We start from the raw sequence: 50,838 nt of genomic DNA, 5'->3' as shown, positions 1-50,838 counted from the left end.
GGGTGGCCAGGCTGCCCGCGTGGGCCTCGGTGTAGACCACCACTTCGCACCGGCCCAAAGCCTCCCCCGCGGGCACGGGGAGGCCCTCTGGGGGCGGGGGGGCCTCCTCCACGAAGGAGGGGAAGCGGTTCTCAAAGACGGCCACCTGGAAAGAGGGGAAGGGGATCTCCGTGGGAAAGCCCCCTTCCCGGCTCGGGCACAAGGGGCAGTGCTCCTTGGGGGGAAGGAAGGTGCGCTCCTGGCGGTGGGCAGCATAGACCACCCACTCCCCCCTCAAGGGGTGGTAGCGGAGGTGGGGGGCGGGGCGGAAGGGCTCGGCGGGCTCCGGGAGAGGGGGGTCCTCGAGGGGGTTCAGGCTGTAGAGGAGGAGTTCCCTCCCGTCGGCCTTCCTGTGGAGGCGCTTATAAAAGGGCAGCATAATCCACCTCATCCTCCCCTACCCTAAACCGGTAAGGGCCAAGGCGCCGCGCCGGGACCTCCTGGGCAAGGAAGGCCTCCAGGCGCTCCCCCTCCTCCGGCGAAAGCCAGGCAGGGGGGTCCGAGGTGGCCTTGAAGCCGGTGAGGTGGGCCAGGGCCTCCTGGAGGCGCATCTCCTCGGGCTTGAGCAGGTTGAAGCGCGTGCGGAAGTAGGCCACGTCGGGGTCCACGTGGACGTTTCCCATGAGCCAGAGGCGGTGCAGCGCGGTGCGGAGGGCGTTCCTGAGGCCAGGCCGCAAGGTAGAGGTACTGCCCCTCCCGGTAGAGGGCTCCCTTCCCGTCCTGGAAGGTGATGAGGGGCCAGTCGGAGATGTACTGCCCCCTCAGTTGGCAAGCCCCGTGGTACGGCATCCCAGAAGGCGTAGACCGTGCGGGCGAGGGCGTAAAAGGCCGCGGAAAGCCCCGGCTTCTCCAGGTAAAAGAAGGCCAGGTAGGTGCCGAAGCTTTCCGAAACCAGGGTGAGGCCGAGCTGCCCCGAGGCGTAGCGCCAGGCCTTCATAGCGCCTCCTTGACCTGCCGCCAAGTGAGGGGGTGGAACTCGGAGAGCACCCGCCGCACCTCCGGATGGCTTAGGGCGAAGAAGTCGGCCTCCCGGGTAGGCCAATCGGGGAGGGCCCGGCCCTCGGGGGTGGGAAGGGCGCTGTGGTGGACCAGGTAGTAGAGGCCGGGCCCCAGGCGGCTCAGGTCCAGGTAAAAGCCCAGCCGCTCCTCAGGGGGAAGGCCGTAAGGGTCCAGAAAGCGCACCCTGGGGAAGGGGGCCCGCTCCATGAGGCGCACCAGGTCGGGGAGAAAGGCCTCGGGAACGCCCAGGCCCTCGAGGCGCTCCGGGAGGTACACGGGGAGGCCATACCCTTGGGCCAAACCCAGGTAGACCTCCGCCAGGTCGGGCCGGAGGATCGCCCCCTGGTGGGTGTCCAGGTGGGTAGGGGCAAAGAGGGCGAAGGCGGCCTGGATCTGGGCGCGAAGCTCCCTTTCCACCTCCTCGGCCCGGGCCTGCTTCCACAGGGCCTCCGGGGAGGGAGGAAAAGCCCCCGTCTCGTCCCGCAGGCTTTCCCCCTCCGTGAGGGGGCGCATCCTTGGGGCGGGCCACTCGCTGGTGAGGGTGAGGTGCACCCCCAGGTCCCGCCCCCGCACGCCCCAGGCCCAGGCCCCCGGCACCATGACGCTTCCCGTGGGAAAGCCCAAGGCCTGGTAGGCCCCGTTCTGGGCGTGGGTCAGGCCCAGGTCGTCGTGGTGGAGGAGGAGAACCCGCTTACCCGAAAGGCCAAGCCGCCCTAAGAGGTCCATAAGCCTCCTTTCCCTTCCCCTTCATTCTACGGGAAAGGAGGCTATTCCAAGGCCAGTTCTACCAAACGCTTGAGGAGTTCGGGATAGCCCAGGCCCTTGGCGGCGAAAAGCCTGGGGAACATGCTGGTGGGGGTAAAGCCCGGGATGGTGTTCACCTCGTTCAGGTAAAGCTCCCCCTCCGCCAGGAAGAAGTCCACCCGGGCCATGCCCCGGAGGCCCAGGAGCCGGTAGGCCTTCAGGGCGGTTTCCTGGACGGTTTCCTCGGTCCCCGGGTCCAGGGGGGCCGGGATGAGGAGCTCCGCCCGGCCTGGGGTGTACTTGGTCTCGTAGTCGTAAAAGGGGGCCTGGTAGCGCACCTCCCCCACCGGGCTCGCCTCCCCGAAGAGGTTCCCCAGGACCCCCACTTCCAGCTCCCGCACCTTGGGGAGGGCCTTTTCCACCACCGCCTTTTCGTCATGCCGAAAGGCCTCCTCCAAGGCCCCCTCCAGGTCGGCGTAGCGCTCCACGCGGGAGATGCCGATGCTGGATCCGGTGTTGGCCGGCTTCACGAAGAAGGGGGGCTCAAAGGGGACAAAGGGGGTCTCCCCCCGGTAGAGGGCCACCCAGGGCACCACCGGGATGCCCGCCTGGGCCAGGACCCGCTTGGAAAGGTCCTTGTCCATAGAGAGGGCGCTCGCCGCCACCCCCGCCCCCACGTAGGGCTTGCCCAGCATCTCCAAGAAGCCCTGAAGGGTGCCGTCCTCGCCATAGCGGCCGTGCAGGAGGGGGAAGACCACATCGTAGCGCTCCCAGTCCAGGGGGGGTGGGAAGGGGTGCACCCCCTTCGGCGCCACCTTGGCCTCGAGGGCCTGGAGCGCCTCCTCCCCCAGAAGCCAGGCCCCGTCCTTGGCGATGACGGCGAGCTCCCTAGGGTAGGGCAGATGCCTAAGCACGCCCTCGGCGGAAGAAAGGGAAACCTCGTGCTCCGGGCTCCTTCCCCCGGCGATGAGGAGAACCCTGGGTCCGGACATGCCTAGAGCTTACCCGTCCGGCGCAGGTCCAGCCCGTTGTAGCGGCCCGCACAGGGCAAAAGGCCCTCCCTCACCCAGCAGAGGACCGCCTCCTTGGCGGCCTCGAGGACCCGCTCCAGCAAGGGCTCCTCCTCAGGGGCAAAGGGCGAGAGGACGTACGCCGCGCCGAGTTCCTTGGAGGGGGGCTTGCCGATGCCGATCCTGAGGCGGGGAAAGGCCAGGGTGCCCAAGGCCTCGGCGATGGAGGCCACCCCCCGGTTCCCCGCGGGGCTTCCTCCGGCCTTGAGGCGCAGGCGGCCCAAGGGCAGGTCCATCTCGTCGTGGACCACCAGGATCCTTTCCGGGGGAATCCCGTAGGCGCGGGCCAGGGGGGCCACGGCCCGCCCCGCGAGGTTGTAGTAGGTCAGGGGCTTCAGGAAAACCCCCCGCTCGCCCCCCACCTCGGCCTCGGCCAGGAGGGCCTCCCCCCTTCTTTGGAAGCGAAGGCCCAACCGGTCCAGGACCATGAAGCCCACGTTGTGCCGGGTCCGGGCGTAGGCCTCCCCCGGATTGCCCTGCCCCACCACCAAAAACATGCGCTCCCCCAGGCCAAGGCAGGGGGGCCGCCCCTAGGGAAGCCCCAGGGGGGTAGGGATCAGGCCTCCTCCTCCTTTTTGCCCTTCCGGATAACCTCGGGCTCGGCGGGGGCCTCGGCCGCCGCAGCCGCCAGCTTCTCCACGTCCTCCGGGGGCACCACCGCGGCCAGGGTCTCCTCCGGGGGCATGGCGAGCCTCACCCCTTCGGGGAGCGTGAGGTCGGCGGCGTGGAGGCTGTCCCCGATGCCGAGGCCGGAAACGTCCACCTCAATGTACTCGGGGATGTTCCTGGGGGAGACCCGGACCAGGATGTCCCGGTGGACCTCCTGGAGCACCCCCCCCTCCCTTACGCCCACGGGGGTCCCCACGAAGCGCAAGGGGACGTACATCTCCACGGGCTCGTCGGAGAGCACGTAGAAGTCCACGTGCTCCGGGCGGCGGCGCCTCTTGTCCAGGTTCACCTGGCGCACCAGGGTAGGCAGTTCCTGGCCGTCAGGAAGCTCCAGGACGATCACGTGGTGGATGGAGGCCTGGCGGAAGACCTTGTCAAACTCCGAGAGGTCCACGTAGACCTTGCGGTTCAGGCTCCGGTTGTAGATGACCCCGGGGAGCTTCCCCACCCGCCTCAGGGCGGCAGGCCGCTCCCCCTCGCGGTAGTAGGCCTTCAGGCGGTACTCCATGGCTCCTCCCTCGCCCCCTAGGGGCGCACGAAGAGGAGTGTACCACACCCCTAGATGAGGGCGCTCACGGACTGGTTGGTGTGGACCCGGCGGATGGCCTGCGCGAGAAGCTCGGCGGTGGAGAGGACGGTGTAGCCCCCGTCCTTCAAGGGGATGGTGTCGGTAAAGACCACCTCCTGGATGGCGGGATGGGCCAGGTTCTCCCGCGCCCCCCCCACCAAAACGGCGTGGGTGGCCATGACCACCACCCCGGGGAGGGCCCCCGCCTCGAGGAGGGCCTCCACCCCCCGCCTGATCGTCCCCCCGGTGGAGACGATGTCGTCTATGAGAAGGGGCCTTTTCCCCTCCACGTCCCCGATCACGTAGGTGACGGAGGTCTCGCGGGGCCCGTGGCGGCGCTTGGCCAGCATGGCGAAGGGAAGGCCAAGCCGTTCCGCAAGCCGCCTCGCCTCCTCGGCCCGGCCCGCGTCCGGGGAGACCACCACGGCGTTTTCCGTAAGGCCTCGCTCCTGCAGGTAGCGGGCAAAGAGGCGCACCGCCGAGAGGTGGTCCACGGGGATGTCAAAAAAGCCCTGGATCTGCGGGGCGTGGAGGTCTATGGCGATGACCCGCTCCACCCCCACCCTCTCTAGGAGGCTCGCCACCAGCTTGGCGCTGATGGGTTCCCGGCCCTCCGTCTGCTTGTCCTGGCGGGCGTAGCCGAAGTAAGGGAGGACGGCGTTGATGCGGGCGGCGGAGCTGCGCCGGGCGGCGTCGGCCAGGAGGAGGAGCTCCATGAGGTGGTCGTTCACGGGAGGCGAGGTGGGCTGGACCAGGTAGACGTCCTCCCCGCGGACGCTCTCCAGAAGCCGCACCCGCACCTCCCCGTCGGGAAAGCGGTCCACCAGGGCCTGGCCCAGGGGCACGCCCAGGGCCCCCGCGATCCGCCGGGCGAGATCGGGGTGGGCGCTCCCCGCGAAGAGCCGGATTTCCATGGAGACCCCCCCTTCAGTATACGAGGGCCCGGGCGAGGAGGCCGAGCCGCCTCGAGGCCTCCCGCAAAAAGGCCTGAAAGTCCAAGGCCGCCCCCTCCCCCGCCCCGTCGGTGACGGCGCGGACCAGGGCCATGGGGTGGCGGAAACGGAAGGCCACCATGAGGGCAGCCGCCCCCTCCATCTCCACGGCCTGGGCCCCGAAGCGCTCCCGGAGGCCCTGGGCCTCCTTGGGGTCCGCCAAAAACCTATCCCCCGTGGCCACCACCCCGAGGCGGTGGGGCAGGCCGAGGCGCCCTGCCGCCTCCTCCACCCGGGCGAGGAGGGCGGGGTCCGAGGGGAAGAAGCGCACCCCCAAGGCGGTCTCCCCGGGGAGGCGGCCGAAGGGGGTGAGGTCCACGTCCCACTGCACCGCCTGCTCCGCGAGGAGGAGGTCCAGGGCCTTGAGGGAAGGGTCCAAGGCCCCCGCCACCCCAAGGAAGAAGCTCGCTTCGGGGGCAAAGCGGGTGAGGACGTGGGCCACGGCCATGGCCGCCGCCACCTTGCCCACGCCCGTTTCCGCCACCAAGACTCCCCGCCCGCGGTGGAGGGGAACGGGGGCCTGGAGGGCCTCCTCCGCCCCCAGGGCCTCCCGGAGGGCGGCGGCCTCCTCGGGCTCGGCGGCGAAGAAGGCGGTCATAGGGGAAGGGTGGGCTGGACCCTAAGGCCCGCCTTCAGCACCCTTTCCGCCCAGGCCTTGGCGCCCTTCAGGTCGTGGTCCCGGTAGTTGCCGCACTCCTTGTGGCTTGCCCCCGGGACGGGGCCCTCGTGGGCGAGGACGTCCCCCAAGGCCTTGGCGAAGGCCTCCAGGACCCTTTCCTCCCCCAGGGGGCCTTCCACCACCAGGTAGAACCCCGTGCGGCAGCCCATAGGGGAGAGGTCAATGACCCCCGGGAGGTGGTCCCGGAGGTAGCCGGCGAGGAGGTGCTCCAGGGTGTGCAGGCTCGCCGTGGGCAGGGCCTCTCGGTTGGGCTGGGCGAGCCTCAGGTCGTACTTCTCCACCACGCCCCCGGCGAGGGCCTTCCTCCCCGCCAGGCGCACGTAGGGGGCCCGTACCTTGGTGTGGTCCAGGGCGAAGCTCTCCACCTCGGCCATACCCTCATTACACCACCTCGAGGACCATAGGAAAACGTATACTTGGCCCCGTGGTCCTGGTCCTGGACTTCGGCTCCCAGTACACGAGGCTCATCGCAAGGAGGCTTAGGGAACTCCGCACCTTCTCCCTCATCCTCCCCGGGGATGCCCCCCTGGAGGAGGTCCTCAAGCACCGCCCCCAGGCCCTCATCCTCTCCGGAGGGCCCAAAAGCGTCTTCCAACCCGACGCTCCCCGCCCCGACCCCCGCCTTCTCTCTTCCGGCCTCCCTGTCCTCGGGATCTGCTACGGCATGCAGCTTCTGGCCAAGGAGCTCGGGGGAAAGGTGGAGAGGGCCGGCAGGGCGGAGTACGGCAAGGCCCTCCTCACCCGTCACCAGGGCCCCCTCTTCCGGGGCCTACAGGGGGAGGTCCAGGTCTGGATGAGCCACGCCGACGCCGTCACCGAGCTTCCCCCAGGGTGGCGGGTGGCGGCCGAGACCGAGGAAAACCCCGTGGCCGCCATGGAGTCCCCGGACGGCCGGGCCTTCGGGGTCCAGTTCCACCCCGAGGTGGCCCACACCCCCAAGGGGATCCAGATCCTAGAGAATTTCCTGGAAATCGCCGGAGTCAAGCGGGACTGGACCCCAGAGCACGTCCTGGAAGGCCTCCTTCGGGAGGTAGGGGAAAGGGTGGGAAAGGATCGGGTCCTCCTTGCCGTCTCCGGCGGGGTGGACTCCTCCACCTTAGCCCTCCTCCTCGCCCGGGCGGGGGTGGACCACCTGGCGGTCTTCGTGGACCACGGGCTTTTGCGCCTGGGGGAAAGGGAGGAGGTGGAGGGGGCCTTGAGGGCCCTTGGGGTGAACCTCCTGGTGGTGGACGCCAAAGGGCGCTTCCTAGAGGCCCTAAAGGGCGTGGAGGACCCTGAGGAGAAGCGCAAGGCCATCGGACGGGCCTTCGTGGAGGTCTTCTCCGAGGTGGCCCAACGGGAGGGACCCTTCCGGTTCCTCGCCCAGGGCACCCTCTACCCGGACGTGATTGAGTCCGCCGGGGGGCCCGGGGCAGCCAAGATCAAGAGCCACCACAACGTGGGGGGCCTGCCGGAGAACCTGGGGTTTGAGCTCCTGGAACCCTTCCGCCTCCTCTTCAAGGATGAGGTGCGGGAGCTCGCCCTCCTCCTGGGGCTTCCCGACACCATCCGCCTCCGCCACCCCTTCCCCGGTCCTGGCCTGGCCGTGCGCATCCTGGGGGAGGTGACGGAGGAGCGCCTGGAAATCCTAAGGCGGGCGGACGACCTCTTCGTAAGCCTCCTTAAGGAGTGGGGCCTCTACGAGAAGGTGGCCCAGGCCCTGGCCGTCCTCACGCCTCTAAGGAGCGTGGGGGTCGCCGGGGACGAACGGCGTTATGGCCACGTCCTGGCCCTAAGGGCCGTCACCACCGAGGACTTCATGACCGCCGACTGGGCGAGGCTTCCCCTGGAGTTCTTGGATGAGGCGGCCCGGCGCATCACAAGGCGGGTGCCCGAGATCGGCCGGGTGGTCTACGACATCACCTCCAAGCCCCCGGCCACGATAGAGTGGGAGTAATGGGCGAGCCTGCGAGGCTTAAGCGGCTTTCCCCGGAGGAGTACCTGAAGGAGGAGGCCGCCTACCCTCAAAAGCGCGAGCTCGTGGAGGGGGTGGCCTACGCCATGGCCGGGGCGGGCCGGGCCCACAACCTCCTCGTGGGCAACCTCCACCATCTCCTCTCCCCCCTGAGGGGTGCCGCCTCTACGTGGCGGACATGAAGCTAAGGGTCGGGGAAGCCACCTTTTACTACCCGGGCCTGAGGGCGGTCTGCCCCCCGCCCCCGGAAAACCCCTTTCACGAGGAGGCGCCTTGCCTGGTGGTGGAGGTCCTCTCCCGGACCACGGAGGGGGTGGACCGCAGGGAGAAGCTCTGGCGCTACCTCGCCCTCCCCTCCCTCCGGGTGAGCGCCCGGGAAAGACAGGTGGAGCTCTACTGGAAGGGAGAAGGTGACCTTCTTTACCAAGTAGCGGCCGAAGGGGAGGTACCCCTTCCCTGCCTGGAAGGGAGCCTGCCCGTGGAGGAGCGGGGTGGTCCTCGAGGGCGAGGAGGGATAGACTAAAGGAAAGGAGGAGGGATGCCTACCTTTATTGTACTAAGCACCCTTACGGACGACGGCGCCGAGACCCTGGTGAAAAACCCCGAGCGCATCAAGGAGGTGAACGGGGAGCTGGAGCGGGACTTCGGGGTCAAGGTGGTGGCCCAGTACGCCGTGCTGGGCCCCTATGACTTCGTGAACATCGTGGAAGCCGAGGACGCCGCCAGCGTGGCCCGGGCCATGCTCCACCTGGCCTCCCGGGGAAGCGTGAAGACCACCACCCTCGAGGCCATCCCCGTGGCCGACCTCATCGCCCGGCTCAAGTAAGTGGAGGTCCTGGAGACTTCCGTCTACGCGGAGGACTTGGAACAGGCCCGGGCCTTCTATGAGGGGGTTTTGGGCCTTCCCTGCTTCCAGTTCCACCCTCCCCGGCATGCCTTCTTCCGCGCCGGGAGGGGGGTCTTCCTGGTCTTCAACCCAAGCCTCACGGAAAGGGACGAGCACCTCCCCCCCCACGGGGCCAGGGGAAGCGTCCACGTGGCCTTCCGGGTGAAGGCGGAGGATCTTCCCCTCTGGGCGGAAAGGCTCCGGGCGGCAGGGTATCCCGTCCGGTGGGCAAGCTGGCCTCGGGGCAAGAGCCTCTACACCCAAGACCCTGCGGGCAACCTGGTGGAGCTCGCCCCGGGGGAGATCTGGGGCCTCTAGGTCTGCCCCGGAGGACCCCTAAAATGGAAAGGATGCTCCAGCGCCTCGAGGTGCACAACCTCGCCGCCATCCGCGAGGCCACCCTGGAGCTCGCCCCCGGCCTCAACGTCCTCACCGGGGAAACGGGGGCGGGGAAAAGCCTTCTCGTGGATGCCCTGGCCCTCCTCCTGGGGGAAAAGGCCGAAGGGATGGTAGGCCCCTTTGGGGACAGCCTCCTCGTCACCGCCTTCTTCCTCGGGGAGGAGCCCCGGGTCCTCTCCCGCAGGGTGGGCAGCCGCTCCACCCCGCGCATTGACGGGGAGGTGGTGAGCCTAAAGGAACTCCAGGAAGAGGCGGAAAGGCGGCTTTCCCTCCACGCTCAGCACGGCGCCCTGGCCCTCCTCTCCCCCAGGAGGCAACGGGAGCTCCTGGACGCCCTCCTAGACCCTGCCCTTCTTTCCCGCTACCAGGGGCTTTACGCCCGCCGCCAGGCCCTCCTGGAGGAAAGGCGGACCCTGGAGGGGGCCCTTAGGGAGAAGCGGGCACGGGAGGACCTCCTCCGCTTCCAGATCCAGGAGATCGCCGAGGCTCGGCTGAGGGTAGGGGAAGACCTTGCGCTGGAAGAGGAGGCCAAGCGGCTCCGCCACCTAGAGGCCCTTCGGGAGCGGGCGGGGCGCGCCTATACCCTTTTGGAGGAGGAGGCCCTGGACCGGCTGGACCTGGCCTTCCGGGAGCTCAGGGCGGGGGGGCGGTTTGACCGGGCCCTGGAGGCCCTGGCCCAGGACCTCGAGGCCGCCCTCCAGGGGGTCCGGGCCGTGGCCCGGGAGCTTGCCGACTACCTCGAGGGCCTGGAGGGCGACCCGAGACGCCTCGCCGAGCTGGAGGAAAGGCTCTCCCTACTGGAGCGCCTGAAGCGCAAGTACGGCCCCACCCTCGAGGAGGTGCAGGCCTTCGGGGAAAGGGCCCGGGAGGAGCTGGCCAGGCTGGAAGGGGGGGAGGCGCGCCTCGAGGCGCTGGAGAAGGAGCTCCAGGAAGTCCAGGAGGCCCTCCTGCGGGCGGGCGAGGCCCTGGGAGAGGCCCGGGAGAGGGCCGCCCGGGAGCTTGCGGCGGGGATGGTGCGGGAGCTCGGAGAGCTGGGCTTCCCCAAGGCCCGCTTCCTCGTGGACCTCAGGCCCCTACCCGAACCCGGCCCCTTTGGCCTCCAGGAGGTGGCCTTCCGCTTCTCCGCCAACCCCCACCTTCCCCCCGCCCCCCTGGGAGCGGCCAGCGGCGGGGAGCTTTCCCGCCTCGCCCTGGCCCTGGCCCTCTTGACCGGGGCCGAGGCCCCCACGGTGGTCTTTGACGAGGTGGACACGGGGCTCGGGGGGGAAACCGCCTGGAAGGTGGCGGAACGCCTGGCCCGCCTCGGGGAAACCCGGCAGGTCCTCGTGGTCACCCACCTGCCCCAGATCGCCGCCAAGGCCCACCGCCACCTGCGGGTGGCCAGGGTAGGCGAGGAGGTTCGGGTGGAGGTCTTAGAGGGAGAGGAACGGGTGAAGGAGCTTGCCCGCCTCCTCTCCGGCCAGTACACGGAGGCCGCCCTCGCCCACGCCCGGCTCCTCCTCAGCCAAGGAGGCCCTTGACCCCGCTGGCCACGTACTGTACGGCCAGGGCGGCGAGGAGGACCCCTAGGACCCGGGTCACCACGTTAACCCCGGTGCGCCCCAAGGCCCGGCGCACGGCCACCGCCGCCTTCAAAAAGAGGTAGGCCAGGGCCAGGACCAAGAAGGCGGTGAGGAGGACGATGCCCACCCCAAGGGGCACCCGTCCCGCCTCCGCCCCCAGGACCAAGACGCTGGCCAGGGCCCCGGGCCCGGCGATCAGGGGGATGGCCAGGGGGAAGACGGAGATGTCCGCCCGCTCCAGGGCCTCCTTGGCCTCCTCCTCCGTTTCCCGTTCGTGGTGGGCGAAAACCATCTCCGTGGCGATGCGGAAGAGGAGGATGCCCCCGGCCACCCGCAGGGCATCCAGGCTGATGCCCAGGTAGGCGAGGAGCTCCCGCCCGAAGAAGAAGAAAAAGGTGAGGAGCCCCCCGGCCACCAGGACCGCCTTCCTGGCGATGCGGGCCTGCTCCTTGGGGGAGCGCCCTCCGGCCAGGGCCAAGAAGACGGGCACCAGCCCCACGGGGTCCATGACCACGAAGAGGGTCAGGAAGGACTTCAGGAAGAACTCCACCACGGCCCTAGGAGGAAGCCTGGGCGCCCCGCCTCCAGCGCCCCCCGGCCACCAAAAGCCCCCCGAACTCCTCCTCCAGGGCCCGGGCCCCCTCCTCGGTGCGGGCCACCACGAGGATGGTGTCCTCCCCCGCCAGGGTGCCCACGATCTCGTCCCGCTTGAGGCGGTCCAGGAGGAGGGCAATGCCCGAGGCGTGCCCCTCGGCGGTCTTCACCACGAGAACATTCCCTCCCCGGTCCACGTCCTTGACGAAGAGGCCAAACTGGCGCTTGAGCTCCTCGTAAACGTCCTCGGGAAGCTCCAAAGAGGGCAGGACGTACTTGTGCCGTCCCTTGCCCAAGGCGACCCGGGCGAGGCGGAGCTCGGCGATGTCCCGGCTCACCGTGGCCTGGGTGACGTCAAACCCAAGCTGGCGCAGCCTTTCCACCAGCTCCTTCTGGGTGCCGATTTCCTCACGGCTCACGATCTCCTGGATGGCGCGGTGCCGCTCCTCCTTGCTCCGCATATCCGCAATCCCTACGCTTTCCAAAACTCCTTGACCGCATCCAGGATACGGTCGGCCACCTGGCGCTTCCGCATGCGGGGCAGCTCCCACACCCGGCCGTCTCTGGCGAGAAGCACCACCTCGTTCTCCAGGCTAGCGAAGCCTACCCCTTCCCGGTTGACCCAGTTGAGGGCGATGAGGTCCAGGTTTTTCCGCCTCAGCTTCTCCTTGGCCCGCTCCAGGCCCTCCCCCGTCTCCATGGCGAAGCCCACCAGGACCCTGCCCTCCTTCCGCTCCCCCAGCTCCTGGAGGATGTCGGGGTTGGGCACGAGGCGGACCACCTTCTCCGCCTCCCCCTTGGGCTCCTTTTCCCGGGAAACCTCCGCCGGACGGTAGTCGGCTACCGCCGCGGCCATCACCACGGCCTCCGCCCAAGGGTAGCGGTCCAGGATGGCCCGGCGCATCTCCAGGGCGCTTTCCACGCGGACCACCTCCACCCCCCAGGGGTCGGGCAAGGCGGTGGGGCCCGAAACCAAGAAGACCTGGGCCCCTCGGTCCCGAGCCGCCTCGGCCACGGCGTAGCCCATGCGCCCCGAGGAAGGGTTGGAGAGGAAGCGCACCGGGTCCAGGTACTCCCGGGTGGGGCCGGCGGAGACCAGCAGGCGGAGGCCCTCGAGGTCCTTGGGGGTGAGGAAGGCGTTCAGGCGCTCCACGAGCTCCTCGGGCTCCAGCATCCGCCCCCAGCCTTCCCCTTCCCCTAGGGCGGCCAAGGGGCCGTAAGCGGGGCCAAAGAGGGCGTGGCCCAGGGCCTTAAGCCGCTCGGCATGGGCCTGGGTCTGGGGGGCAAGCCACATGGCCTCGTTCATGGCGGGCGCCCAGGCCACCCGCGGAGCCCCGGCAAGGAGGGTGGCGCCGAGGAGGTCGTCCGCCAGCCCCAAGGCGGCCCTGGCCAGGGCGTCCACCGTGGCCGGGGCCACCAGGACCACTTCGGCCCACCGGGCGAGCTCTATGTGCAGGGCCCGGCCATCGGGGCGGAACCAGGCCTCCTCCGTGGCCACCTCCCCCCCTGCGGCCACGGCCAGGGAAAGGGGGGTGACGAACTCCAGGGCCCGCCTCGAGGCCAGCACCCGAACCTCGTGTCCCTGGGCCCTGAGGAGGCGGAGGAGGTGGGGCACCTTGATGGCGGCTACCCCACCCGTGACCGCCACCAGGACCCGGGCCATCTAGGCCTCCTCTTCCGCCACGGGGTAGAGCCTTTCCATCTCCTTCTGGAGCCGATCCTCGGGAACGAGGTTTTCCCCGAAAACAAGCCTGCCCAGAAGGAGCTCCTTCATCGCCCAGGTGACGGCGTTGGGGTCGTCGTAAAGGCCCTCGAGGGTCCGCATCTTGGGCCTTTCCTCCGGCTCCAAGACGGTGTTCTTGAAGCGGTGGCGCAAAAGCTGCTGGGCGCGCTTGGCCACCACCACCGTGAGCCGGTACTTGGAGTCCACCATGCCGAAGAGCTTGTCAATCCCCGGTTCCGCCATACTGCCTCCTTAGGATCTCCTCCAGCTCGCTTTCCAGATCCGGATCCCGGGCCAGGGCCCTTTCCAGGACCTGGGCCATCCGGGAGGTGCGCCGCCCTTCGGCGGTGAGGATGGCGAGGAAGTCCGCCACCGCCTCCTCCAGCACGTCGTTCACCACCACGTAGTCAAAGAGGTGGGCGTTCCTTATCTCCCACTCGGCCTGGGCCAGGCGCCTGGCGATCTTCTCCGGGCCGTCCGTCCCCCGATAGACGAGCCGCCGCTTCAGCTCGGAAAGGGAGGGGGGAAGGAGGAAGATGAGGACCGCCTCGGGCACCTTTTCCTTCACCTGCAAGGCCCCCTGGACCTCAATCTCCAAAAGGACATCCTCCCCCCGCCTCAGGGCCCGCTCCACCGGGGCCTTGGGCGTGCCGTAGAGATGGCCCACGTACTCCGCATGCTCCAGGAAGCCGCCCTGGGCGAGGAGGGCCTCAAAGGTGGGGCGGTCCACGAAGTAGTAATCCACCCCGTGCCGCTCCCCCGGGCGGGGAGGGCGGGTGGTCATGGAGATGGAGTAGAAGAGGCGGGTGCGCTCCAGCACCTTGGCCCGCACCGTACCCTTCCCCACCCCGCTGGCCCCGGTCATGACGAAGAGGCGGCCCATACCCTTCACCCCGGGAGGATACCAAAGGGGCCTTCCTGGGGCAAGGAGTTTTGTGATCCGGGAACATTTTTTCTGTGGTACACTAGTCCCCATGGCCTGGTACGAGGGCGCCTTCTTCTACCAGATCTTTCCTGACCGGTTCTTCCGCGCGGGCCCCCCGGGCAGACCCGCCCCTGCCGGGCCCCTCGAGCCCTGGGAGGCCCCCCCGACCCTCCGGGGCTTCAAGGGGGGAACGCTTTGGGGGGTAGCGGAGAAGCTTTCCTACCTCCTGGACCTCGGGGTGGAGGCCCTTTACCTGAACCCCATCTTCCTCTCCACCGCCAACCACCGCTACCACACCGCGGACTACCTCCAGGTGGACCCCCTCCTGGGGGGCAACGAGGCCTTGAAGCACCTTCTGGAAAAGGCCCACGCTCACGGGATCCGGGTGGTCCTGGACGGGGTCTTCAACCACACCGGGCGGGCCTTCTTTGCCTTCCAGCACCTCCTGGAAAACGGCGAGCAGAGCCCCTACCGGGACTGGTACTACGTGAAGGGGTTCCCCCTGAACCCCTATGGGAAAAACCCCAACTACGAGGCCTGGTGGGGCAACCCCGAGCTCCCCAAGCTCCGGGTGGAAACGCAGGAGGTGCGGGAATACCTCCTTTTCGTGGCCGAGCACTGGGTGCGCTTCGGGGCGGACGGATGGCGCCTGGACGTCCCCAACGAGATCCCGGACCCCGAGTTCTGGCGGGCCTTCCGCAGGCGGGTGAAGGGGGCAAACCCGGAGGCCTACCTCGTGGGGGAGATCTGGGAGGAGGCCGAGGCCTGGCTCCAGGGGGACATCTTTGACGGGGTGATGAACTACCCCCTCGCCCGGGCGGTTCTAGGCTTCGTGGGAGGGGAGGCCCTGGACCGGGAGCTTGCCGCCCGCTCGGGCCTGGGGCGGGTGGAACCCCTCCAGGCCCTGGCCTTCAGCCACCGCCTCGAGGACCTCTTCGGCCGGTATCCCTGGGCGGCGGTCCTGGCCCAGATGAACCTCCTCACCTCCCACGACACCCCGAGGCTCCTCTCCCTCCTCCGGGGGGACGTGGCCCGGGCGCGCCTGGCCCTGAGCCTCCTCTTCCTCCTCCCGGGAAACCCCACGGTCTACTACGGGGAGGAAGTGGGGATGGAGGGCGGCCCTGACCCCGAGAACCGCGGGGGGATGGTGTGGGAGGAAGGGCGCTGGCGGGGGGAGCTCCGCGAGGCGGTGAGGAGGATGGCGAGGCTGCGCCAGGCCCATCCCGAGCTCCGCACCGCCCCCTACCGGCGGGTCTACGCCCAGGACCGGCACCTGGCCTTCACCCGCGGGCCCTACCTGGCGGTGGTGAACGCCAGCGACCGCCCCTTCCGGCAGGACCTTCCCCTGCACGGCGTCTTCCCCCGGGGGGGTGAGGCCCTGGACCTCCTCTCGGGGGCCCGGGCCAAGCTCCAGGGGGGAAGGCTCCTGGGCCCCGAGCTGCCCCCCTTCGCCCTCGCCCTGTGGCAGGAGGTGTGACCCCCTTTGCTTTTGGTTCCTGCCTCGCCCAAACCTCGCGGGGGCTTTCTACCGGGGCCCGCATGGGGTGGTATCAAGCCCCACCCGCCTCAAAGGAGAGGAGCCAGGCCTTAAGCCCTTCCCTTCCGGCAAAGCCCCCGAGCCTCCCGTCGGCGTGCACCACCCGGTGGGCCGGGACGAGGAGGAAGAAGGGGCAAGCGCGGAGGGCCGCCCCCACCGCCCGGGGGGAGAGGCCGAGGCCCTCGGCCAGGGACCCATAGCTCACCGTCCTGCCGTACGGGATGCGCCGGGTCGCCTCGTACACCGCCACCTGCTTCGGGCTCAGGCCCGAATAATCCAGGGGTATATCCCAAAAGCACGGCCTCTCCCCCCGGAAGTACCGGGCCACGGCCTCCGCCACCCGCTTTGCCCAGGGGCCCTCCGCCTCCTTCCCCCGGGGAAAGAGCGCCGGCTCCAGGCACCGCACCCCTCGAGGGGAAACCTCCAGCCAAAGGGGGCCAATGGGCGTGGGGATCAGCATGGCTAGCGCAGGGCCAGGGGAGGGGCCAGGCCTTGGCCCAGGAGGAGGTCCGAGAGGAAGGTCCCGGGGAAGTAGTGGCCCAGGACCTCGCGGTAGGCGAAGCCCGCCTCGGCCATGCCCCGGGCCCCCCACTGGGAGAGGCCCACCCCGTGCCCCACCCCCAGGCCCACCGCCACCCATCCCTGGAAGTCCGCGAGGGCCGAGGGCAGGCCTAGGAGGCGCAGAAAGCGCTGGGCCTCGGGGCCCCGGACCTCCACCCCCAGGAGACGCATCCTAAACACCCGCCCCGAAGGTGTGCGCTCCAGCACCTGGGGGGGGTCCTGGCCCCTCGGGGTAAGGCCCAGGGCGAGGAGGACCCTTTCCGCCTGGGCCGGGCTCACCTCGCGCCGCCAGGGGCTTTTGCGGGTATAGGGGTCGGGCCGGGGCCGAAGGTAGGGCAGGGCGGCCTGGAAGACCTCCTCGCTCGCCGCGGTCATGCCTCCGGAGTCCGCGTGGTAGAGGGCGGAGATGGCCTGGCCCCCGTAGCTCAGGATCTGGCCCCGGGTGGCGGCCACTGCCTCCCGGTACCTGGGCCTCTCCGCGGAAAGCCCCAGGTAAACCTGGCAGAGCTCGCTGGCGCAGAGGTCGTAGAGGGCCCTGGGGTTCAGGCGGTTGACCGCGAAGGTGCGGGCCACCACCGCCTGGGCCTTCAGGGCCTCGAGGGGAAACCCCTCCGGGACCTCCCCGGGCAGGACGCCGAGGAGGTAGTCCTCCAGGGAAACCAGGTTCACCACGAAAAGCCTCCCCTCCTGGGCCAGGAGGCGCAGCCCGCCCCGGTAGGTCCGGCCCTCGAGGGCGAAGTAGGGCACGGAAAGGTCCAAATAGGGGTAAACCCGTCCCTCCACCACCACCCCTTCCCCCCCGGCCCGGGCCCGGACCTCCCCATCGGGAAGCCTCAGGACCACCTCCTGCCCTAAAGGGACCTCCCGCAGGAGGACCCTCAGGAGAAGGACCTTCTCCTGGCCTCGGACGAAAAAGGGGGCCAAGGCCAAAAGGCCCAGAACCCAAAGGGGGCGCTTCATACCCCCTTCATGCTATCACCCCAGGACCAGAACCGCCCGACCCTCCAGAGGGGCGTTTTCAAGCCTCTCTAGGGCCTCCTCATGGCGCAGGGCGTACATGGCGAAGGGATAGACCCGCTCCTGGGGCAGGCCGAAGGGCCGGAGGTGGCGCTTCAGGCGCTCCAGGTGGTTTTGGAGGAGGGCCTCCCTCGCCAGCCGGGCGCGGAGGAGCTTCCTGAGAAGCCTCTCCCCTTCCCCCTGAAGCCTCGCCCGGAAGCGGCGGAAGGGGCGGTCCAGGGTGGGCTCCAGGGCCCTGGCCCTTTCCCCCAGGGCCTCCACCTCCCGGAGGAGGCGGGAAAACTCCCCCTCTACCTCCCGGAAGCCCTCCACCTCCCCCTCTACGGCCTCCAGGAAGGCCGCCTCACCCCCCTCCAGGAAGGCCCAGGGGTCCAGGCGGTACCTCTCCAGGATGCGCCGGATGGGGGGCTCGAGGACCACCCCCTGGACCCGGAGGAAAAGGGCGGGCACGGGGAGGCCGTAGAGGGCGTAAACCCCGGAGAGCTCCGCCACATACCGGAACTCGTTCGGCCCCACCACAAACCCCGCCGTGGGCAGGACCAGGTCCTGGAAAACGGGCCTGAGGCCCGCCGCCGGGGTGAGGCGGGAGGGGTCGGTGTGGAGGATCTCCAAGAGCTCCTTCTTCGTATAGCGCCGCACCCCGTCGCTAAAGGCCCCCTCCTGGTAGAGGAGGAGCCTGCGGGCATCGGTCTCCAGAAAGAGGTTGGTGGCCCCGGGCTTGCGCCGCAGGGGGGGCTTGCCGCCCAGGGCCCGGATGCGGGCGGCCTCCCGGTTGATGGCCTCGGCACTGGCCAAGGGGTCTAAGAGCTCGCGCTCCAGGGCCTCCCGGAATAGGGGCGCAAGCTCCTCGGCCATGGGGTCAAAGGGGAGGAGGCCCCGCTCCCCCAGGAAGGCCAGGAGCACCCGGGCGAAAAACTCGGCGAGGGTTTCCGCCTCCAGGGCGTAGGCCACCCGGGCCTCCCGGGCCCAAGGCCCCAGGAAGGCCAAGAGGGCCTCCCGGTAAGGACCGAGGGGGATCCGCCCCGCAGGGAGAGGGGGAAGGGGGAGGGAGAGGGTGCGGATCTCCTCCTCCACCAGGAGGTGCAGGTGGCGCACCTCCTCCACGTCATGATCCTGGGAGGCAATCCAGAACACCCCCGCCGCCCCCACCCGCTGCCCCAGGCCTAAGGCGGTGTGGGCCTTGTAGAAGGTGAGGGCGGGACCCCCGAGGAGGCCCGCCTGCTGGCCCGCCACCACCGCCCCCACCTCCAGGCGCTCCAGGGACCTTAAGACCTCCTCTGGGGCGGAAAGGCGCTTCAGGTAGGCCGAAAGGGCCTCCTTGAGCCGGGGGTGGCCCTTTCGCCCCAGACGGGCCTTCAGGGCCTCCTCCCCCTGGGGGAGGTCCAGCATCCGGGCCAGGAGGGCAGGCTCCATGCTTCAAAGCCTAAAGCGGCTCGGCCAGGCGGGCAAGGGCCGCGGGGTCCAGGACCTCCACCCGGCGGTACCCCAGGTCCACCAACCCCTGGAGGGCCCACTCCCCCAGGAGCTTGGTCACCGTCTCCCGGGTAGCCCCCACCATGCGGGCCAGGTCCTGGTGGGAGAGCCCCGCCTCCCCAAGCTCCAGGAGGAGGCGGGCCAGGCGCTGGGCCACGGAGAGGTGGCGCCCCTCCCAAAGCCTTCTTTCCGCCGCCTCGAGGCGGGCGTAAAGGGCCCTCAGGAAAAAGCCCCTGACCTCGGGAAAGCCCTCCATCAAGGGAAGGAGGGCCTCCGAAGGGGCAAAGAGGAGTTCGGCGTAGGTCAGGGCCGTGGCCCCGCTTTTGCGCCGCCCTTCCCCCACCAGGGCCTCCTCCCCCAGGAGCCCTCCCGGGCCCACCACGCCCAGGGTGGAGGGCTCCCCCAAAGGGGACCTAGGGCCTTCCAGCCACACAAGCCCCTCCCGCACCAGGTAGACCCCGTCCGCCCGGTCCCCGAGGGCGTAGAGGGCGGAGCCCCGCCGGACCCGCAAGGGCGTGAAGGCCTGGGCCATCGCCCTGCGGGCCTCGAGGCCAAGCTCCTGGAACATGCCCTGAGTCTACAAAAAGAGGGGCTGGGAAGAAGGAGGGAGCAACCCCCGCCTCTCCGCCTCGGCGAAAAGCCTTTCCACCGCCTTTTCCCCCTCCGCCCCCACGTCCAGGCTAAAGGCGTTCACATAGGTCCTCACGTGGGCCCAGATGACCTCCTCGGAAAGCTCCTGGGCGTGGGCCTTCAGGTAGGGAAGGGTCTCCTCGGGATGGGCCAAGGCGTATTCCAGGCTCCGGCGCACCGCCTGGTCCAGGGCCCGGATCCGGTCCTCCCCCAGGTCGCGCCGGGCCAGGATGGCCCCCAAGGGCAGGGGAAGGCCCGTCTCCCCCTCCCACCACTCCCCTAGGTCCAGGACCTTCACCAGGCCGTAGGCCGGATAGGTAAAGCGGCTTTCGTGGATGATGAGGCCGGCCTCCACCTCCCCCTGGGCCACCAGGGGAAGGATGCGGTCGTAGCGCACCTCCAGGGGCTCAAAACCCTCCCCAAAGAGGGAGAGGAGCAAAAAGGCGGTGGTGTGCCGCCCGGGGATGGCCACCCGGGCTCCCCGCAGGTCCTTTAGGGGCCTCCGGGCCACGAGGAGCGGCCCCACGCCCCGGCCCAAGGCCCCCCCGCTCCGCAGGGCCACGTAGCGGTCCCGAACCCGGCCGTAGGCGGCGTAGGAAAGCTTGGTGAGAGGGAGCCTGCCCTCTAGGGCCCAAAGGTTCAGCGTCTCCACGTCCTCCAGGACCGCCTCCAGGGGATAGGGGCTTTCCACCCGGCCGTGGGTCAGGGCGTAGAAGAGGAAGGTGTCGTTGGGGCAGGGGGAGTAGCCCAGCTTCAAGGCCTCCATGCCCCTCACTGTACCCCTTTGAGGGCCTTCTTGAAGATCTCGGGGGCAAAGGCCTTGAGGGCCCGCAAGAACCCCGTGGCCCCCCGGGCCCGCCCGGGGATCACGTGGACCGGCACCCCCAGGCGCTCGGCCTCGAGGCGCACCGGCTCGGAAAGGTCGTGGCCCACGTAGCTGGAGACGATCATGAGGCCGTGGGCCTTCTCCAGGCGGTTCTGGATCCGCCTAAGGGCCTCCTTGCCGACCCCAACGGTGTCCGCATCGTACCAGTCCACCTTGAGGCCCCGGGCCTCCAGGAAGGGGAGGAGGCGGCTCCGAAGCTGGGTATGCCCCCCCACCACCAGGAGGTGCTCCCCGTGGAAGTGGGGCAACGCCTCCTCCAAGAGCTCGGCCCGGCTTTCGGGAAGCTCGGGGACCTCTTCCCCCAGGGCCATGAGCCCCCGCCCCACCCCCTTGAGCTCCTCGAGGTAGAGGGCGAGGCTTTCGTCGTGGGGCCTCAGGAAGAGGAGGTTCCTGAGGATCTCCCGGGCGAGCTCCAGGTCCTTCTCCCGGTAAAGGGCTACCTCCAGGGCCTTCTGCCAGTACTCCGCCCCCTGGCGCCAGTCCCCCCGGGCCTCATAGTGCTCCGCTAGGTCAAAGAGCACCTCGAGGGCCTGGGGATGCTCCCGGTGCTCGGCCAGGAGGAGCCTCTCCGCCTCCTCCACCCTCCCCGCCCCGTAAAGGGCCGCCAGGTACTGGCCCCGCACCGCCTGGGCCTCGGCGCTTCCCCGGAAGGCGCGGGAGAGCCGGTAGGCCAGGGCAAGAAGGCCCAGGGGGGGGTTGGGGGTATGGCCCAGGGCCCGGTAGAGCAGGCTAAAGGCCGCCCAGGGGCCCTCCAAACGCTCCAGAAGGGAGAGGAGGCCCATCAGGTCCTCCTCGGCCACCGCCTCGAGCCCCGCGTCCCGGGCCCGGGAGAGGAGTTCCCGGGCCAAGACCTCCTCGCCCCCCGCCAGGGCCTCCTGGGCCAGGCGGAAGAGATAGGGCGCAGGGTAGGCCCTCAGGGCGTGGGCCCGCTTGTGGTCCCCGAGGACCTCCTTGAGGGGGCGCCTCAGGGCCCGCTTCACCTCGGCCAGGTGATGGAAGGCCAGGCCCGCCACCTCCCCCTCCCCGTGCCGCGCGGCCCGCTCCAGGAGGCTTAGGGCCTCGGAAAGGCGCCCCTCCCGCCGCCTCAGGATACCGAGGAGGAGCAGGGCCTCGGGGATCTCCACCCGGGCCAGGGCCTCCGTGAGGTAGGGCTCCACCGCCTTCAGGTCCTCCCCCCGGTAGTCCAAGGGAGACCGGAGGCGCAGGTGGGCCAGGGCCAGGCCTAAGAAGCCCTCGGCCTCGTCCAAATCGGCAAGCCGCCGGGCGTAGCGCTCCGCCCGGGCAAAAAGCCCCTGGAGGAGGGCCGCCTTAAGCCCAAGCCGGAGCATCTCCCGGGTGAGGAGGCTCGGGGAGAGGTCCTCCACGAACTCTGCCCGGCGGCTCACCTCCGCCCACTCCCCCTCCCGGGCGTAGCGGCGCATGCGCTCGGTGATGCGCTCCAGGGCCTCCCGCACGTAGACCTCCGCCTCGGGAAGCCCCGACTCTACGAACTGCCTGAGGGCATCGGCGTACCGCCCCTCGGCCAGGTAGACCCTTCCCAGGGCCAAGCGGTACCGCCCCCCCCGCACCGACAGGGCCTCGAGGCGGCTTCGCGCCCGCTCGTGCGCCCCGAGCTCCACCAAGACCAGGGCCCTCAGGTCCTCGGCCTCCTCGGAAAGGGCCCGCCTCAGGGCCTCCTCCGCCTCGGCGTAGCGGGAGAGGGCGAAGAGGGCCCGGCCCCGAAGGTAAGCGGCCTCCCCCTCCGCCTCCTCCTCTAGGCGGGAGAGGACCTCCTTGTAGTCCCCCGCCTCCAAAAGGGGCCGCACCTCCTCGAGGTCCACCCCCAGGACCCCAAGGGGCTCGGGCTCCGCCAGGGCCTCCTCCACCTCCTCCTCCGCCAGGGCCTCCACCAGGGCCTCCGGCCTGCGGGCCAGGACGAGGAAGTACTCCCCCTCCCCCACCCGCTCCACCTCCCGGAAGCCCAACCGCCTGAGCCCCTCCTCCACCCCTTCCGGGCTCTTGCCGAGAAAGGGGCCGTGCCCGTAGATCAGGAGCCCTCCCGGCCTGAGGAGGCGGGCGAAGCGCGGCAGGCGGGCAAAGAAAGAGAAGCGTTTCCAAAAGGCCTCAGGCCCCAGCCGGCCCTCCAACGCCTGGTCCACAGAGCCCTCGGGGAAGACGGAAAGGAGAAGGAGGGTGTCAAAAGGGGGAAGCTCCGCTTCCTCGGCCCAGCCCCGGTGCCAGACCACCTCCGGCACCCGCCTCCTCCCGACCTCCACCACCTCCTCTACCCCGTCCAAGGCGTGCCACTCCAGGTCGGGGCGCTTCCTTTGCAGGAAACCCACCAGGGCCCCGGTGAAGGCCCCCACCTCCAAAACCCGCCCCTCCGCCCTCGGGGGAACCTCCCGAGCGTAAAACTCCAAAAAGGGCAGGTGCATGCCGTAGACCAGGGCCTCCCCCTTGGGCACCTTGAGCACCTCGCGGTAGAAACTTCGCACCGCCTCCCGTCCCCCCCCCGAGAGGTACGCCCTCCAGGCCTTAAGGAGGGGTTCCCGCTTGGCAGGGCTCCCCACCCGCTTCGCGAGCTCCGCCTCAAAGCGCCCGGGGGCCAGGGGGCCCAAGACGCCAAAGCGATCCTTCAGGTAAAGCCTCAGTTCCTCAGGCATTTGCCGGGAGTCTACCAAAGAAGCCGGGGGGCGGTAAAGCGCCCCCCGGTAACCAGGACCCCCTAGGCGGGGACCTCCCTCCGGAAGAGGTCGGCGTAGCGCCGCTTGGCCCGGGCGGGAGCCCGGTGGTAGACGTAGGAGGCAAGGAGGGGAAAGGCCAGGGTGGCCTCGGCGAAGACCATCTGGGAGAGGGCGGCGTCCACCTTGCCCCAGCTCTGGGCCTCGGACAGGGTGGAGCCGGAAAGCCCGCCGTCCCGCTCGTCCGCCACGGTGATCTGGATGGCGTACTTGTGCATCTCCACCTGGTGCCCCAGGACCTCCGCCGCCACCACGATGTCCTGGGCGAAGTTCTTGGGCACCCCACCCCCCAGCATCACCAGGCCCGTGGTCCCCGCCTTCAGCTTGATCTCGGTAAGCTCGCGGAAATCGGCCACGGAGTCAATGGTCACGTGGGCCTCCGGGCGTTTCACCTGGTGATAGACGAGGCCAAAGCCCGCCGAGGAGTCGGAGAAGGCGGGGACGAAGATGGGCACGCCCTCCTCGTAGGCGGCCCGCACGATGCTCCTCTCCCCGAGGCCCCGCTCCACCAGGTAGCGGCCCATCTCGGCGATGAACTCCCGGCTGGAGTAGGGGCGGGGCTCCAGGCGGTCGGCGATCTCGGCAATGGTGTAGTCCGTGTGCCTTAGCTCCGCCTCGTCAATGTAGGTGTCGTAGATGCGGTCAATCCAGAGCCGCCTTAGGGCCTCGTCGTCCGCCCTCGGGTCCCCCTGGTAGTGGCGGTGGCCCAGGGCCTCAAAGAAGTCCTGGTCCACGATGTTGGCCCCCGTGGCCACGATGGCGTCCACCAGGCCCTTCCTTATGAGGTCGTGGACGATGAGGCCCTGGCCCGCAGAGACCAGGCTCCCCGCCAGGGTGAGGATCACGGCGCAGTCGTCCTGGAGCATCCTGAGGTAGATCTCCGCGGCCCGGTGGAGGTTGCGGGCCTGGAAGGCCGTCTTCCCCATGGCCTCGAGGATGGGCCCGGCGTCAAAGGCCTTGATGTCCACCGGCTCCACAGGCGTAGAGAGGAGTTCCTTCTTCTGCATCCTTCCTCCTTTCTACGCGGGGTGGGCGTAGGGCGGCTCCCCCCGTGGTGCGCCCCCTGCCTTTTGGGGCAGGACCTCTAGTATAGCGCCCGGCGTGGCGGGCGTCAGTACCCCTCCCGCACCACGTTCAAAAGGGGCTCGCCCCGGAGGTAGCGCCCCACCTGCTCGGCAAGGAAGCGGGCCGCCCGCCGGGGAAACCCCTCGGAGAGGCCGGCCACGTGGGGGGTGAGGAGGAGGCCGGGCGCCCGCCACAAGGGGTGGTCCTCCGGCAGGGGCTCGGGATCGGTCACGTCCAGGGCAGCCCGAATCCGGCCTGCTTGGAGGGCCTCGAGGAGGGCCTGCGTGTCCACGAGAGCCCCCCGGCCGGCGTTCACCAGCAGGGCCCCCTCCCTCATGGCCCGGAGAAAGGCCCGGTCCACCAGGCCTCGAGTCTCGGGGGTAAGGGGCAGGAGGAGGACCACCGCATCCGCCCGGGGGAGGAGGTGGGGGAGGTCCTCCCTTGTGTAGACCCCGGGGCGGGGATGGCGGGCCACGGGAAGAATCTCCGCCCCAAAGGCCCGAAGCCTCTCCGCCACCGCCCGCCCAATGGCCCCGTAGCCCAGGAGGAGGACGGCCTTGCCCTCGAGGTCCGGAAGGCGCCTGGGGGCCCAGCGGGCCTCCTGCTGGGCGGCCAGGAAGCCGGGGAGGTCCTTGAGGAGGGCGAGGAGGGCCAGGACCACCCACTCGGCCACGGGGGCGTCGTGGATCCCCGAGCCGTCGCAGAGGATGACCCCCGGGGGAAGGAGGGGCAGGATCCAGTCCACGCCCGCGGAGAGGGTCTGGACCACCCTCACCTCCACCTCCCCCAGGACCCGCCGCACCAGGTCCTCCTCCCCAAAAGGCGGGAGGAAGAGGTCCACCCCCTCGGGCCAGGGCTCGTCCAGGAAGCGCACCTCCACCCCCTTGGGCAGGAGGGCGAAAACCTCTTCCCTAAGCCTCGGAGCCAAAATCCTCACGGCGCACCTCCATGTACACATCCTCCTTGCCCCTGGGGCCGGGGCCGAGGCCCACCTGGCGGAACCCTGCCTTCTCAAAGGCCCGCCTGGCCCTCAGGTTGTGGGCGAAGGTGCGGAGCCTCACCCGCCTGAGGCCCAAGGGGCCGAAGGCGTAGGCCAGGAGGGCCCGCACCGCCTCGGTGCCGTAGCCATGGCCCCAGCGCTCCTTCCTGCCGATCAGGATGCCCAAGGTGGCCTCCTCGGGGGTGAGGTCGTAGAGCTCCACGGTGCCCAAATAGTCGCCCTTCTCGTCCAGGATGACGAAGGAGAGGCGGTCCTTGCGCCGGGTCTCCGCCAGGACGAAACGCTTAAAGAGCCAAAAGGGGGTACGCAGGGGGCTTGAGCCGTTCCACTCCGCGATCTCCGGGTCGCGGAAGGTCTCGTAGAGCCCCTTCCACTCCTCCTCGGAAAGCCCCGCAGAAAAGGGCTTAAGGACCACGCGGCCGAAGCGGGGCCAGTCCACGGAACTACGGGTAAAGCCCCCGGAGGGCCCGGGCCTCGAGGACCCGGGTGGCCGCCACCACGTAGGCGGCGGTACGCAAGGAAATCCTCCTCTCCGCGGCCACCTGCCACACCCGCTCAAAGGCGTTCCGGAGCACCCGCTCCAGGCGGGCGTGGATCTCCTCCTCGGTCCAGAAGTAGGCGTTGAAGTCCTGCACCCACTCAAAATAGCTCACGGTAACGCCCCCGGCGTTGGCGATCACATCCGGAATCACCAGGACGCCTTTTTCCTGCAAGATGTCGTCTGCGGCCGGGGTAGTGGGGCCGTTGGCCCCCTCGGCGATGATCCTGGCCCGGATGCGCCAGGCGTTGTGCTCGGTGATCTGCTTTTCCAAAGCCGCAGGGATCAGGAACTCTGCGGGCACGGCCCAGAACTCGGGGGCGGGCAAGGGCTCGGCCTTGGGGTAACCCCGCACCCCTCCCATCTCCGCCACATAGCGCTGGAGATCGTAGGGGTCTATGCCCGCCTCGCTGTAGATGGTGCCCGTATGGTCCTGCACGGCCACGATGCGGGCGCCATGGTCATGGAAGGCGCGGGCGGCGGCGCTCCCCACGTTGCCGAAGCCCTGCAGGGCCACGCGGCTACCCTCTATGGGAAGCCCGATCTTCTCCGCAGCCGCCGCGGCCGTGACGAAAACCCCTCTGCCCGTGGCGTCCCTGCGCCCCAGGGAACCCCCAAGGGCAAGGGGCTTGCCCGTGACCACCCCGGGCACGGTGCGGCCCACGTTCATGGAGTAGGTGTCCATCATCCAGGCCATCTCCCTCTCCCCGGTATTCACGTCCGGGGCGGGGATGTCCCGGTCGGGCCCCAGGAGGAGGCCCACCTCCGAGGTGTACCGGCGGGTCAGCCGCTCCAGTTCGCGTACAGAGAGCCTCCTGGGATCCACCCGCACCCCGCCTTTACCCCCGCCGTAGGGGAGGCCCACGGCGGCGTTCTTGATGGTCATCCAGGCCGCCAGGGCCATGACCTCGGAAAGCGTTACCTCGGGGTGGAAGCGCACCCCGCCCTTGGCCGGGCCCAAGGCCGTGTTGTGGTGCACCCGGTACCCCTCAAAGTGGGCCACGGTGCCGTCGTCCAGGTGGATGGGCACGTCCACGATAAGGATGCGTTTGGGCCGCTTCAGGCTCTCGGCCAGCGGGGCAAGCCGCCCGAGGTAGGGGATGACCCGGTCCACCTGCTCGGTGAAGATCTCCCAAGGGCCGCCGTCCTTGCCCAGGTAGGAAAGGGGCTCGCTCTTCATATACGCTCCTAGGGGTAAACGCCGCGAAACCGCGTGGCCTCGTTCAGCCGCTCCAGGGCCAGGGCCAGCGCCCCGGTGCGCAGATCGGCGGCGAGGGCCTCGGCCTTGGCCGAGACCTCGGCCACCGCCTTGGCCACGCTCCTGGCAAAGCTTTGCCGCACCTCCTCCTCGCTCCAGAAGAACATGTTGAGGTCCTGCACCCACTCCAAGTAGCTGGCGATGAGCCCGCCGCCCCCGGTGAGGAGGTCGGGCACCACCAGGACCCCCTTGCCCAGGAGGTAGGCCTCCGCCTCGGGGGTGAGGCCGAAGTTGGCCGCCTCGAGGACCGCCCTGGCCCTGACCCCTGTGGCCCTTTCCCCGTCCAAGGCGGCCTCCAATGCCGCCAGGACCAGGTAATCCACGGGCAGGGCGAAAAGCTCCTCCGGGGGGAGGTCGTAGCGGGGAAGCTCCCCCGTGGCCTCGTAGTGGGCGAGGAGTTCCCGCACGGAAAGCCCCTCCTCTTGGTACATGGCCCCCCGTCCGGTAGAGACCGCCACCACCTTGAGGCCAAGCCTCTCCGCGTGCAGGGCGAAGGCCCCGCCCACCTGCCCAAAGCCCTGGACGGCCACCCTGGCCCCCGCCAGGGGAAGCCCCCGCCTTCGGGCGAGCTCCCAAAGCACCAGGGCCACCCCGTACCCCGCGGCGTCGTCCCGGCCTGCGGTGCCCCCCAGGGCGTGGGGCTTCCCCGTGACCACCCCGGGCACGGTGCGGCCCACGTTCATGGAGTAGGTGTCCATGATCCAGGCCATGATCCGCTGGTCCGTGCCCACGTCCGGCCCCAGGATGTCAATATCGGGGCCGATGAGGTTGACGAGCTCCGCGGTGTAGCGGCGCACCACGCGCTCCAGCTCCCTCTGGGAGAGAAGCCTGGGATTGACCGCCACCCCCCCCGCAGCCCCGCCAAAGGGGAGATCGTACACCGCGGCCTTCAGGGTCATCCAGGCGGCCAAGCCCGCCGTCTGCCCCAGGGTCACAGAGGGGTGGAGGCGCACCCCCCCCTTGGCGGGCCCCCGGGCGATGTCGTGAACCACCCGAAAGCCCTGGAAGACCCGCACCTTGCTGTCGTCCATGACCACGGGCAGGGAAACCGTCACCAGACGCTTGGGGTGGGCCAGGTACTCCACCGTGGTGGGGTGAACCCGGGCCACCCTCAGGGTTCTCTCAAGCCTTTCCAGAAACGTTTGCCAAAGGCCCGGGTCCTCCGGGGGCCGGTAAGCGGGAATCGCCATACCATCACCGAGGGGGATTATACCCCGCCCTAGGCGAGCCGCCTGGCCTCCCCCAGGGCGAGTTCCTGGAGGGCTGCCTTGTAGGGCGAGTCGGGAAGGGGTCTTAGGGCCTCCACCGCCAGAAGGGCCCTTTCCCGAATGCGGGCCTCCACCTCCTCGGCTACCCCGCTTGCCCGGGCCAGGGCCTTAAGGCGCTCCAGGTCGCCCTCTTCCCTACCCCTGCGCCTGAGGATCTCCCGCACCTCGGGGAAGCGCTCCATGAGGAGGAGGGAAATGAGGGTGGCCTTGCCCTCCCGCACATCCCCCCCCACGGGCTTCCCCAGGGCCTCGGGGCTTCCCATGAGGTCCAGGTAATCGTCCCGCATCTGGAAGGCCTGGCCGTAGAGGAGGCCAAACCGCCTCAGGGCCTCCCTCTGGACCCCGTCCACCCCCTTGAGCACCGCGGGGCCCTCGGCGGCCAAGGCCATGAGGGCCGCAGTCTTGGCGGTGATGATCCTCTCGTAGTTCTCTAGGGAGTAGTCCTCCAGGGCGGCCACCTGGAACTGCAAGACCTCCCCTTCGGAAAGGGTCTTGGCCGTTTCGGCGAACATCTCCACCAGCCTCAGGCTCCCCGTCTTGGCGATCACGTGGAGGAGCCGGGAGAGGAGGAAGTCCCCGGAAAGAACGCTCACGGCGTTCCCGTAGCGGCGGTAGGCGGCCTCCCGGCCCCGCCTCGTTTCGGCCTCGTCGATGAGGTCGTCGTGGAGTAGGGTGGCGGAGTGGAGGAGCTCCACCGCCAGGGCGAGCTCCAGCTCAAAGGGGGCTCCCCCCAGGGCCCCCGAGGCCAGGAAGACGAGCCGGGGGCGGATGCGCTTTCCCCCGGCGGTCACCAGGTCCTGGTGGATGAGCCGGATGAAGAGGACCTCGGACTGGACGAGCTGGGAAAGCGCCTCCTCAAACCGGCGGAGGGAGGCCTCGAGGGCGGGAAGGGCGAGGAACCCCATGCCCCTGAGTATACGCCAGGTGGTCCGGGCAACCTTTCCCTGAGGCTCAGTAAATATCTATGGGGGCGGGGAGGGGGACCACCTTGGACTGCCCGTTGGCGGAGACGGTGCGGTACTTGACCACCTGAATGGGGGCCAAGGGTGCGGAGGTCCGCTTCTGGTAGCTCCGGGTGTAGGGCCCACAAGGATCGGGGCTCGAGGGCGGACAGGCCTGAGGGATGGTGAAGGGGGCGTCCACGGGGTTGTCCGAGGCGTCCAGGAGGACCACGGACCCGACCCCCGAGCCGGGGTAGGTGTAGAGGGCGAGGGTGTAGCTGTAGTTGTAGAAGGTGTTGTTGCTCTGGTCCTTTTCTGTGGTAACGGAAAAGTTCTCCCGCGACACGAGCACCGTGGGTCCGCCGAAGATCACCCCGCCTCCAAAAAGGTTGCCGCAACCTGCAAGAAGCCCGCCCAAAAGCAAGAGTGCCACCAGCTTCTCCCTTCTCATCCCATCATCTCCTCCCCCCACTTGGGGTTCAGTATAAAGAAGCTCAGGCGCGTGAGGCCTGCCAAAAAGTCCACATTCTCCACCGGCACCTCCTTGGGCACCTCGAGGACCACCGGGGCAAAGTTGAGGATCCCCTTGATCCCCGCGGCCACCAAAAGGTCTGCTGCCCCCTGGGCTGCTTCCCGGGGCACGGTGAGAAGGGCGATCTCTATCCGCCCAGGCACCCGCTGGGGCAGGAGGTCCACGGGCTCAATCACCCCTCCCCGCACCGGGCGCCCAATCTTCTCCGGGTCCACGTCAAAGAAGCCCCTTAGCTCAAAGCTCTCCCCGAAGCCCGGGTAGTCGGCCAGGGCGCTCCCCAGGCGGCCCATGCCCACGATGCAGAGGCCCCACCGCCGGTTCAAGCCCAGGATGTGGCGGAGCTCCCGCTTGAGGACGGGGACCGTGTACCCCACGCCCCGGGTGCCGTAGGAGCCGAAGTAGGAGAGGTCCTTACGCACCTGGAAGGCCGTCACCTGGGCCTCTTCCGCCAGCTGCTCCGAGCTCGTGCGGTGGACGCCCCGGGCCTCGAGCTCTTCCAGGATGCGCAGGTAGGTGATCAGGCGGCTGATGGCGGCGCTGGGGACCTTCATGGCACCTCCAAGGCCGGGAGGCCCAGGGCGGCGATCCGGGACCTCACCGCCTCCTTCTCCTCGGGGGAAACGGGGCCCACCCGCACCCGGTAGACCCCGTCCTTCACCAAGACCACGGGGAGGCCCATCTCCCTAAGCCTTCCCGCCAGGGCCAGGGCGTTCGCCTCCTTCTGGAAGGCCCCTACCTGGAGGTAAACGCTTCCCTCTTTAGGAGGGGGCGCCCCCTGGCCGCGGTAGACCTGGGCCCCGTAGGCCGAAAGGGCCTCGGCCGCCCGCCGGGCCTCGGCCTCGCTGGCGTAGGGGCCCACCACCACCCGGGTGAGGGAGCCGCTGGCCTCGAGGCGGGCCGGGTAGCCCTTTTGCGCCAGCTCCCGCTCTAGCTGCGCGGCGTTTTCCGGGTTGGCAAAGGCCCCTACCGCCACGCGGTAGCTCCCTGGGGAACCAGAAGGCGGGTTTTGGGGGGCCTTTTCCTTTGGCGGCGCAGCCTGCTGGAGCTTGGGCGGGGAGGCCTCCGCGGGCTTGGAAGGGGGCTCCTCCGGGGCCCGGGGCAGGGGCATCACGGTGACCACCGGCTCGGGGGGCTTCACCTCCTTGGGGGCAGGCTGAGGCGAGGCCTGGGCCGGAGGGGGCAAAGGGGAACCTTGGGGCGCGGGCAGTGGGGCGGCCTGGGGGCGGGCGAAGGGGTTGACCCCTGTCAGGTAGAGCACGATGCCTGCCGCCACCAGGGCGATGAGCAGGAAGATGAGGGCATCCAGCCAGTTTTCCCGCAGCCAGCGCATCCTACCTCCGGAGAAGGGCCTGGGCCTCGTTGGAACCCAGGGCCGCCGCTTGCCGGAAGGCCCGGTTCGCCTCCCCTTCCCGGCCCAGGCCCCTTAGGGCCAGGCCAAGGTTATACCAGGCGGAAGCCTCCCTTGGGGTGCGCCCGAGCACCTCCCGCAGGATCAGCTCCGCCTCGCCGAAGCGGCCCAAGGCCACCAGGCCCGCGGCCAGGTTCCCCCCCACCTGGGGGTCCCGCCCCGCCTCATAGAGGGGGCGTAGGAGGGCCACCGCCTCCTCGGGCCGCCCCATCTCCAGCAGGATGGCCCCCTTCAGGGCCTGGGCCTCGGGGGCCCCGTTCCCCTCCAAAAGCCTGAGGGCCTCCTCCCTCTTCCCTAAAGCGTAGGCCGCCTGGGCCTTGAGGAAGGCTCCAGGAGGGCCCGCCTCGTCCGCGTAGCGGTAGGCGCTCCCATAGTCCTTCAGCCTTAGGTAGGCCCCGGCCAAGGCCAAGGCCACGGGGGGCTCGGGGCTGGTCCGGTAAGCGGAAAGGAGGTAGGGAAGGGCCTCCTTAGCCTGTCCCGCCCGCAGGCGGGCCTGGCCCAAGAGGTAGGCCGCCTCCCACAGGGAGGGGTCCAGGGCGTAGGCCTCCCGCAGGAGGGGCTCTGGGGCCTCCGAGAGGAGGGCCTTGCGCAGGAGAAGCCTGGCCCGGGCCTTCCCCTCCACCTGGGCCAGGCCCCGGTCCAGTTCCCTTAGGGCCCGGCCCTTCAGCCCCTCCTCCGCCAGGATGCGGGCCAAAAGCTCCCAGGCCTCCGCCCGCTTGGGGTCCTGGTTCAGGAGGCCGTAGAGGACCGGAACCGCCTCCGCTCGGCCTCCCGCAGCGTAAAGGGCCTGGGCTAGGGCGAGCCGGTAGGCCGGGCTCCGATCCGGCGTGAGGCCCTGCCTGAGGACCTCCGCCGCCTCCTTGGCCTTGCCCGCCTGGGCGAGGGCGGCGGCCAGGCCTAGGTAGGCCTCCTCGGTGGGCCTGAGGGCAGCCGCCTTCCGAAAGGCCTCCGCCGCCTCCAGGGGCTTCCCCAGGCGCAGGTAGACCTGCCCCAGGTTGAAGTGGCCCTCGTAGCGCTCGGGGAAGACCCGGGTCATCTGGTCAAAGGCGAAGCGGGCCTCCTCGAGGCGGCCTGCCCGGAAGAGGGCCACCCCCAGGCCCAGGTGGGCCTCCACCCGCCCGTAGTCTTGGGCGAGGATCGCCTCGTAGGCCAAGGCGGCCTGGGCGTACTCCCCAGACTTCAGCAAGGCCTCGGCCTGCTCCAGGGAGGGGGCGGCCAAGGCCAGGCCCAGGAAGAGGGGTAGGAACGCTAGGGGTTTCGTCATAGGGGCCTCCAAACCCTTCGTTGGCTATAGCATAGCACAGGTCCAGGGGAAGCCCCTTTGCTATCCTGGAGGCGTGGGGCCGACCGAGGAAAAGCCCCTCAATCTGGACACCCCCCGGGTCCTGGTGCTCAACGCGGGGTACGAGGTCCTGGGCCTCGCCAGCGTAAAGCGGAGCGTCCTTTTGGTCCTTTCCGGGGGAGCGGAGATGCTCGCGGAAAGCGGCCGCTACCTGCACACCCCCTCCACCCGGATCCCCGTGCCCAGCGTCGTCCGCCTCAAGCGTTTGGTGCGCCGGGGCCCAAGCCGCGTGCCCCTCAACCGGCGGAACGTTCTGCGGCGGGACCGCTACACCTGCCAGTACTGTGGCCGCCAGGGCGGGGAGCTCACCGTGGACCACGTCCTCCCCAAGAGCCGGGGGGGGCGGAGCACCTGGGAGAACCTGGTGGCGGCCTGCCGCGCCTGCAACCTCAAGAAGGGGGACCGCACGCCCGAGGAGGCGGGGATGCGCCTTCTAAAGCCCCCCAGGGCTCCCCGCCTGCCCCTCTTTCTCTCGGACCTCAAGGAGATTCCGGAGGACTGGCGGCCCTACCTCGAGGCCCTCTTGAGGTAGAGGGCGCCCATCCCCGGCACCTCTGCCCGGGCCTGGAAGGCCTTACCAGAAAGGAGGTCCCGCCAAAGCCCCTCCGGCAGGGGCAAGGAGGCCGGGGCCTTCTGGTTGTTGAAGGCCAGGAGGAGCCTCTCCTCCCCCTCTCCCCGGAAGAAGGAGAGGAGCCCCCCCTCGGCCAGGTAGGTGGCGAAGTAGCTCCCCCTTAGGGCAGCCTCCTCTGCCTTCAGCCGGTAGAGGCCCTGGAGGAAGGCCTGCATCCCGGCGTCGCAGGCCTCCCAGGGGATGGGCCGCCGCTGGAGGTCACCCGGCTCCTTCTCCCCAAGTAGGGCGCACTCCTCGCCCTGAAAGACCACCGGCGTCCCCGGAAGGCCGAAGAGCAGGGCCCAGGCCAGTCGGGCCTTGGCCCGGTCCCCGCCCAGGTCGGAGAGGAGACGGGAGGTGTCGTGGGAGCTGATGAGGTTGAAGCCCATGGCCGCCGCCGCCTCGGGGTAGAGGGCGTAGGCCTCGGCGAGAAGGGTGAGGGCCCTGGGCGCCCCGAAAAGCGCAGGGTGGAGGCCCTGGGCGTACCGCAGGACGACGTCCCGACCGAGGGCGTAGTTCATGAGGCTGTCAAAGGCCCCTTCCCCCACCCAGTCCGGGGCCCGGCGCCAGATCTCCCCCACCAGGTAGGCCTCGGGGTTCACCGCCCGGACCCGGGCCTTGAGCTCGCGGAAGAAGGCCTTGGCCTCGAGGAGGTCCTCGGGCACGTCCACACGGAGGCCATCAAAGCCGAACCGCACCCAACGCTCCGCCACGGAGAGGAGGTAGGCCCGGACCTCGGGGTTGCCCGTGTTCAGCTTGGGGAGGCTCGCCACCCCCCACCAGGCCTCGTAGGCGCCGGCGTCCCCGGGCCGGAAGGGGTAGCGCTTCACGAAATACCAGTTCCAGTAGGGGGAGGCCGGGCCCTGCCTGACCACGTCCTGGAAGGCCCAAAACCCCAGACCCGTGTGGTTGGGCACGAAGTCAAAGAGGACCCGGAGGCCCAAGGCGTGGGCCCGGTCCAGCACGCGGCGCAAAAGGGCCTCGTCCCCCAGGCGGGGGGCCACCTGCAGGTAGTCGTGGGTGTCGTACCCGTGGGCGCTTCCCGAGCGAAAGATGGGGTTGAGGTAAAGGAGGCCCACCCCCAGCTCCGCCAGGTAAGGGAGGCGGTCCCAAAGCCCCTGGAGGTCGCCCCCGTAGTACTGGTGGCAGCAGTGCAGGGGCCCCGGGGGGTCCTGCCAGCGGGAGAGGTAGGGCCTCGGGCCCCCCCCTGCCTGCCACAGGACGTTTAAGTTGTACTCGTCGTCCTGGAGGGCCAGGGCGTCGTTTTCGGGATCGCCGTTTTGGAAGCGGTCGGGGAAGATCTGGTAGCCTCCCTTTTTCCCCACCCAGGCCAGGGCGCGGAAGGGGTTGGGCGGCGGGGTGAAGGGCCCAAGGAGCCTCTCCCCCTTCGGGGTGCGGAGGCGGATCCGGTAGGGCCCCTTTTCCGGCAGGAGACCCCGCCAGACCTCCCTTCCGGAAAAGGAGAGCTGGCGGGCCATGGGCCAGGCCCGATCCCCCTGGAGGAGGAAGGCCTGCCGCACCTCTCCTGCCCCCGCGGTGAAGCGGACCGAATACCCCTCGGGCAGGGCGGAGAACTGGGCGGGGTCCTGGGGGTCGTGGAGCTGGGCCAGGGCCCCGGAGAGGACCAGGGCCAGGAGAAGCTGGAAGCGCTTCATGCCCTCAGTCTACGTGCCCCCACCCCCGCTTGGCCTAGGGCAGGCCCTCAGCGCCGTACGGCGAGGAGGACCGCCAGGAGGACCAGGGCCGCTCCCAGGTAGCCCAGGGGGGAAAGCACCTCGCGGAAGAGGAGGAAGGCGAAGAGGTTGGCCACCACGGGCTCGAGGGTGGCCAAGACGCTCGCCCGGGTGGCGGGAAGCCGCCTGAGGCCCGCATAGTAGGCCAGGTAGGCCCCGTAGGTGGAAAAAACTCCCAGAAAGAGGAGGGCATAGAGGGCCTTGGGGCTTAAAGGAACGAACTGCACGAAGGGCAGGAGTCCCAAGGCCCCCACGGGCAGGGCGTAGAGGAAGAGGGTGGGCGTGGCGTACCGGGGGAGGTAGAGCTTGCCGAAGATGTAGTAGAGGGCGTAGGTAAGGCCCGAGAGGAGGCCGAAAAGGAGGGCGGGGAGGAGGGCCCTTACCTGGCTCCCTCCGCCCAGGCCCATGAGCCCCACCCCCAAAAGGGTCAGGGCCACGGAGAGGAGGCTCAGGGAGTCCAGGGGCTCCTTCAGGATCAGGCGGGAAAGGAGGGCCACCCAGGCGGGGGCGGTGTAGAGGAGGACAGAGGCCAAAGCCGCCCCCCCGTAGCCCACGGCAAGCTGGTAGGCGCCGTAGAAGAGGGCGACCCCCACCACGCCGAAGAGGAGAAGGGCTGGGAGGTCCTGGGCCCGAACCCGCACCTGGCGCAGGTAAAGGGCGTGGAGGGCGAAGAGCACCCAGGCGATCCCCGCCCGGAAAAAGGCCACCAAAAGGGGGGAGAGGCCTTCCCCAAAGGCCAGGCGGCTCACCGGCCCGATGAGGCCCCAAAGGGAAGCCGCCAAAAACAGGTAGAGGTAGCCCATGGGGCCTAGAGTATAATGGCGCAAGCGCCGTATGGAGGCCAGAATATGAACGCCCGCACCCTTTTCACCCTCTTCGTCCTCCTTCTCCTCACCCTCTTTGCCTGGCTCAACTGGGGGGAGATCACCAAGCCCACCTCCCTCTCCCTGGGGCTCACCCGGGTGGAGGCCCCTCTGGGCCTGGTCCTGGTGGTGGCCCTGGCCCTCCTCTCCCTCCTCTACCTGATCTTCACCGTGGGCCTAGAGACCGCGGCCCTCCTGGAGATCCGGCGGTACGCCCGGGAACTCCTGCACTACAAAAAGCTGGCGGAGGAGGCCGAGCAAAGCCGCTACACCGAGCTCAGGCGCTTCCTCGAGGCCGAGCTCAAGCGCCTAGAGGAGGTGGAAAAGGAGGAGATCCGGGCCCTGGAGGCCCGGGTGGAAGAGACCCTAGAAAGGCACGGGAACACCCTGGCCGCCTACATCGGGGAGCTGGAGGACCAGCTCCTCCGCCTTCTGGGCCAGGGCGGGGACAAGGGCTGAGGCCGCCCCCTCCCAGCCGGGGCCAGGAGGGGGTTAGTCCACCAGCTCCACCAGCGCCAGAGGCGCCCCGTCCCCGCGGCGGCGCTCCGCCAGTTTCAGGACCCGGGTGTACCCGCCCGGGCGGTTTTGGTACCTGGGGGCGATCTCGTCAAAGAGCCTGCGCACCAGCTGCACGTCCTGAAGGTCGCGGAGGACCAGGCGGCGGGCGTGCAAATCCCCCCGCTTGGCCAGGTGGATGAGGTGGTCTACGAAGCCCGTGAGGGCCTTGGCCTTGGGCACGGTGGTGGTGATGCGGCCATGCAGGAGGAGGCTCTTGGCCTGGTTGCGGAACAGGGCCAGACGGTGGGAAGAGTGACGGTTGAGTTTCCTTCCAGACTTCAGGTGGCGCATGGTCTCACTCCTTCAGGGCGAAGCCCCGCTTGGCCAGGGCCTCGCGAATCTCCTCGAGGCTCCTCTCCCCGATGCCGGGGATGTTCCTCAGGTCCTTGAGGTTGAGGGCGAGGAGGGCGCGCACGGACTCAATCCCCTCCTCCTTGAGGCTGTGGAGCACCCGGGTGGAGAGGCCGAGCTCCTCCAAGGGCAGATCCAGCTCCTCCTCCCTCGCGGGGCGCTCCGGGGCGGGCTCGGGGGCCGGTAGGGGGGTGGTCTGGGGGTTGGCGAAGTAGGCAAGATGCTCCCTCAGGATCTCCACCGCCTGGTTCAAGGCCTCCAGCGGGGTCACGGAGCCGTCCGTCCAGATCCTCAAGGTGAGCTTGTCCAGGTCGGTGCGCTGGCCCAGGCGGGTGTCCTCCACCTGGAAGGCCACCCGCCGCACCGGCGAGAAGATGGCGTCCACGGGGATGGCGTTGATGCGGTCCTTGATGCCGTGGCGCTCGGCGGGCACGTACCCCACCCCGCGGTCCACCCGCACCTCCATGTAGAGCTTCCCCCCTTCCTCCAGGGTGGCGATGGGCAGGTCGGGGTTCAGGATCTCCACGTCCGCGGAAGGGGTGAAGTCCGCAGCCCGCACCGCCTTCGGTCCCTCGGCCCTAAGGACCAGGGTGGCGGTCTGCATCTTGGGATCCAGGAAGCGGACCACCAGCTCCTTGAGGTTCAAGACGATCTCCACCACGTCCTCCTTCACCCCAGGGATGGTGGAGAACTCGTGGAGGACGTCCTCAATGTAGACGCTGGTGACCGCGGTCCCGGGGATGGAGGAGAGGAGGATGCGGCGGAGAGGGTTCCCCAGGGTGACGCCGAACCCCCGCTCCAGGGGCTCCAGCACAAACTCCCCGTACTCCCGCCCCTGGGTGCGCACCGTGAAGACCGGGGCTTTGAGCTTGCTCTCCAACATAGGCCTCCTTGAGGGCCAGGGACTACCTGGAGTAGAACTCAATCACCAGCTGCTCGTTCACCGGCAGGGCCAGGTCCTCCCGGTCGGGCAGGCGCAGGAACTTGCCCTTCATGGCCTCTACGTCCAGGGAGAGCCAGGGGCCCACCTTGCGCCCCTTCATGGCCTCGAGGTTCTCCCGGATGAAGGCGAGGTTCTTGCTCCCCTCGGCGATGGCGATCTCGTCCCCTGGCCTCACCCGGTAGGCGGGCAGGTCCACCCGGCGCCCGTTCACCGTGATGTGGCCGTGGCGCACCATCTGCCGGGCCTGGCGGCGGCTTTGCGCAAAGCCCAAGCGGTAGACCACGTTGTCCAAGCGGGACTCGAGGAGGCCGAGGAAGACGGTGCCCGTCACCCCCTTCTTCCGGCTCGCCTCCTCAAAGAGGTTCCGGAACTGGGTCTCGGAGATCCCGTAGATGCGGCGGAGCTTCTGCTTCTCCCGGAGGCGCACCGCGTAGTCGGAAGGCCGGCGGGCCCGCTTCTGCCCGTGCTGACCGGGGGGATAGGGGCGGCGCTCCATGGCGCACTTGGGGCTATAGCACCGCTCCCCCTTCAGGTAAAGCTTGACCCCTTCCCTGCGGCAAAGGCGGCAAACTGGTCCAAGGTAACGACCCATCTTCTCCTACTCCTTAGGAAGCCTTGCGGAACTTCTTCTTGGGACGGCAGCCGTTGTGGGGGACAGGGGTGTCGTCCACGATGGACTTCACCTGGAGGCCAGAGGCCTGGAGGGCCCTTATCGCCTGCTCCCGCCCCGCCCCGGTGCCCCGCACGATCACGTCCAAGCTCTGCATGCCGTAGGCCATGGCCTTCTTGGCCGCGTCCATGGCGGCGAGCTGGGCGGCGTAGGGGGTGCCCTTCCGGCTCCCCTTGTAGCCGATGACCCCGCCCGAAGACCAGGTGATGGGGTTGCCTTCGGGATCGGTGATGGTAACGATGGTGTTGTTGTAGGAGGCGTGGATGTACGCCTTTCCGCTGGCTACCTGTCGCTTGACCCTTTTCTTGGCAGCTTTCTTGGCCATACTCTCCCTCTCGGAGGATCTGCTGGCCCCTCCAGGGCTTACTTCCGCGGAGCCTTCTTCTTGCCCGCCACGGTCTTGCGGGGGCCCTTGCGGGTACGGGCATTGGTGCGCGTGCGCTGACCCCGCACGGGCAAGCCCCTGCGGTGCCTAAGCCCCCGGTAGCAGCCGATGTCCATGAGGCGCTTGATGTTGGCCGCCACCTCCGCCCTTAGCTCCCCTTCCAGCTTCCAGGCGTTCTCCACATACTCGCGGAGGCGCACCACCTCGGCCTCCGTGAGGTCCTTCACCCGGGTGGCGGGGTTGATCCCCGTCCGCTCCAGGGCCTCTTGGGCCCGGGCCTTGCCGATGCCGTAGATATAGGTGAGGGCCACGTCCACCCGCTTGTTCCTGGGGATCTCTACACCTGCGATCCTCGCCACGTTCCCTCCTCAGCCTTGGCGCTGCTTGTGCTTGGGGTTCTCGCAGATCACGTACACCCGGCCGTGCCGGCGCACCACCTTGCACTTCTCGCAGATCCTCTTGACGGACGCCCGTACCTTCATCTCCCCTCCTACTTCCTGTAGACGATGCGCCCCCGCGTGGGGTCGTAGGGGGTGAGCTCCACCACCACCCGGTCCCCGGGCAGGATGCGGATGTAGTGCATGCGCATCTTGCCCGAGATGTAGGCCAGGATCTCCGGCCCCGAGTCCAGCCTCACCCGGAACGTGGTGTTGGGCAAAGCCTCGGTGACCACGCCTTCTGCCCGAATGGTGTCCTTCTCCTTCGCCATACCCCTCCTACCGCGCCCGCACCAGGGGAACCCCGGTTAAGAGCTCCGGGCCCTCCTCCGTCACCAAGACGGTGTTCTCGTAGTGGGCGGCGAGGTTGCCCCTTCCGGCGCTCGCCGTCCAGCCATCTTCCAATATTACCACAGGAGCGGGCCTCAAGGTGACCATGGGCTCGAGGGCCAGGGTCATGCCGGGGCGGATCTTGGGCCCGGTGCCCGGCTTGCCGAAGTTGGGCACCTGAGGGTCCTCATGGATCTCCCGTCCTACCCCGTGGCCCACGAACTCCCGCACCACCCCGTAGCCCCGGCTCTCCAAGAAGGTCTGCACGGCGTGGGAAACGTCGCCGATGCGGTACCCAGGCCGCAGGTACTTGAGCCCCTCAAAGAAGGCCATCTCCGTGTCCCGGATGAGCCTTTCCGCCTCGGGGGAGACCCGGCCCACGGGGAAGGTGCGGGCCATGTCCGCGGCGAAGCCCCCATAGAGGAGGCCTACGTCCACGGAAAGGATATCCCCCTCCTTCAGGGGCTCGTCCGAGGGGATGCCGTGGACCACCACCTCGTTCACCGAGGTGCAGAGGGTGGCCGGGAAGCCGTAGAGCCCCAGGAAGGCGGGCTTGGCCTTGCGCTTCCTTATGGCCTCGTAGGCAATCTGGTCCAGCTCCTTGGTGGTGATGCCGGGCTCCACGTGGCGGCCCACCTCCTCCACTACCTCGGTGAGGAGGGCGCCCGCCTCCCGCATGCGTTGAATCTCCCAGGGGCTTTTCAGCTTGATGGCCATCAGATCCCCAAGGCGGCCCGGATGCGGGCGTAGACCTCGTCCGGGGTGCCCAGGCCGTCTACCCGCCGCAAGGCGCCCTGCCTCTCATAGTACTGGATGAGGGGCTCGGTCTTCTCCCGGTAGACCTGGAGGCGCCTGCGGATGGTGGCCTCGTTGTCGTCGGAACGCCCCTCCAGCTCTGCCCGCCTCAGCATGCGGCGCACCAACTCCTCCTCGGGCACCTCCACCAGGACCACCCCAAGGAGCCGGGTGCCCGTTTCCTGGAGCAGGCGGTCCAGGGCCTCCGCCTGGGGCAAGGTGCGGGGAAAACCGTCAAGGACAACCCGGTCTGCAAGCTCCTCCCGGATCAGGGCCAGGATCAGCTCGTCCGGCACCAGGTCCCCCCGGTCCATGATGGGCTTCACCTGCTGCCCCAAGGCCGTGCCCCGGGCCACGTGGTCCCGCAGGATATCCCCCGTGGAGAGCTTCTTGAAGGAGAGCTCCTCCGCAAGCCGCGCCGCCTGGGTGCCCTTTCCCGCTCCCGGCGGCCCCAAGAAGATCACCGCTTCCCCCATGCCCCCTCCTAGCGCGTGCGGCCGCGGATCCGGCCCTTGGAGAGAAAGCCCTCGTAGTTCCTGAGCATCAGCTGGCTCTCTATCTGCCTGAGGGTGTCCAGGGCCACCCCCACCACGATGAGGAGGCCGATGCCCGAGAAGGAGATGCTGTGAATCCCGGTGACGTTCTGGATGATCTGGGGAAGCAGGGCCACCAGGCCTAGGAACAAGGCGCCCCAGAGGGTGAGGCGGGAGACGATGTGCTCTAGGAACTTCACCGTGGGCTCTCCCGGGCGGATGCCGGGGATGAAGCCCCCGTACTCCCGCAAGGACTCGGCGATGCGCTTGGGGTCAAACTGCACCGCCGTGTACACGTAGGTGAAGAGGACGATGAGCACCACCTCTATGAGGAGGCCGGGAAAGCGAGTGGGGTTGAAGAAGTTGGCGATGACCTGGAGGACGGGATTGCCCTGGAAGGGGGCGGCGAGGAAGATGGGAATCTGGAGGATGGCCGCGGCAAACACGATGGGGATCACCCCCGCGGCGTTCAGCTTGATGGGGATGTAGGTGGCCTGTCCCCCGTAGACCCTCCGGCCCACCACCTTGCGGGCGTACTGTACGGGGATCCGGCGCTCGGCCTGTTGCACCGCGGCCATGCCCGCAAAGGCCAGTACGATAAAGGCCAGGAAGAAGAGGAAGGCCACCAGGTTCACCTCCCCGGTGCGGATGAGGCCTGCGGTGCGCAAAAGCTGGGGCAACCAGTTGACCACGATCCCCGCGAAGATGATCATGCTGGTGCCGTTGCCCATGCCGTACTCGGTGATGCGCTCCGCCATCCACAGGAGGAGGGCGATCCCCGCCACCTGGGTAACCACCACCACCAGCCAGAAGAAGGGGCCCGGGGACCAGCCAGGGAGGAGGAACCGCCCCCCCTCGGCCCCCAGGAAGGCCGTGGCCAGAAAGAAGCCCTGGAAGGCCCCCAGAGCGATGCCGCCGATGCGGGTGTACTGGTTGATGATGCGGCGGCCCTCCTCTCCCTCCTTGGAGAGCTTCTCCAGCGCGGGCACCACCGTCACCAAAAGCTGCATGACGATAGCTGCGGTGATGTAAGGCATGATCCCCAGGGCAAAGATGGAGAAGCGCTCAAAGTTGCCCCCAGAGAAGAGGTTGATGATCCCGAAGACCCCTCCCTGGGTGGTGCGCAGGAACTCCTGAATCTTTTCCAGGTCCACCCCGGGGGTGGGGATGAAGGCCCCCAGGCGGTAGGCGGCCAGCATGAGGAGGGTGAAGAGGAGGCGCTGGCGCAGCTCTGGGATTTGGAGGGCGCTCCGGAAGGCCTTAAGCATCCTAAGCCTCCAGGAGGACGGCTTCGCCGCCCGCTGCCTTCAGCTTCTCCAGGGCGCTCTTGGAAAAGGCATGGGCTACCACCCTGAGGGGTTTGGCCTCACCCTCCCCCAGCACCTTGAGGCGGTACCCCTTCTTGAGGAGGCCGGCCTGCACCAGGACCTCGGGGTTCACCTCCCCCTCAAAGCGGGCGAGGTCCTTCAGGTTCACCCCCTGGTACCGGGGGCGCCGGATCTCCCCGGGCACCTGGCCCTGCATGCCCCGCTTGGGCAGGCGCATGAGGGTGGTGGACCGCCCCCCCTCAAAGCGGCGGGGATCCTTGACCCCTCCGGAGCGGGACTTCTGGCCCTTGTGCCCCCGGGTGGCCGTCTTGCCGTGGCCGGAGCCGGGCCCCCGGCCCACCCGCTTGCGCTTGCGGTTAGCCCCAGGGTTGGGCTTCAGTTCGGAAAGCTTCATTCCCCCACCTCCACCTGGACAAGGTGGGCCACCTTGCGGAGGTTGCCGCGGATGGCCGGCGTGTCCTCGAGCACCTTCTCCCGATGGAGCCTTGTGAGCCCCAAGGCCTTCAGGGCGGCCTTCTGGTCCTTAGGGTAGCCGATGGGGCTCTTCACCAGCTTCACCTTGAGCCTTGGCATCACTCCTCCCCCGCCTTCCGGAGGCGCTCCACGTCCTCCTTGGTCCTAAGTTGCCGCAGGGCCTCCATGGTGGCGTAGGCGATGTTGATGGGGTTGCGGCTTCCCAGCTCCTTGGTGAGGATGTCCGTGATCCCCGCAAGCTCCAAAATGGCCCGGGGCACCGCTCCGGCGATGACGCCGGTGCCGGGGGAGGCGGGCTTTAGGAGAATCTTGGAGGCCCCGTACTCTACCACGATCTCGTGGGGGATGGTGCCGTTCTGGAGGGGCACCTCCACCATGTTGCGCCGGGCGTAGTACCCCGCCTTCTGCACGGCCAGGGGCACCTCGGGCGCCTTGCCCAGGCCCAAGCCCACCCGGCCTTGCCGGTCCCCCACCACCACCAGGGCGCCAAAGCGGAAACGGCGGCCACCCGCCTGCATCCGGGCGGTGCGCCGGACCAGGATCATCCTCTCCTCAAAGTCGGTCTCGGGCATGGTTCCTCCCCTAGAACTCCAGGCCCCCCTCCCGGGCCCCCTCCGCCAAGGCCTTCACCCGGCCATGGTACTTGTAGGGGCCGCGGTCAAAGGCCACCTTCGTGATCCCCAAGGCCTTGGCCTTCTCCGCCAAGGCCAGGCCCACCTTGCGGGCCACCTCCGTCTTGTTGCCCTTGAGCTTCAGGGCCAGGCTGGACTCGGCCACCAGGGTCTGGCCCTTCTCGTCGTCAATGATCTGGGCGTAGATGTGGTTAAGGCTCCGGAACACGGAAAGGCGGAGCCGGCCCGCGCGCTTCACGCGGTTGCGCACCCGGAACTTGCGGCGCTCGTAAGCGGTCAGCCGTGCCATGCTTCCCCCTACTTCTTGGCCCCGGCCTTGCCGGGCTTGAGGCGGACGGGTTCGCCTGCGTAGTAGATGCCCTTTTCGTGGTAGGCGCTGGGCTTCTTGATGGCGCGGAGGTCCGCAGCCACCTGGCCCACCTTCTGCTTGTCAATGCCCAGAACGCGGATCCGGGTGGGCTCGGGCACCTCAAAGACGATCCCCTCCGGGGGTTCCACCACCACAGGGTGGCTAAAGCCCACGGTGAGCTCGAGGGCACGCCCCACGAGCCGCGCCCGGTAGCCGATGCCCTTGATGAGGAGCTCCTTCACGTACCCCTCGGACACGCCCCGGACGGCGTTGGCGATCAGGGTGCGGGTCAGGCCGTGGAGGCTCTTGTGGCGGCGCTCGTCAGAGGGGCGCTCCACCCGCACCGCCCCTCCCTCGGCCACCACCTGGAGCTCCGGGGAAACGGGCACCTCCAGCTCGCCCTTGGGACCTTTCACCCTCACCCGCCCGGGAGCGACCTCTACCTGGACGCCCCGGGGAAGGGAAATGGGAAGCCTGCCGATCCTAGACATCACCACACCTCGCAGATAAGCTCCCCGCCCACGCCGAGCCTCCTGGCCTCGCGGTCGGTGAGAACGCCCTTGGGCGTGGACAGGATGGCGATCCCGAGCCCCCGGCGGACGCGGGGGATCTCCCGAACCCCCACGTACACCCGCCGCCCCGGCCGGCTGATGCGGCGGATGTGGTGGATGACCTGCTCGGGGCGGGGGTCCAACCCCTGGCGCCGGGGCCCGTACTTCAGGTGAACGCGCAGGTAGGGCTTGCCGTTCACCTCCACCCGCTCGTACCCCTTGATGAACCCCTCCCGCGCCAAGATCTTAAGGATCTCCTCCTTAAAGCGGGAGGCGGGCACCTCGGTGCTCTCCTTGTAGACCCGGGTGGCGTTCCGAATCCGGGTCAGCATGTCGGCAATGGGATCCGTCAACATTTCCCCTCTCCTTTTACCTCTTCCCGAACCATGCGGTCTCGAGGGAATCCCCCCGACCGGCCACGGCCTACCAGCTGGCCTTCTTCAACCCGGGAAGCTGCCCCTTATGAGCCAGCTCCCGCAGGCAGATCCGGCAGAGGCCAAAGTACCGGTAAACGCTCCTGGCCCTCCCGCAACGCACGCAACGGGTATAGGCCCGCACCTTGAACTTGGGGGTCCGCTTGGCCTTCTCAATCAGCGCTTTCCTCGCCATGCTCGCCTCACTTGCGGAAGGGGAAGCCCAAAAGCTCCAAGAGGGCCCTGGCCTCCTCGTCGGTCCTGGCGGTGGTCACCACGGCGATGTCCATGCCCCGCATGGCGTCCACCAGATCGTAGGTGATCTCGGGGAAGATGAGCTGCTCCCTCAAGCCCAGGTTGTAGTTGCCCCGGCCGTCAAAGCTGTTGGGGTTGAGCCCGCGGAAATCGCGGATCCGGGGCAGGGCCACGGAGAGGAGCTTCTCCAAAAAGATCCACATGCGGTCGCCGCGGAGGGTGACCCGAAGGCCGATGGGCATACCCTTACGGAGCTTGAAGTTGGAGATGGACTTCTTGGCCCGGGTGACCGCGGGCCGCTGCCCGGTGATGAGGGCCAGCTCCTGGGCCGCCTTCTCCAGGATCCGGGCATCCTCCTTGGCCTCGCCCAGGCCCTGGTTGATGACCACCTTGGAAAGCCTCGGCACCTCCCAGACGTTCTGATAGCCGAAGCGGCGGATGAGCTCGGGCCGCACTTCCTCGTGGTACTTCCTCTTCAGCGCAACCTCTAGGGGCATCTTACTCCTCCCTGTCCAAGGAACCGCCGCACTTGGCGCAGGCCCGGATCTTGCGCCCATCCTCCAGGAACTTCTTGCGCACCCGGGTGGGCTTCCCGCAAGCGGGACAGACGGGCCGCACCTTGGAGGCGTGGAGGGGGGCCTCCTGCTCCACGAAACCGCCCTGGGGGTGCTTGGGGCTCGGGCGCACCGCCTTCTTCACGAGGTTGATCCCCTCCACGATCACGGCCTGCTTCCTGGGCAAGACGGCCTTGACCTTGCCCACCCGGCCCTTGTACTTGCCGGAGGCCACCCAAACGGTATCCCCCTTCCTTACGTGCACCTTGGGCTGCATCACAGCACCTCCGGGGCCAAGGAGACGATCTTCATGAAGCCCTTCTCGCGGAGCTCGCGGGCCACCGGGCCAAAGACGCGGGTGCCGCGGGGTTCCAGCTGGTTGGTGATGATCACCGCAGCGTTGTCGTCAAAGCGGATGGCGGAGCCGTCGGGGCGCTTGACCTCCTTCTTGGTGCGCACCACCACCGCCTTGACCACGTCCCCTTCCTTCACGGCCCCGCGGGGAATGGCCTCCTTGACGCTGGCCACGATGATGTCCCCCACGGTGGCGTACTTGGCGTTGGAGCCCTTCAAGACCCGGATGCACATGATCTTGCGGGCCCCGGTGTTGTCCGCCACCTCCAGGTAGGTCTGGGGCTGGATCATGCCTTACCTCCCCGCTTGGAAAGGCTCTCGTAGTTCTGGCGGCGCACCAGGTACTTCTCCACCAGGTCTAGGCGCCCGCTCTCCACCAGGCGCAGGACCCTAAAGCGCTTGCGCCTGGAGATGGGGCGGGACTCCACGATCTCCACCACGTCCCCCACCTTGTACTGCTCCTCAGGGTCATGGGCCAGGTATTTCTTGGAGCGTTTGATCACCTTGCCGTAGAGGGGGTGGGGAAACTGGCGCTCCACCAGGACCGTGACGGTCTTCTGCATCTTGTCGCTCACCACCACCCCGGTCAGCACCTTCTTAGGCATTCTGCCTCCTCTTCTCGTTCCAGACCGTGAGGAGACGGGCGATGGTGCGCCGCGTCTCCCGGACCCTGTGGTTCTGGGAAAGCTGGCCGATGGCGGCCTGGAAGCGGAGCTCCATGAGCTCCCGCTTCTTCCTCTGAATGAGCTTCTCCAGCTCCACGGGGGAGAGCTTGCGGGCCTCCTCCAGCTCCTTGCGGATCTCACTGCGCTTCATCGTAGGCGTCCCTCCGCACGACCTTGGTCTTGATGGGGAGCTTGTGGCCTGCGATCCTGAGCGCCTCGAGGGCCTGCTCCTCCGTAACCCCCGCCACCTCAAACATCACCCGGCCCGGCTTCACCACGGCCACATACCCCTCCACGTTGCCCTTCCCCTTACCCATGCGCACCTCCAGGGGCTTCTTGGTGTAGGGCTTGTCGGGGAAGATGCGGATGAAGATCTTCCCCCCGCGGCGGAAGTGGCGGACCATGGCCACACGGGCGGCCTCAATCTGCTGAGCGGTGATCCAGGCGGGCTCCAGGGCCACCAGGCCGAAGTCGCCAAAGGCCACGTAGTCGCCCCCCTTGGTCGCCCCCTTGAGGCGGCCGCGCTGCTGCTTCCGGTACTTCATGCGCCTAGGCATCAGCATGGCCTATTCCTCCTTCTTGACGCGCACGGCAGGGCGACGGCGGCGCGGCCGCTCCTCCGCTTTGGGCGCCTCGAGGCGCCCCTTGGCCCTCTGGCCGCCGATCACCTCGCCCAGGAAGATGTACGCCTTCACCCCGAGCACCCCGTACGTGGTCTGGGCCAGGGCGAAGCCATAGTCTATGTTAGCACGCAGGGTCTGGAGCGGCACCCGCCCCTCCGCGGCCCACTCCGTACGGGCCTGCTCCGCCCCCCCGATCCGCCCGGAGACGATCACCTTGGCCCCCTTGGCCCCGGCCTCCATCACCCGCTGGACCGCCTGCTTGATGGCCCGGCGCACGGCGAAGCGGCGCTCTATCTGCTCCGCCACCCGCTGGGCTACCAGGGGAGCCGAGAGGTTGGGGTTCTGGATCTCCTGGACGTTTAGGGCCACGTTCTTGCCGGTCATCTTGGACAGGGCCTCCCGCAGCACCTTGATCTTCTCCCCACCCCGGCCGATGACCACGCCGGGCTTGGCCACGTGGACGCTCACCACCACGTTGTCGGCGGCACGCTCCACGTCAATGCGGGCAAGCCCCGCGGGGTAGAGCTCCCGCGTGAGGTACTCCCGAATCTGGAGGTCTTCCCAAAGGAGGTGGCGGTACTGCTTCTTGCCCGCATACCAGCGGGACTCCCAGTCCCGGGTGATGCCGAGCCGAAACCCGATGGGGTGGATCTTATTTCCCATGTTTCTCCCCCAAGATCACCGTGATGTGGCTGGTCTTCTTCTTCATGATGTCCGCCCGGCCCCGGGCCCTGGGGAGGACCCGCTTGAGGGCAGGCCCCTCGTCCACGAAGGCGGCCTTTACGTAAAGCCTCTCCTCCAGGAGGTCGTGGTTGTTCACCGCGTTGGCGGCAGCGGACTCCAGCACCTTGGCCACGTGGTAGGCCGCCCGCTTGGGGGTGTAGCGCAGGATGGCACGGGCCTCCTCGAGGCTCTTCCCCCGGATCAGGTCCACCACCAGGCGGGCCTTTCTGGGGGCGATGCGCACGTAACGGGCAATGGCTTTCGCTTCCATGGCTACTTCTTCTTGGTGGCCTTGGCCTCTTTGCCGTGCCCCCGGTAGGTGCGGGTAGGGGCGAACTCGCCGAGCTTGTGGCCCACCATGTTCTCGGTGATGTAGACGGGCACGTGCTGCTTGCCGTTGTAGACCGCGATGGTGTGGCCCACCATTTCCGGCACGATGGTGGAGCGGCGGCTCCAGGTCTTGATGAGCCGCTTCTCCCCCTTGGCGTTCAGCTCCAGCACCTTTTCCAGGAGGTGGTCGTCTACGAAAACGCCCTTCTTCAAGCTACGCGGCATGGCTCACCTCACTTCTTGCGCCGGGCGAGGATGAAGCGGCTGGAGGGCTTACGCCGCTTCCTGGTCTTGAGCCCCTTGGTCTGCCAACCCCAGGGGGAGGCGGGGGGGCGACCCCGGGGCGCCCGGCCCTCCCCACCGCCGTGGGGGTGGTCCACCGGGTTCATGGCGGCCCCGCGCACGTGGGGCTTCCGGCCGAGCCAGCGGGTGCGGCCTGCCTTGCCCAGGACGATGTTCTTGTGGTCGGCGTTGCCCACGGACCCGATGGCGGCGTAGCACTCCCCGTGCACCTTCCTGAGCTCCCCCGAGGGCAGGCGCAGGATCACGTAGTCCCCCTCCCGTCCCTGGATCTGGGCGCTGGTGCCGGCGGAGCGGGCCAGCTTGGCCCCCTTCTTGGGCTCCAACTCCACGGCGTGGACCACGGTGCCCACGGGGATGAAGCGTAAGGGGAGGGCGTTGCCCACTTGGATGGGCGCGTCCGGCCCCGCCACCACCTGCTGGCCCACCTGCAGGCCATCGGGGGCGATGATGTACCGCTTCTCCCCGTCCACGTAGTGGAGGAGGGCGATGCGGGCCGAGCGGTTGGGGTCGTACTCTATGGCCGCCACCTTGGCAGGGATACCCGCCTTGTCCCAGCGCTTGAAGTCCAGGATGCGGTAGAGGCGCTTGTGGCCGCCCCCGCGGAAGCGCACGGTGATGCGGCCCTGGTTGTTGCGCCCCCCCGTCTTCTTCAGCGGCTTGACCAGGGACTTCTCCGGTTCGGTCTTGGTGATCTCGGAAAAGTCGGCCACCGTCATGAAGCGGCGGCTTGGGGTGTAGGGTTTGAACTTCTTCAGAGCCATCTCTCCTCCCTTGCCGGATCGGGGCCGGGCTCCCCTCCCGGCGGGGTCTAGACGAGGCCCTCGAGGGCCTCAATCCTCTGCCCGGCGGCCACCTGGACGATGGCCTTCTTGCGGTCGGGGCGCCTGCCCAAGTAGCGGCCTAGGCGCTTCTTCTTCCCCCGGACCTTAAGGGTGTTCACCCCCACCACCTTGACCTTAAAGGCCTCCTCCACGGCGTTTTTGATCTCGGTCTTGGTGGCCCTGGGGTGAACCCAAAAGGTGTACTTGCCCTGGGCAAAGCCCGCGTACGCCTTCTCCGAAAGCACCGGGGCCAGGAGGACGTCGTAGGCCGTCTTCATGCCTCACCCCCTATGCGGCTTTGGAAGGCCTCCCAGGCCTTCAGGTCCATCACCAAGCGGGCGGTGCGCAGGATATCGTAGACGTTGAGCCCCTCCGGAGCCAGGGGGACCACCCAGGGAAGGTTGCGGGCAGCCCGCCGCACCAGGGGGTCCTCGGTCACCAGGAGCACCGTCTCCGACCCGTCCAGCCCGACCCCTCCAGCCCAGGCCAGGAACTCCTTGGTCCGGCCCTTGACCCCGGAAAACTCCTCCACCAAGAGGAGCTTGCCCTCCCTGGCCCGGTCGGCCACGGCCATGGCGAGGCCTGCCTTCCGCACCTTCTTGGGCAGGGTGTAGCCGTAGTCCCGGGGCTTGGGGCCAAAGACCGTCCCCCCGCCCACGAAGATGGGGGCCCCGATATCCCCGTGGCGGGCCCGGCCCGTGTGCTTCTGTGGGTAGATCTTGCGGCTGGAGTAGGCCACCTCGCCCCGGGTCTTGGTGCTGGCGGTGCCCTGGCGCCTCTTGGCCAGCTGCCAGCGCACCACCTCCCAGAGGAGGTGGGGGTTCACCTCCTGGGGCAGGTCCACGGCAAGCTCCCGCTTGCCGGAAGAGGAGAACACGGGAATGCGGTACATGGCTTCCACCTCGGCCTCCCTCACTTGGCCCCCTTCTTGGCCTGGCGCACCAGCACGAGGCCGCCGTTGGGCCCTGGCACGGCGCCCTTCAGCAGAAGGAGGTTCTCCTCGGGGATCACGTCCACCACCTCGAGGTTCACCACGGTCACGCGCTCCGCTCCGTAGCGGCCCGCCATACGCTTGCCCTTGTAGACCCGGCCCGGGGTCTTGCGGTTGCCGATGGAGCCCGGGTGGCGGTGGATCTTGTGGGCCCCGTGGGAGTCGGGACCGCCCGCGAAGTTCCAGCGCTTCATGACCCCTGCGGTGCCCCGCCCCTTGGAGGTGCCGGTGACGTCTACCCTTTCGCCCGGCTGGAAGATTTCCACGGTCACCACGTCGGACTCGGGGTTAAAGCCGCGGACCTCCTTGAGGACGCGAACCGGCTGGACCCCGGCCTTGGCAAAGTGGCCCTTAAGGGGACGGTTCACCCGCTTGGGGTTCTGGGGGAGGAAGCCCAGCTGGACCGCCAGGTAGCCGTCCTTTTCCGGGGTGCGGCGCTGGACCACGGGGCAAGGGCCGGCCAGGATCACCGTGACGGGAACGGCCCGGTCCTCCCTGTAGATCCGGGTCATCCCCACCTTCAGGCCCAGGATCCCCTTCACTTGCCACCTCCTAGGGTCTTGATCTCAATCTCCACGCCGGTGGGCAGGTCCAGGTTCATGAGGCTTTCGATGGTCTTGCGGTTGGGGTTCAGGATGTCCACCAGGCGGTGGTGGGTGCGGAGCTCAAAGTGCTCCCGGGAGTCCTTGTGCTTGAAGGGCCCCCGGATCACGGTGAAGCGGCGCACCCGGGTGGGCAGGGGGACGGGGCCCGACACCTGAGCCCCGGAGCGCCTCGCGGCCTCCACGATCTTCTGGGCCGAGGCGTCCAGGGTCTTGTGGTCAAAGCCCCGGAGCTTGATGCGGATCTTGGGCATCCCTCACCTCACTCCAGGATCTTGGTGACCACCCCGGCGCCCACGGTCCGCCCACCCTCCCGGATGGCAAAACGCAAACCCTCCTCCAACGCCACCGGCTTGATGAGCTCCACCGTAAACGTCACATTGTCCCCAGGCATCACCATCTCCACCCCCTGGGGCAGCTCCACCACCCCCGTCACATCCGTCGTCCGAAAGTAAAACTGCGGCCGGTACCCCGTGAAAAAACCCGTGTGCCGACCCCCCTCCTCCTTCCTCAACACATACACCGAAGCCTCAAACTTCGTGTGCGGCGTAATCGTCCCAGGCTTCGCCAACACCTGCCCCCGCTCCACCTCCTCCCGGCTTACACCCCGCAACAACACCCCCACATTGTCCCCAGCTATCCCCTCCTGCAACGTCTTCCGGTGCATCTCCACACCCGTAACC

General features: G+C 68.7%; 71 protein-coding genes and 2 pseudogenes (1 of these 73 only partly in view). 8 read left to right on the top strand and 65 right to left on the bottom strand.

The features are described 5' to 3' along the window. The 10 genes and pseudogenes from galT to H531_RS0102715 form a co-directional block, all read right to left on the bottom strand. Positions 1-418, bottom strand: partial view of a galactose-1-phosphate uridylyltransferase gene (galT, locus tag H531_RS0102755; RefSeq protein WP_022797837.1) — the start only. The gene continues 629 nt to the left of window position 1, outside the view; only the first 418 of its 1,047 coding nucleotides appear in the window; it begins with the start codon at positions 416-418; its stop codon lies beyond the left edge, outside the window. After that, positions 402-716 (bottom strand): hypothetical protein, encoded by a 315-nt coding sequence (locus tag H531_RS0102750; protein WP_022797836.1) that lies wholly within the window; start codon positions 714-716, stop codon positions 402-404. The genes galT and H531_RS0102750 overlap by 17 nt, the downstream gene beginning before the upstream one ends. Positions 717-820: 104 nt before the next feature. Further along, positions 821-976, bottom strand: a pseudogene (locus H531_RS14685) (MFS transporter); the annotation flags it as partial. After that, entirely contained in the window at positions 973-1,764 is a 792-nt protein-coding gene (locus H531_RS0102745) for a carbohydrate deacetylase (RefSeq protein WP_022797835.1), read from the bottom strand. The pseudogene H531_RS14685 and the gene H531_RS0102745, both read right to left, overlap by 4 nt. A 41-nt stretch (positions 1,765-1,805) precedes the next feature. Continuing rightward, entirely contained in the window at positions 1,806-2,774 is a 969-nt protein-coding gene (gene ddl, locus H531_RS0102740) for a D-alanine--D-alanine ligase (RefSeq protein WP_022797834.1), read from the bottom strand. Between the two features lie 2 nt (positions 2,775-2,776). Beyond that, a complete protein-coding gene (pth, locus tag H531_RS0102735) occupies positions 2,777-3,349 on the bottom strand; it encodes an aminoacyl-tRNA hydrolase (RefSeq protein ID WP_022797833.1) in 573 nt (190 codons plus the stop codon). Between the two features lie 59 nt (positions 3,350-3,408). Continuing rightward, complete coding sequence (locus H531_RS0102730) at positions 3,409-4,029, bottom strand: 50S ribosomal protein L25 (RefSeq protein ID WP_022797832.1); 621 nt, start codon at positions 4,027-4,029, stop codon at positions 3,409-3,411. 50 nt (positions 4,030-4,079) lie between these two features. Beyond that, positions 4,080-5,003, bottom strand: coding sequence for a ribose-phosphate diphosphokinase (locus H531_RS0102725; RefSeq protein ID WP_022797831.1), 924 nt, complete (start codon positions 5,001-5,003; stop codon positions 4,080-4,082). A 13-nt stretch (positions 5,004-5,016) separates the two neighbouring features. Beyond that, positions 5,017-5,679, bottom strand: coding sequence for a 5'-methylthioadenosine/S-adenosylhomocysteine nucleosidase (mtnN, locus tag H531_RS0102720; RefSeq protein ID WP_022797830.1), 663 nt, complete (start codon positions 5,677-5,679; stop codon positions 5,017-5,019). Further along, a complete protein-coding gene (locus H531_RS0102715) occupies positions 5,676-6,134 on the bottom strand; it encodes an S-ribosylhomocysteine lyase (RefSeq protein WP_022797829.1) in 459 nt (152 codons plus the stop codon). The genes mtnN and H531_RS0102715 overlap by 4 nt, the downstream gene beginning before the upstream one ends. Positions 6,135-6,184: 50 nt before the next feature. Between H531_RS0102715 and guaA the strand changes: the two genes are divergently transcribed. The 5 genes and pseudogenes from guaA to H531_RS0102690 all read left to right on the top strand — a co-directional run bounded on the left by guaA (position 6,185) and on the right by H531_RS0102690 (position 10,519). Continuing rightward, positions 6,185-7,696: a glutamine-hydrolyzing GMP synthase gene (gene guaA, locus H531_RS0102710; protein WP_022797828.1), complete on the top strand. Its 1,512-nt coding sequence runs from the start codon at positions 6,185-6,187 to the stop codon at positions 7,694-7,696. Next, positions 7,696-8,237, top strand: a pseudogene (locus tag H531_RS13410) (Uma2 family endonuclease). The gene guaA and the pseudogene H531_RS13410 overlap by 1 nt, the downstream one beginning before the upstream one ends. Before the next feature lie 15 nt (positions 8,238-8,252). Continuing rightward, on the top strand, positions 8,253-8,540 hold the full coding sequence (locus H531_RS0102700; RefSeq protein ID WP_022797827.1) for a glutamine synthetase/cystathionine beta-lyase binding protein: 288 nt from the start codon (positions 8,253-8,255) through the stop codon (positions 8,538-8,540). After that, on the top strand, positions 8,541-8,918 hold the full coding sequence (locus H531_RS0102695) for a VOC family protein (RefSeq protein WP_022797826.1): 378 nt from the start codon (positions 8,541-8,543) through the stop codon (positions 8,916-8,918). Between the two features lie 32 nt (positions 8,919-8,950). Further along, on the top strand, positions 8,951-10,519 hold the full coding sequence (locus H531_RS0102690) for a DNA repair protein RecN (RefSeq protein WP_022797825.1): 1,569 nt from the start codon (positions 8,951-8,953) through the stop codon (positions 10,517-10,519). Here the strand turns inward: H531_RS0102690 and H531_RS0102685 are convergent. The 5 genes from H531_RS0102685 to gmk are packed head-to-tail and all read right to left on the bottom strand — an operon-like array spanning position 10,500 to position 13,761. Then, positions 10,500-11,114 carry a MarC family protein gene (locus H531_RS0102685; RefSeq protein WP_022797824.1) on the bottom strand — a complete coding sequence of 205 codons (615 nt, stop codon included), beginning with the start codon at positions 11,112-11,114 and terminating at the stop codon, positions 10,500-10,502. The two genes, H531_RS0102690 and H531_RS0102685, sit on opposite strands and share 20 nt — an antisense overlap. A gap of 4 nt (positions 11,115-11,118) precedes the next feature. Further along, positions 11,119-11,616 carry an arginine repressor gene (argR, locus tag H531_RS0102680; RefSeq protein WP_022797823.1) on the bottom strand — a complete coding sequence of 166 codons (498 nt, stop codon included), beginning with the start codon at positions 11,614-11,616 and terminating at the stop codon, positions 11,119-11,121. An 11-nt stretch (positions 11,617-11,627) separates the two neighbouring features. Next, complete coding sequence (coaBC, locus tag H531_RS0102675; protein WP_022797822.1) at positions 11,628-12,818, bottom strand: bifunctional phosphopantothenoylcysteine decarboxylase/phosphopantothenate--cysteine ligase CoaBC; 1,191 nt, start codon at positions 12,816-12,818, stop codon at positions 11,628-11,630. Next, positions 12,819-13,121, bottom strand: a complete 303-nt coding sequence (gene rpoZ / locus H531_RS0102670; RefSeq protein ID WP_022797821.1) for a DNA-directed RNA polymerase subunit omega — start codon at positions 13,119-13,121, stop codon at positions 12,819-12,821. Next, complete coding sequence (gene gmk / locus H531_RS0102665; protein ID WP_033399253.1) at positions 13,102-13,761, bottom strand: guanylate kinase; 660 nt, start codon at positions 13,759-13,761, stop codon at positions 13,102-13,104. The genes rpoZ and gmk overlap by 20 nt, the downstream gene beginning before the upstream one ends. A gap of 91 nt (positions 13,762-13,852) precedes the next feature. On the opposite strand from gmk, the gene H531_RS0102660 reads away from it, so the two are divergent. After that, entirely contained in the window at positions 13,853-15,280 is a 1,428-nt protein-coding gene (locus tag H531_RS0102660) for a glycoside hydrolase family 13 protein (RefSeq protein WP_022797819.1), read from the top strand. Between the two features lie 73 nt (positions 15,281-15,353). Here the strand turns inward: H531_RS0102660 and H531_RS0102655 are convergent, their stop codons facing one another. The 16 genes from H531_RS0102655 to H531_RS0102580 all read right to left on the bottom strand — a co-directional run bounded on the left by H531_RS0102655 (position 15,354) and on the right by H531_RS0102580 (position 31,901). Continuing rightward, positions 15,354-15,800 carry a methylated-DNA--[protein]-cysteine S-methyltransferase gene (locus H531_RS0102655; protein WP_022797818.1) on the bottom strand — a complete coding sequence of 149 codons (447 nt, stop codon included), beginning with the start codon at positions 15,798-15,800 and terminating at the stop codon, positions 15,354-15,356. Between the two features lie 2 nt (positions 15,801-15,802). Beyond that, positions 15,803-16,861, bottom strand: a complete 1,059-nt coding sequence (locus H531_RS0102650; protein WP_022797817.1) for a SpoIID/LytB domain-containing protein — start codon at positions 16,859-16,861, stop codon at positions 15,803-15,805. A gap of 15 nt (positions 16,862-16,876) precedes the next feature. After that, complete coding sequence (gene bshC / locus H531_RS0102645) at positions 16,877-18,331, bottom strand: bacillithiol biosynthesis cysteine-adding enzyme BshC (RefSeq protein WP_022797816.1); 1,455 nt, start codon at positions 18,329-18,331, stop codon at positions 16,877-16,879. Positions 18,332-18,341: 10 nt separating this feature from the next. Next, positions 18,342-18,959: a Crp/Fnr family transcriptional regulator gene (locus tag H531_RS0102640; RefSeq protein WP_022797815.1), complete on the bottom strand. Its 618-nt coding sequence runs from the start codon at positions 18,957-18,959 to the stop codon at positions 18,342-18,344. Between the two features lie 9 nt (positions 18,960-18,968). After that, positions 18,969-19,787 (bottom strand): menaquinone biosynthesis family protein, encoded by an 819-nt coding sequence (locus H531_RS0102635; protein ID WP_022797814.1) that lies wholly within the window; start codon positions 19,785-19,787, stop codon positions 18,969-18,971. Positions 19,788-19,792: 5 nt separating this feature from the next. Continuing rightward, complete coding sequence (locus H531_RS0102630; RefSeq protein WP_022797813.1) at positions 19,793-22,549, bottom strand: tetratricopeptide repeat protein; 2,757 nt, start codon at positions 22,547-22,549, stop codon at positions 19,793-19,795. Positions 22,550-22,611: 62 nt separating this feature from the next. Continuing rightward, positions 22,612-23,634 (bottom strand): 1,9-bis(guanidino)-5-aza-nonane synthase, encoded by a 1,023-nt coding sequence (locus H531_RS0102625; RefSeq protein ID WP_022797812.1) that lies wholly within the window; start codon positions 23,632-23,634, stop codon positions 22,612-22,614. A gap of 104 nt (positions 23,635-23,738) precedes the next feature. Then, positions 23,739-24,629 (bottom strand): 2-hydroxyacid dehydrogenase, encoded by an 891-nt coding sequence (locus H531_RS0102620; RefSeq protein ID WP_022797811.1) that lies wholly within the window; start codon positions 24,627-24,629, stop codon positions 23,739-23,741. Further along, positions 24,604-25,131: a GNAT family N-acetyltransferase gene (locus H531_RS0102615; protein WP_022797810.1), complete on the bottom strand. Its 528-nt coding sequence runs from the start codon at positions 25,129-25,131 to the stop codon at positions 24,604-24,606. Before H531_RS0102615 ends, H531_RS0102620 begins: the two co-directional genes overlap by 26 nt. A gap of 4 nt (positions 25,132-25,135) precedes the next feature. Next, positions 25,136-26,410 (bottom strand): Glu/Leu/Phe/Val family dehydrogenase, encoded by a 1,275-nt coding sequence (locus H531_RS0102610; RefSeq protein ID WP_022797809.1) that lies wholly within the window; start codon positions 26,408-26,410, stop codon positions 25,136-25,138. Between the two features lie 8 nt (positions 26,411-26,418). Continuing rightward, positions 26,419-27,678 carry a Glu/Leu/Phe/Val family dehydrogenase gene (locus tag H531_RS0102605; protein WP_022797808.1) on the bottom strand — a complete coding sequence of 420 codons (1,260 nt, stop codon included), beginning with the start codon at positions 27,676-27,678 and terminating at the stop codon, positions 26,419-26,421. Between the two features lie 29 nt (positions 27,679-27,707). Continuing rightward, positions 27,708-28,661 carry a polyprenyl synthetase family protein gene (locus H531_RS0102600; protein ID WP_022797807.1) on the bottom strand — a complete coding sequence of 318 codons (954 nt, stop codon included), beginning with the start codon at positions 28,659-28,661 and terminating at the stop codon, positions 27,708-27,710. Between the two features lie 46 nt (positions 28,662-28,707). Further along, positions 28,708-29,148: a hypothetical protein gene (locus H531_RS0102595; protein ID WP_022797806.1), complete on the bottom strand. Its 441-nt coding sequence runs from the start codon at positions 29,146-29,148 to the stop codon at positions 28,708-28,710. Continuing rightward, entirely contained in the window at positions 29,145-29,780 is a 636-nt protein-coding gene (locus H531_RS0102590) for a redox-sensing transcriptional repressor Rex (protein WP_022797805.1), read from the bottom strand. Before H531_RS0102590 ends, H531_RS0102595 begins: the two co-directional genes overlap by 4 nt. Next, the gene (locus H531_RS0102585; RefSeq protein WP_022797804.1) at positions 29,777-30,559 is read right to left on the bottom strand and encodes an SPOR domain-containing protein; all 783 of its coding nucleotides are present in this window, start codon (positions 30,557-30,559) and stop codon (positions 29,777-29,779) included. Before H531_RS0102585 ends, H531_RS0102590 begins: the two co-directional genes overlap by 4 nt. A gap of 1 nt (position 30,560) precedes the next feature. Continuing rightward, positions 30,561-31,901 carry a tetratricopeptide repeat protein gene (locus H531_RS0102580; protein ID WP_022797803.1) on the bottom strand — a complete coding sequence of 447 codons (1,341 nt, stop codon included), beginning with the start codon at positions 31,899-31,901 and terminating at the stop codon, positions 30,561-30,563. A gap of 73 nt (positions 31,902-31,974) precedes the next feature. On the opposite strand from H531_RS0102580, the gene H531_RS0102575 reads away from it, so the two are divergent. Then, positions 31,975-32,511: an HNH endonuclease gene (locus H531_RS0102575; RefSeq protein ID WP_022797802.1), complete on the top strand. Its 537-nt coding sequence runs from the start codon at positions 31,975-31,977 to the stop codon at positions 32,509-32,511. Here H531_RS0102575 and H531_RS0102570 read toward each other — a convergent pair. Next, entirely contained in the window at positions 32,487-34,244 is a 1,758-nt protein-coding gene (locus tag H531_RS0102570; protein WP_022797801.1) for a glycoside hydrolase family 13 protein, read from the bottom strand. The two genes, H531_RS0102575 and H531_RS0102570, sit on opposite strands and share 25 nt — an antisense overlap. A gap of 47 nt (positions 34,245-34,291) precedes the next feature. Further along, positions 34,292-35,125, bottom strand: coding sequence for a DMT family transporter (locus tag H531_RS0102565; protein ID WP_022797800.1), 834 nt, complete (start codon positions 35,123-35,125; stop codon positions 34,292-34,294). A 45-nt stretch (positions 35,126-35,170) separates the two neighbouring features. Here H531_RS0102565 and H531_RS0102560 point away from each other — a divergent pair, with 45 nt between their 5' ends. Continuing rightward, positions 35,171-35,644, top strand: coding sequence for a hypothetical protein (locus tag H531_RS0102560; RefSeq protein ID WP_022797799.1), 474 nt, complete (start codon positions 35,171-35,173; stop codon positions 35,642-35,644). Between the two features lie 33 nt (positions 35,645-35,677). Here the strand turns inward: H531_RS0102560 and rplQ are convergent, their stop codons facing one another. The 32 genes from rplQ to H531_RS0102400 form a co-directional block, all read right to left on the bottom strand. Further along, positions 35,678-36,034, bottom strand: coding sequence for a 50S ribosomal protein L17 (gene rplQ / locus H531_RS0102555; protein WP_022797798.1), 357 nt, complete (start codon positions 36,032-36,034; stop codon positions 35,678-35,680). 4 nt (positions 36,035-36,038) lie between these two features. Next, the gene (locus tag H531_RS0102550) at positions 36,039-36,977 is read right to left on the bottom strand and encodes a DNA-directed RNA polymerase subunit alpha (RefSeq protein ID WP_022797797.1); all 939 of its coding nucleotides are present in this window, start codon (positions 36,975-36,977) and stop codon (positions 36,039-36,041) included. Positions 36,978-36,999: 22 nt separating this feature from the next. Further along, positions 37,000-37,629, bottom strand: coding sequence for a 30S ribosomal protein S4 (gene rpsD / locus H531_RS0102545; protein ID WP_022797796.1), 630 nt, complete (start codon positions 37,627-37,629; stop codon positions 37,000-37,002). Positions 37,630-37,642: 13 nt separating this feature from the next. Continuing rightward, positions 37,643-38,032: a 30S ribosomal protein S11 gene (rpsK, locus tag H531_RS0102540; RefSeq protein ID WP_022797795.1), complete on the bottom strand. Its 390-nt coding sequence runs from the start codon at positions 38,030-38,032 to the stop codon at positions 37,643-37,645. 38 nt (positions 38,033-38,070) lie between these two features. Next, positions 38,071-38,451, bottom strand: a complete 381-nt coding sequence (rpsM, locus tag H531_RS0102535) for a 30S ribosomal protein S13 (RefSeq protein ID WP_022797794.1) — start codon at positions 38,449-38,451, stop codon at positions 38,071-38,073. A 9-nt stretch (positions 38,452-38,460) separates the two neighbouring features. Further along, entirely contained in the window at positions 38,461-38,574 is a 114-nt protein-coding gene (gene rpmJ, locus H531_RS0102530; protein ID WP_022797793.1) for a 50S ribosomal protein L36, read from the bottom strand. 8 nt (positions 38,575-38,582) lie between these two features. After that, a complete protein-coding gene (gene infA / locus H531_RS0102525) occupies positions 38,583-38,801 on the bottom strand; it encodes a translation initiation factor IF-1 (RefSeq protein ID WP_022797792.1) in 219 nt (72 codons plus the stop codon). Between the two features lie 7 nt (positions 38,802-38,808). Next, positions 38,809-39,576 (bottom strand): type I methionyl aminopeptidase, encoded by a 768-nt coding sequence (gene map / locus H531_RS0102520; protein ID WP_022797791.1) that lies wholly within the window; start codon positions 39,574-39,576, stop codon positions 38,809-38,811. Continuing rightward, positions 39,576-40,130, bottom strand: coding sequence for an adenylate kinase (locus H531_RS0102515; RefSeq protein WP_022797790.1), 555 nt, complete (start codon positions 40,128-40,130; stop codon positions 39,576-39,578). Before H531_RS0102515 ends, map begins: the two co-directional genes overlap by 1 nt. An 8-nt stretch (positions 40,131-40,138) precedes the next feature. Beyond that, positions 40,139-41,455 (bottom strand): preprotein translocase subunit SecY, encoded by a 1,317-nt coding sequence (gene secY, locus H531_RS0102510; protein ID WP_022797789.1) that lies wholly within the window; start codon positions 41,453-41,455, stop codon positions 40,139-40,141. A gap of 1 nt (position 41,456) precedes the next feature. Continuing rightward, the gene (gene rplO, locus H531_RS0102505) at positions 41,457-41,909 is read right to left on the bottom strand and encodes a 50S ribosomal protein L15 (RefSeq protein WP_022797788.1); all 453 of its coding nucleotides are present in this window, start codon (positions 41,907-41,909) and stop codon (positions 41,457-41,459) included. Further along, entirely contained in the window at positions 41,906-42,088 is a 183-nt protein-coding gene (gene rpmD, locus H531_RS0102500) for a 50S ribosomal protein L30 (RefSeq protein WP_022797787.1), read from the bottom strand. Before rpmD ends, rplO begins: the two co-directional genes overlap by 4 nt. After that, on the bottom strand, positions 42,088-42,561 hold the full coding sequence (gene rpsE, locus H531_RS0102495) for a 30S ribosomal protein S5 (RefSeq protein WP_022797786.1): 474 nt from the start codon (positions 42,559-42,561) through the stop codon (positions 42,088-42,090). The genes rpmD and rpsE overlap by 1 nt, the downstream gene beginning before the upstream one ends. 10 nt (positions 42,562-42,571) lie before the next feature. Then, positions 42,572-42,910 carry a 50S ribosomal protein L18 gene (gene rplR / locus H531_RS0102490; protein WP_022797785.1) on the bottom strand — a complete coding sequence of 113 codons (339 nt, stop codon included), beginning with the start codon at positions 42,908-42,910 and terminating at the stop codon, positions 42,572-42,574. 8 nt (positions 42,911-42,918) lie between these two features. Further along, on the bottom strand, positions 42,919-43,461 hold the full coding sequence (gene rplF / locus H531_RS0102485) for a 50S ribosomal protein L6 (RefSeq protein ID WP_022797784.1): 543 nt from the start codon (positions 43,459-43,461) through the stop codon (positions 42,919-42,921). Then, positions 43,461-43,877, bottom strand: a complete 417-nt coding sequence (gene rpsH, locus H531_RS0102480; protein ID WP_022797783.1) for a 30S ribosomal protein S8 — start codon at positions 43,875-43,877, stop codon at positions 43,461-43,463. The genes rplF and rpsH overlap by 1 nt, the downstream gene beginning before the upstream one ends. Positions 43,878-43,944: 67 nt before the next feature. Next, complete coding sequence (locus H531_RS0102475; protein WP_022797782.1) at positions 43,945-44,130, bottom strand: type Z 30S ribosomal protein S14; 186 nt, start codon at positions 44,128-44,130, stop codon at positions 43,945-43,947. Between the two features lie 7 nt (positions 44,131-44,137). Next, complete coding sequence (gene rplE / locus H531_RS0102470; protein WP_022797781.1) at positions 44,138-44,686, bottom strand: 50S ribosomal protein L5; 549 nt, start codon at positions 44,684-44,686, stop codon at positions 44,138-44,140. A gap of 1 nt (position 44,687) precedes the next feature. Then, on the bottom strand, positions 44,688-45,020 hold the full coding sequence (gene rplX / locus H531_RS0102465) for a 50S ribosomal protein L24 (RefSeq protein ID WP_022797780.1): 333 nt from the start codon (positions 45,018-45,020) through the stop codon (positions 44,688-44,690). Beyond that, positions 45,020-45,388 (bottom strand): 50S ribosomal protein L14, encoded by a 369-nt coding sequence (gene rplN, locus H531_RS0102460; RefSeq protein WP_022797779.1) that lies wholly within the window; start codon positions 45,386-45,388, stop codon positions 45,020-45,022. Before rplN ends, rplX begins: the two co-directional genes overlap by 1 nt. Beyond that, positions 45,385-45,702, bottom strand: coding sequence for a 30S ribosomal protein S17 (gene rpsQ, locus H531_RS0102455; RefSeq protein ID WP_022797778.1), 318 nt, complete (start codon positions 45,700-45,702; stop codon positions 45,385-45,387). The genes rplN and rpsQ overlap by 4 nt, the downstream gene beginning before the upstream one ends. Continuing rightward, on the bottom strand, positions 45,695-45,913 hold the full coding sequence (gene rpmC / locus H531_RS0102450) for a 50S ribosomal protein L29 (protein ID WP_022797777.1): 219 nt from the start codon (positions 45,911-45,913) through the stop codon (positions 45,695-45,697). The genes rpsQ and rpmC overlap by 8 nt, the downstream gene beginning before the upstream one ends. Then, positions 45,900-46,325, bottom strand: a complete 426-nt coding sequence (gene rplP / locus H531_RS0102445) for a 50S ribosomal protein L16 (RefSeq protein ID WP_022797776.1) — start codon at positions 46,323-46,325, stop codon at positions 45,900-45,902. The genes rpmC and rplP overlap by 14 nt, the downstream gene beginning before the upstream one ends. Before the next feature lie 3 nt (positions 46,326-46,328). Next, complete coding sequence (rpsC, locus tag H531_RS0102440) at positions 46,329-47,048, bottom strand: 30S ribosomal protein S3 (protein ID WP_022797775.1); 720 nt, start codon at positions 47,046-47,048, stop codon at positions 46,329-46,331. Next, positions 47,038-47,379, bottom strand: a complete 342-nt coding sequence (rplV, locus tag H531_RS0102435; protein ID WP_022797774.1) for a 50S ribosomal protein L22 — start codon at positions 47,377-47,379, stop codon at positions 47,038-47,040. The genes rpsC and rplV overlap by 11 nt, the downstream gene beginning before the upstream one ends. Positions 47,380-47,381: 2 nt before the next feature. After that, positions 47,382-47,663, bottom strand: a complete 282-nt coding sequence (gene rpsS, locus H531_RS0102430) for a 30S ribosomal protein S19 (RefSeq protein ID WP_011173711.1) — start codon at positions 47,661-47,663, stop codon at positions 47,382-47,384. Positions 47,664-47,671: 8 nt separating this feature from the next. After that, positions 47,672-48,502 (bottom strand): 50S ribosomal protein L2, encoded by an 831-nt coding sequence (gene rplB, locus H531_RS0102425; RefSeq protein ID WP_022797773.1) that lies wholly within the window; start codon positions 48,500-48,502, stop codon positions 47,672-47,674. 47 nt (positions 48,503-48,549) lie between these two features. Then, complete coding sequence (locus tag H531_RS0102420; RefSeq protein WP_022797772.1) at positions 48,550-48,840, bottom strand: 50S ribosomal protein L23; 291 nt, start codon at positions 48,838-48,840, stop codon at positions 48,550-48,552. Next, positions 48,837-49,454 carry a 50S ribosomal protein L4 gene (gene rplD / locus H531_RS0102415; protein WP_028490608.1) on the bottom strand — a complete coding sequence of 206 codons (618 nt, stop codon included), beginning with the start codon at positions 49,452-49,454 and terminating at the stop codon, positions 48,837-48,839. Before rplD ends, H531_RS0102420 begins: the two co-directional genes overlap by 4 nt. Before the next feature lie 20 nt (positions 49,455-49,474). Further along, positions 49,475-50,095, bottom strand: coding sequence for a 50S ribosomal protein L3 (rplC, locus tag H531_RS0102410; protein WP_022797770.1), 621 nt, complete (start codon positions 50,093-50,095; stop codon positions 49,475-49,477). Next, positions 50,092-50,409 carry a 30S ribosomal protein S10 gene (gene rpsJ / locus H531_RS0102405; RefSeq protein WP_022797769.1) on the bottom strand — a complete coding sequence of 106 codons (318 nt, stop codon included), beginning with the start codon at positions 50,407-50,409 and terminating at the stop codon, positions 50,092-50,094. The genes rplC and rpsJ overlap by 4 nt, the downstream gene beginning before the upstream one ends. 8 nt (positions 50,410-50,417) lie before the next feature. Continuing rightward, positions 50,418-50,838: EF-Tu C-terminal domain-related protein (locus tag H531_RS0102400; RefSeq protein WP_022797768.1), on the bottom strand; the 421-nt coding region annotated here is incomplete at its 5' end.

Origin of the sequence: Thermus islandicus DSM 21543 (assembly GCF_000421625.1) — a bacterium.
GTDB classification, from domain to species: Bacteria; Deinococcota; Deinococci; order Deinococcales; family Thermaceae; genus Thermus; species Thermus islandicus.
This window is presented reverse-complemented; position numbering and strand designations above follow the sequence as displayed.

Excerpts from the sequence above, each read along its gene's own strand:
- argR (WP_022797823.1), bottom strand. The coding sequence starts at position 11,616 with ATGCGGAGCAAGGAGGAGCGGCACCGCGCCATCCAGGAGATCGTGAGC.
- rpsC (WP_022797775.1), bottom strand. The coding sequence starts at position 47,048 with ATGGGAAATAAGATCCACCCCATCGGGTTTCGGCTCGGCATCACCCGG.
- rpsD (WP_022797796.1), bottom strand. The coding sequence starts at position 37,629 with ATGGGTCGTTACCTTGGACCAGTTTGCCGCCTTTGCCGCAGGGAAGGG.
- rplP (WP_022797776.1), bottom strand. The coding sequence starts at position 46,325 with ATGCTGATGCCTAGGCGCATGAAGTACCGGAAGCAGCAGCGCGGCCGC.
- H531_RS0102640 (WP_022797815.1), bottom strand. The coding sequence starts at position 18,959 with ATGTTCCAGGAGCTTGGCCTCGAGGCCCGCAGGGCGATGGCCCAGGCC.
- rpsJ (WP_022797769.1), bottom strand. The coding sequence starts at position 50,409 with ATGCCCAAGATCCGCATCAAGCTCCGGGGCTTTGACCACAAGACCCTG.
- H531_RS0102595 (WP_022797806.1), bottom strand. The coding sequence starts at position 29,148 with ATGAGAAGGGAGAAGCTGGTGGCACTCTTGCTTTTGGGCGGGCTTCTT.
- H531_RS0102715 (WP_022797829.1), bottom strand. The coding sequence starts at position 6,134 with ATGGCCGAGGTGGAGAGCTTCGCCCTGGACCACACCAAGGTACGGGCC.
- rplD (WP_028490608.1), bottom strand. The coding sequence starts at position 49,454 with ATGTACCGCATTCCCGTGTTCTCCTCTTCCGGCAAGCGGGAGCTTGCC.
- H531_RS0102650 (WP_022797817.1), bottom strand. The coding sequence starts at position 16,861 with ATGAAGCGCCCCCTTTGGGTTCTGGGCCTTTTGGCCTTGGCCCCCTTT.
- rplF (WP_022797784.1), bottom strand. The coding sequence starts at position 43,461 with ATGTCTAGGATCGGCAGGCTTCCCATTTCCCTTCCCCGGGGCGTCCAG.
- rplX (WP_022797780.1), bottom strand. The coding sequence starts at position 45,020 with ATGCAGCCCAAGGTGCACGTAAGGAAGGGGGATACCGTTTGGGTGGCC.
- H531_RS0102655 (WP_022797818.1), bottom strand. The coding sequence starts at position 15,800 with ATGCTGATCCCCACGCCCATTGGCCCCCTTTGGCTGGAGGTTTCCCCT.
- gmk (WP_033399253.1), bottom strand. The coding sequence starts at position 13,761 with ATGGGCCGCCTCTTCGTCATGACCGGGGCCAGCGGGGTGGGGAAGGGT.
- H531_RS0102570 (WP_022797801.1), bottom strand. The coding sequence starts at position 34,244 with ATGAAGCGCTTCCAGCTTCTCCTGGCCCTGGTCCTCTCCGGGGCCCTG.
- H531_RS0102585 (WP_022797804.1), bottom strand. The coding sequence starts at position 30,559 with ATGCGCTGGCTGCGGGAAAACTGGCTGGATGCCCTCATCTTCCTGCTC.
- rplR (WP_022797785.1), bottom strand. The coding sequence starts at position 42,910 with ATGGCACGGCTGACCGCTTACGAGCGCCGCAAGTTCCGGGTGCGCAAC.
- H531_RS0102515 (WP_022797790.1), bottom strand. The coding sequence starts at position 40,130 with ATGGGGGAAGCGGTGATCTTCTTGGGGCCGCCGGGAGCGGGAAAGGGC.
- H531_RS0102610 (WP_022797809.1), bottom strand. The coding sequence starts at position 26,410 with ATGAAGAGCGAGCCCCTTTCCTACCTGGGCAAGGACGGCGGCCCTTGG.
- mtnN (WP_022797830.1), bottom strand. The coding sequence starts at position 5,679 with ATGACCGCCTTCTTCGCCGCCGAGCCCGAGGAGGCCGCCGCCCTCCGG.
- H531_RS0102745 (WP_022797835.1), bottom strand. The coding sequence starts at position 1,764 with ATGGACCTCTTAGGGCGGCTTGGCCTTTCGGGTAAGCGGGTTCTCCTC.
- H531_RS0102550 (WP_022797797.1), bottom strand. The coding sequence starts at position 36,977 with ATGTTGGAGAGCAAGCTCAAAGCCCCGGTCTTCACGGTGCGCACCCAG.
- H531_RS0102600 (WP_022797807.1), bottom strand. The coding sequence starts at position 28,661 with ATGGGGTTCCTCGCCCTTCCCGCCCTCGAGGCCTCCCTCCGCCGGTTT.
- H531_RS0102730 (WP_022797832.1), bottom strand. The coding sequence starts at position 4,029 with ATGGAGTACCGCCTGAAGGCCTACTACCGCGAGGGGGAGCGGCCTGCC.
- bshC (WP_022797816.1), bottom strand. The coding sequence starts at position 18,331 with ATGGAGCCTGCCCTCCTGGCCCGGATGCTGGACCTCCCCCAGGGGGAG.
- rplN (WP_022797779.1), bottom strand. The coding sequence starts at position 45,388 with ATGATCCAGCCCCAGACCTACCTGGAGGTGGCGGACAACACCGGGGCC.
- rpmC (WP_022797777.1), bottom strand. The coding sequence starts at position 45,913 with ATGAAGCGCAGTGAGATCCGCAAGGAGCTGGAGGAGGCCCGCAAGCTC.
- rplV (WP_022797774.1), bottom strand. The coding sequence starts at position 47,379 with ATGGAAGCGAAAGCCATTGCCCGTTACGTGCGCATCGCCCCCAGAAAG.
- rpsH (WP_022797783.1), bottom strand. The coding sequence starts at position 43,877 with ATGTTGACGGATCCCATTGCCGACATGCTGACCCGGATTCGGAACGCC.
- coaBC (WP_022797822.1), bottom strand. The coding sequence starts at position 12,818 with ATGGCCCGGGTCCTGGTGGCGGTCACGGGTGGGGTAGCCGCCATCAAG.
- H531_RS0102475 (WP_022797782.1), bottom strand. The coding sequence starts at position 44,130 with ATGGCGAGGAAAGCGCTGATTGAGAAGGCCAAGCGGACCCCCAAGTTC.
- rpmJ (WP_022797793.1), bottom strand. The coding sequence starts at position 38,574 with ATGAAGGTACGGGCGTCCGTCAAGAGGATCTGCGAGAAGTGCAAGGTG.
- H531_RS0102725 (WP_022797831.1), bottom strand. The coding sequence starts at position 5,003 with ATGGAAATCCGGCTCTTCGCGGGGAGCGCCCACCCCGATCTCGCCCGG.
- rpsE (WP_022797786.1), bottom strand. The coding sequence starts at position 42,561 with ATGCCCGAGACCGACTTTGAGGAGAGGATGATCCTGGTCCGGCGCACC.
- map (WP_022797791.1), bottom strand. The coding sequence starts at position 39,576 with ATGGCCATCAAGCTGAAAAGCCCCTGGGAGATTCAACGCATGCGGGAG.
- H531_RS0102700 (WP_022797827.1), top strand. The coding sequence starts at position 8,253 with ATGCCTACCTTTATTGTACTAAGCACCCTTACGGACGACGGCGCCGAG.
- H531_RS0102605 (WP_022797808.1), bottom strand. The coding sequence starts at position 27,678 with ATGGCGATTCCCGCTTACCGGCCCCCGGAGGACCCGGGCCTTTGGCAA.
- rpsQ (WP_022797778.1), bottom strand. The coding sequence starts at position 45,702 with ATGCCTAAGAAGGTGCTGACCGGGGTGGTGGTGAGCGACAAGATGCAG.
- H531_RS0102565 (WP_022797800.1), bottom strand. The coding sequence starts at position 35,125 with ATGGGCTACCTCTACCTGTTTTTGGCGGCTTCCCTTTGGGGCCTCATC.
- rpmD (WP_022797787.1), bottom strand. The coding sequence starts at position 42,088 with ATGCCAAGGCTCAAGGTGAAGCTGGTGAAGAGCCCCATCGGCTACCCT.
- rpsS (WP_011173711.1), bottom strand. The coding sequence starts at position 47,663 with ATGCCGCGTAGCTTGAAGAAGGGCGTTTTCGTAGACGACCACCTCCTG.
- H531_RS0102690 (WP_022797825.1), top strand. The coding sequence starts at position 8,951 with ATGCTCCAGCGCCTCGAGGTGCACAACCTCGCCGCCATCCGCGAGGCC.
- H531_RS0102635 (WP_022797814.1), bottom strand. The coding sequence starts at position 19,787 with ATGGAGGCCTTGAAGCTGGGCTACTCCCCCTGCCCCAACGACACCTTC.
- H531_RS0102560 (WP_022797799.1), top strand. The coding sequence starts at position 35,171 with ATGAACGCCCGCACCCTTTTCACCCTCTTCGTCCTCCTTCTCCTCACC.
- secY (WP_022797789.1), bottom strand. The coding sequence starts at position 41,455 with ATGCTTAAGGCCTTCCGGAGCGCCCTCCAAATCCCAGAGCTGCGCCAG.
- H531_RS0102630 (WP_022797813.1), bottom strand. The coding sequence starts at position 22,549 with ATGCCTGAGGAACTGAGGCTTTACCTGAAGGATCGCTTTGGCGTCTTG.
- rplO (WP_022797788.1), bottom strand. The coding sequence starts at position 41,909 with ATGAAGCTTTCCGAACTGAAGCCCAACCCTGGGGCTAACCGCAAGCGC.
- infA (WP_022797792.1), bottom strand. The coding sequence starts at position 38,801 with ATGGCGAAGGAGAAGGACACCATTCGGGCAGAAGGCGTGGTCACCGAG.
- rplE (WP_022797781.1), bottom strand. The coding sequence starts at position 44,686 with ATGCCCCTAGAGGTTGCGCTGAAGAGGAAGTACCACGAGGAAGTGCGG.
- H531_RS0102580 (WP_022797803.1), bottom strand. The coding sequence starts at position 31,901 with ATGACGAAACCCCTAGCGTTCCTACCCCTCTTCCTGGGCCTGGCCTTG.
- H531_RS0102625 (WP_022797812.1), bottom strand. The coding sequence starts at position 23,634 with ATGCAGAAGAAGGAACTCCTCTCTACGCCTGTGGAGCCGGTGGACATC.
- rpsK (WP_022797795.1), bottom strand. The coding sequence starts at position 38,032 with ATGGCCAAGAAAGCTGCCAAGAAAAGGGTCAAGCGACAGGTAGCCAGC.
- H531_RS0102590 (WP_022797805.1), bottom strand. The coding sequence starts at position 29,780 with ATGAAGGTCCCCAGCGCCGCCATCAGCCGCCTGATCACCTACCTGCGC.
- rplQ (WP_022797798.1), bottom strand. The coding sequence starts at position 36,034 with ATGCGCCACCTGAAGTCTGGAAGGAAACTCAACCGTCACTCTTCCCAC.
- H531_RS0102660 (WP_022797819.1), top strand. The coding sequence starts at position 13,853 with ATGGCCTGGTACGAGGGCGCCTTCTTCTACCAGATCTTTCCTGACCGG.
- rpoZ (WP_022797821.1), bottom strand. The coding sequence starts at position 13,121 with ATGGCGGAACCGGGGATTGACAAGCTCTTCGGCATGGTGGACTCCAAG.
- H531_RS0102420 (WP_022797772.1), bottom strand. The coding sequence starts at position 48,840 with ATGAAGACGGCCTACGACGTCCTCCTGGCCCCGGTGCTTTCGGAGAAG.
- rplB (WP_022797773.1), bottom strand. The coding sequence starts at position 48,502 with ATGGCTCTGAAGAAGTTCAAACCCTACACCCCAAGCCGCCGCTTCATG.
- ddl (WP_022797834.1), bottom strand. The coding sequence starts at position 2,774 with ATGTCCGGACCCAGGGTTCTCCTCATCGCCGGGGGAAGGAGCCCGGAG.
- pth (WP_022797833.1), bottom strand. The coding sequence starts at position 3,349 with ATGTTTTTGGTGGTGGGGCAGGGCAATCCGGGGGAGGCCTACGCCCGG.